The following is a 56,485-nucleotide window of genomic DNA, read 5'->3' as shown; positions in this document are numbered from 1 at the left end:
ATAAAAGAGAAAATTAAAGAGTCTGACATGATAGATTCAGGAGATAGGCAAGATCATACTCCTATATATATAAATATGGACATGTAAAAAGAGCAGAAAAACTGTTCTTTCAGACTGTTGACAAACTAAAAATTTTCCCATTTCGACCGAGTGTAACGAGCGGAGAAATCTCAAGAGATCTCTCCATGCGTTCGTTTCACTCACTTAGTCGAGATGGTACTTAGCTTAATTTTATTTCAAAATAAAATATTATCTAATTTCATACTTTGTCTATGCTCTGAAAGAACAGAAAAACTGTTCTTTTTTATTTTCATAGGGTATATAAAAAATGAAAGAAGATTTAAAATAAATTGGTATTTATTTTTTAAATACCTTTTTTAATTTCTATAGGAGTATTTATGAAAAAATGTATGATAATTGAAAATCCAAATTCTGGCGATGGCAAAAATGATGAATATATGGAGGGCTTAATTGGCAAATTAGAAAATGAATTTGATCAAGTAGTTCATAAAAAGACTAAAAAAGAAGGCGATGGGGAAAATTTTTCCAAAAATGCTTGCCTTGAAAAATACGATTCTATTTTTGTAGTTGGCGGAGACGGAAGTTTTAACGAAGTCATAAATGGTATTTCAAAAATGGATTATAGGCCAAAAGTAGGCTTACTTCCAGGTGGAACGAATAACACTTATATGCAACTTATTGGTGGTTCAAACGATTTAAAAGAAGCTATCGATAATTTGTCATTGGAGAAAACCAAAAAAGTAGATATAGGAAAATGTAATGATAAATATTTTTCCTACTATGTATGTTTTGGAAAATTAATTGAAGCAACAACTTCAACAGATTCATCTGAAAAAGAGCAATTAGGTGGCCTTGCTTATGTAAAAAATATTTTAAAAACTATACCAAGTGATGAAACAAGTAAAATACAAATATCATATGATGATAAAACATTTGAATCTAATGCTTCCTTAGTTTATGTTATGACTGTAAATAAGGTTGGAAATTTAGAATTTTCAAAAGATGATGGAGATCTTAGCGATGGAGAATTGAATATTTTTATTATGACTGAAGAAGGCTTAATGTCAAAGGTAAATGCAGCAAAAGATATGCTTTTTGGAAAAGTTGACGAAAATGAGAATATAAAATCTTTTACTTGCAAAAAACTTTCAATCAAAAATTTAGAAAATAAAGAAATCGAGCTTGATATGGATGGGGAAGTAAATGGAAAACTTCCTTGTGACATTGAAATTTTAGAAAAGCATGTAGAAATATACCTACCAAAATCTGAAGATTAGTTATTAAATAAATTTAATAGTTTGCAAAATATCTTGCGTTAATTAATTATAAACAGTATAACTAAAAATGTACTGTTTGACAAAAAAACATGTTAGGAGGTATTTTGTCTACAAAAATTAAAGTAAAAGAATTAACGAAAATTTTTGGACATAATCCCAAAAGAGCAGTTAAACTTTTGAAAGAAGGTAAATCTAAAAAAGAAATCTTAGATAAAACAGGCTTAACTGTTGGGGTAAATAGATGTTCATTTGAAGTTGAAGATGGAGAATTATTTGTAATAATGGGACTTTCTGGTTCAGGAAAATCTACATTAATTAGATTAATTAATAGGATGATTGAGCCTACATATGGAGATATTTTTATTGATGATGAAAATATTTCTGAACTTGATGAAGAAGGTTTAAGAAATGCTAGACGTGAAAAAATGTCTATGGTTTTTCAAAATTTTGCCCTTTTTCCTCATTACACAATTTTAGAAAATGCTGCTTATGGCTTAACCATTAAAAATGGTAAAAGTGAAAAGGCAAATAAAAAAGCTATGGAAGCACTAAAGCTTGTAGGTCTTGAAGGATATGAAGACCAATATCCTGACCAATTATCAGGAGGTATGCAACAAAGGGTGGGTCTTGCTCGTGCTCTTGCAACTGATACTGATATTTTAATAATGGATGAGGCTTTTTCAGCTCTTGATCCATTGATTAGAAAAGAAATGCAAGATGAGCTTGTGTATTTACAAAGTGAGATGAAAAAAACAGTCTTATTTATCACTCATGATTTAAACGAAGCTTTAAAAATTGGAGATAAAATTGCAGTAATGAAAGACGGATCACTTCTCCAAGTAGATACACCTGAAAGACTTTTATCTCATCCAAAAAATGATTTTATTAGAGAATTTGTTCAAGATGTTGATAGGTCAAAAGTTCTTACAGCAAGCAATATTATGATAAGACCAGATACTATAAATATTCACAGGCACGGACCAAAAGCTGCACTTTCAAAAATGCTAAGAAGTGGAAATTCAAGTATTTTTGTTGTAAATAACAAAAGAGAGCTTTTAGGCTATGTTCTTGCAGAAGATGCCTCTAATGCATATGCAAAGGGACAAAAAAAATCTTGAAGCTATTATGAAAAATGACATGCTAAAAATCGATATGGATTATCCATTAGAAGATATTGTAGTTGATATTCAAGATGCAAAAATTCCTATTTGTGTAGTAGATGGAGAAATTTTCAAAGGAATAATTATCAAAGGAACAGTTCTTGCAGCATTATCGAAAGATGAGGTGGATGATGAATAATATACCAAGTATACCTTTAGTAGGTTTTATTGATAATTTAGTGGAATGGTTAAGACTTCATGCAAGTTTTATTTTTAATCCAATAAGAGATTTTATTAATTTCACAGTTGAATTATTTATAAAAATATTTTCTGTTTTTCCACCATTGCTTTTTATAATTCTTGTAGCAGCTTTGGCTTACTATTTAACAAAAAAAATTAAGGGAATAACAATTTTTTCTATTCTTTCCTTACTTTTGATTTGGAATTTAGATTATTGGGATGACATGGTAATTACACTTTCTATAGTTGTAACTTCAGCTTTGTTGGCAATAATTATTGGAATTCCACTAGGGATTTGGACATCTAAAAGTGAGAGTGTAGAAAAAGTAATTATGCCTTTACTTGATTTTATGCAAACAATGCCTGCTTTTGTTTATTTAATACCAGCAGTTTCATTTTTTGGAATAGGAATGGCACCAGGAGTAATTTCTTCAATAATTTTTGCTATGCCACCAGCTGTTAGAATGACAAATTTGGGAATCAAAGAGGTTCCAAGTGATTTAGTAGAAGCTGCTGATTCATTTGGATCAACTCCTAAGCAAAAGTTATTTGAGCTTGAACTTCCAATGGCAAAACCATCAATTATGGCTGGGATTAACCAAACATTAATGCTTACTCTTTCAATGGTTGTAGTTGCATCAATGATAGGAGCTCCAGGACTTGGAAATGTTATTTATACTTCAGTTTCAAGAAATGATGTTGGAGTTGGATTTGCGTCAGGAATTGCTATAGTTATTCTTGCAGTTATCCTTGATAGATTAACTCAAGCTTTAAGTAAAAAGAACAATAGATAAGTAGGTGATATAGTGTTAAAGAAAAAAATATTTTCTATTATTACCATACTTGCCTTTGTATTGGTAGGATGTAAGTCAAATAAAACTGATAATGATAAAGAAGAAGTTAATTTTGATTATGCACCAAATGATTATATTATAGGAATCGAACCTGGGGCTGGAGCTATGGATGCAGCAAACCAAGCCATGGAAGACTATGATTTAAAACAAAAGTTAACGACAGGATCTTCTGCAGTTATGACTCAAATGCTAGGTGATGCAATTAAGGAAAAAGCACCTATTGTTGTAACAGGTTGGACACCACACTGGAAATTTGCAAAATATGATTTAAAATTTTTAGAAGATCCTAAGGGATCTTTTGGTAAACCAGAAGAAATTCATACCCTTGCTAGAAAAGGCCTAAAAGAAGATAAACCCAATGCATATAAATTGCTTGATAATTTTTATTGGACAGTTGATGATATGCAAGAAGTTTTGGTTGACTTAAATGACGGAATGGATGTAAAAGATGCAGCCAGAAAATGGGTCGACAATAACCAAGATAGGGTTCAAAAAATGTATGAAGGGGTTGACAGATCAAACGGTGAAGTTATCAGCCTTGCTCATGCAACTTGGGATAGTGAACTTTCTAGTGCATATGTTTTAAAAAATATATTGGAAGATTATGGATTTGAAGTAAGAATGATGGCAGTTGAAGTTGGTCCATTATTTGCAGCTATTGCATACGGATCAGTAGATGTTACACCATCAGCTTGGCTTCCTCAAACTCACAAAAATTATATGAAAAAATATGGTGATATGATTGATGATTTGGGTCCAAATTTAAAAAATGCAAAAATAGGATTTGTAGTCCCATCATATATGGAAATTGATTCAATAGAAGATTTGAAAGATTATTAAATTAAAAGTCGTAATTATATTACGGCTTTTTTTTATTTCTATTTTTATGATATTATTAATACATGAAAAAGTTAGTTAATATAATATTTTCAATAATTTTTGTAGTTATGCTTTTATTTTCATTTAAATCGTGTTCTTTTGAAAGTAATGACATAAATTTTTTGGACAATATTTTTAGAAAAGAAAAAACGGATGATATGGATATACTTTATAAAAATATTGAAAAACATAAAGATGATAATGAAAAGACTAGGTGGATTTATGAAAATTTTGAAAATTTATCAGATAAAGACAAGTACCTTGTTGGAAATGACATAGATGCTAGTGAATTTATTTATAATTTGAGAAATAATGAGGTTAATTTTGATTATTATCCTGGAGAAAGTGTAGATTACGGAAGAAAGACTCCATATTTTCTCCAATGGGATAATAGGTGGGCTTATAATTTGCTTGGAGATTCTAATATTGGTTTTGCAGGATGTGGGCCAACATCTATGGCCATGGTCTTAAAAAGATTAGATCCAAATCTGAATATAAGCCCTATTGATATGGCAAATGATGCCCAAACTTACATGAGTTCAAGTGGAATTGAATGGAGATTTTTCTCAGATGAAGCGAGAAGATATGGATATAATATCCAAAGTATAGAAAATGATAAAAAGGCAATAGTGGATGCCTTGGATAGAGGTGCTCTTATTGTTTCTGTAAAAAAAGGAAATTTTACCTTATTTGGCCACATTTTAGTAATTGATTCTTACAGATTTGGAAAATTTGTAATAAATGATCCGAATTCTATGAAAAATTCTGAAAAAACTTGGTCTTATGGAAGGATTAAAGATCAGATTGTAAATATTTGGTTGGTATATTAGAGAGGTTAAAATGATAAAAAAAGTATCTTATAAGTTTTTACTAATATCTATTATAATTGGAGCATGTTCTGGACTTGTGATAAGTTTGTTTAGACTTGTTATTCCAAAAATTATGGGGTTGATTTCTAATCTTATAATTTTTGGGCAAGAAAATATATTAAAGTCTATAGTTTTTGTTTTGATTTTTGTTTTTATTGGCTTTCTTGTTTCTATCACAGTTAATAAGGAACCAATGATTGGTGGTAGTGGAATACCACAAATTGCAGGGAAATTGAATAATAAATTGGATTATTCTGCCTTTTCCTGCTTGGTTAACAAAATTATAGGGGGACTTCTTTCTATTGGTTCTGGGCTAACCTTGGGAAGAGAAGGCCCATCAGTTCAAATTGGTGGATCTCTTGGTGAAGTTATGGCAAAAAAATTTAATTTAAATAAGGATGAAACTGATGTAATGATTATTGCATCTTCTGCCTGTGGTATAACAAGTGCCTTTACAGCACCAGTTTCAGCTATGGCCTTTGCCCTCGAAGAGTTAATGAAAAAAACATCAAGGATAAATTTTATTTATATAACTTCCACAATTATTTCTTCAAGTATTGTAACTAGCCTAATTATTGGAAATAATCCTGTTATTAAGGTGAAAAATTCTCTAAACTTATCTATTGATTTCTGGATTTTTCTGATTTTTTTTAGGGATTTTAGTTGGGTTTTCCTCAATTTTGTTTAATAAGGGAATCTTATATGGAAAAAAAGTTTATAAAAAAATTGCCGATTTCTCAAACTATGAAATCTATTCTTCCATTTTTTATGACAAGTTTATTTTTACTTTTTGATCAAAGACTATTGGGAAGTGGAGAGAATTTTATAGCCCTTGCAGGGGGAGAAAATGTAGGGATTTCTGTTCTGCTTTATTTTTATTTTATGAAATTACTTCTTTTATTAATAGCTTTTTGTTCGGGAATCCCAGGGGGAATATTTTTCCCTTTACTTGCAATGGGTTCACTTGTTGGAAATTTTTATGGATCGGTTTTATTTAATCTTGACCTAGTAGGTCAAAATGAGATATTGATATTTTCAATGCTTGCAATGGCTGCACATTTTTCTTCAATTGTACGTGCTCCCCTAACAGGTATGTTTTTAATAATAGAAATGACAGGTGGAAGGATAGATTTTTTCTTACCAATCATAATTGTTTCATCTGTAGCTTATCTAGTTGCAGAAAATTTCCGTAATGAACCAATTTATGAATCACTTTTGGAAATTATGGTGAAAAATAAATCTAAATAAGTTTTAAAAATGCTGATAATTATCGGCATTTTTAATTGCCAAATATTTTTTTAAGCTTTTATATTTTTCAATATTGTGTTATAATTTCTCTATAAATATTTTGTATAAATTTAGGAAATTTTATATAAATATTAATAAATAGATAGGAGAATAAAATGAAAAAGAAACTTAGTTTTAACCAGACATTATTGGTTGGTTCTTTACTTTTTGGCCTATATTTTGGAGCTGGAAATTTAATTTTCCCTATAGAGTTAGGACAAAATTCTGGAAATAATTTATACAAAGTTGTATTAGGTTTTATAATAAGTGGAGTTGGTCTTCCTCTTTTGGGTGTTGTTGCAAGTGCCATTTCTAAAAATGATAGTCTATTTGAGATGGGAAAAACTGTGAGTAATAAATTTGCTTTTATCTTTACAACAGCTTTGTATTTAACCATAGGACCATTTTTTGCTATTCCTAGAACCTCAACAGTTGCCTTTGAGGTAGGAATTGCTTCAAATGTATCACAAGATAAGATTAAAATATTTTTGCTTATCTTCTCCTTAATATTTTTCTTGACAGTTTTAGCTTTTGCCTTAAAACCAGGAAAAATAATGGATAATATTGGAAAAATACTTACTCCTACATTTTTAATATTATTGTCAGTTTTAGTTGTGCTTGCACTTATAAAGCCGATGGGAGGTCTTGGTGAAAATCAGCCTATTGAAAAATATGGAAATAATCCATTGTTTGTAGGAATCTTAGATGGTTATAATACTATGGATGCTTTGGCAAGTCTTGCCTTTGCCATAATTATTATTTCAAGTATTAGAAAACTGGGAGTTAAAGATTCTAATCAAGTTGCAATAGAAACTTTGAAAAGTGGGATTATATGTCTTATTGCAATGAGTACCGTTTATGTTTCATTGGCTTTTATGTCTTCATCTTCAGTAAATATAATGGAGATAGGAAATAATGGGGGGATTATTTTATCAAATATTTCTTTTCATTATTTGGGAAATTTTGGTAAAATTTTACTTGCTGCAATTGTTATAATTGCCTGCTTGAAAACAGCAATAGGACTAATTATAGCGTGCTCAGAAATCTTTATAGAAATGTATCCTAATTCCTTATCCTACAAAACCTATGCGATAACATTTACCTTAATATCATTTCTGATAGCAAATTTAGGACTTCAAAACATAATCAGCCTTTCTATACCTGTATTAATGTATATGTATCCTCTTGCTATAGTATTGATATTTTTATCCTTATTGTATCCATTAATTGGAAAAAATAAGCTAATATTTTCATTATCTATAGGTTTTACTGCAATTTTTTCTATTTTTGATTTTCTAAGAGCTTTACCTGAAAATATTTCAAATTTAAATTTTATTCAAAGTATTATTGAGTTTGCTGTAAAAAATTTACCAGGTTTTAATCTTGGATTTGGATGGGTAATTCCTGGATTAGTAGGATTTATTTTAGCTATTATAATATGTATAATTAAAAAAGATCAAATTAAGCAAATTAATTTGTAAAAACTATAAAAAATTTTACCTTTTTATTAAAATATGATATTATATTTATCAATGGGGGTGAAGTATGGACTGTGTATTTTGCAAGATTGCTGATGGAGATATACCATCAGATGTAATCTATGAAGATCAAAAAGTAATTGCATTTAATGATCTAGATCCACAGGCACCTATCCATTTTCTTGTAATACCAAAAAAACACATAGAAAGTTTGGCTAAGTTAGATGAAGAAGATAAGGATATTGTTTCTCATATCTTTATGGTTATTAAAAAAATAACAGAAGATCTAAATGTAGCCGAAGACGGCTATAGGATAGTCAACAATACAGGAGAAGATGGAGGACAAACTGTTAAACACATGCATTTTCATGTTTTAGCAAAAAGGTCCTTACAATGGCCACCAGGTTGATTTCAAACTTAATGTGTGATACGAGAGGGGGGATAGAAATGACAGAGATCAGAGTTGGAGAAAACGAATCAATTGATAGTGCAATTAAAAGATTCAAAAGACAATGCGCAAGATCCGGTGTTCTAACAGAATACAGAAAAAGAGAACACTACGAAAAGCCAAGCCTTAAGAGAAAAAAGAAATCTGAGGCAGCAAAGAGAAAAAAAAAGAAGAAAATAGTAATTTAAGGCCCAATAGGGTCTTTTTTTATTTGTAATTTTTGAAGTTAATATCTCAAAGTCAAGTTATGTTAGAGTATAATTTTAAAAATAAAAAAGAATATTGAAAATTAAAAAAACTGTGCCAATAATAGCCTTATTGTTAACACAGTTTTAAAATCGAATCATTAATTAATTGTCACTTTTCAAGTCCTCAGAAAAATCAGTATGATCTTTTTCTTTGATGAATTTTTCGTATGCATTTTTATCTAAAATACACTCTATATTACCAATCCATTTTACAATATTATTATTAGTAAACTTTCTTTTAAATCTATAAAGACCATCATTTATATCTAAGGATTTAACCCCACCTAAATCATAATATCTAATATCGTTGTTACAACAATATCTAATTTCCTCAGCATCTAAGAAATATGATTGCCCAACATCAACATTAAGATTATCTGCTCCATATAAGGCTATAGCATAGTCGTTAAAAGTAATTAAAAAAGAACAAGATAAAAATTCACCCTTATATTTTACAAAAGTCATTCTACCATTATCTTTGTAAGTATCAAATAATCTATAGTAGTAATCAATATTTCTGTAAGTTATTCCTTTCCTATTAGACATATCAGCTGTTATTTGATGAAAAATTTTGACATCTTCTCTTTTACCAACATACAATTCCAAATCTTGTCTATATGATTTCCTTACTTGTTTCCTTCCGTTTTTAGAAAAAGATTGAATTACTTCGTCAAAACTTCTTCCTTTTATATCAAGCATCATTGAAAAAGGAAATTGAACATAAGAGTACATTTTATGGCAAAAATCAATACCAAATTCTTTATATTTATTTATCAGATTTTCGTCATATTCATAATTAGGATCAAATTTGACTAGAAAACCATCATTTTTTCTAGCGTAATCTTTAATTTCATTGATTAATTCTACATTAGTTTTTACATCGTAAAGATCAGAAACCGGTCCTCTTGGGCAATAAAATAATTTTTTCTAGCTTTATCATTATAAATTGATAACACTTGCGCTACAGCAACTACATTACCATTTTTTTCTATATAAAAATAGTCTATATCCCAATTGTTTTTTATTAAAGTCCATTCTTTAGCTTGATAAAAACTAGATGATGGATGCTTATAAAAAAAATCCCAATATTTTTGTACTTCATTTTTATTATTTAAATTAAGATGCATATTACCTCCAAATCTAGTATAAATACATGATAGCAAATTAATAGGATTTTTTCAATTGTATTTCATTAATAAATGAACAAATTTGATTTATAATGATTAAAAAATTCATGTAAACGATTGACAAAAATAAAATTTGTATTATAATAAAAATGTAAATAAAATAACACAATTCTTCAGGGCGGGGTGTGATTCCCCACCGGCGGTAAAGTCCGCGAGCTTTTTGCTGAATAGGTGAAATTCCTATACCGACAGTATAGTCTGGATGAGAGAAGATTTATTAATTATTCTTTTGAAATAACCAAGGTCCCTGAAAGGGATCTTTTCTTTTGCCGAGAATTGTGGAGGAGGCAAGATGAATGATAAATATTATATGAAAAAATGTTTTGACCTTGCAAAAAAAGCAAGAGGAAAAACTTTAAAAAATCCACTGGTAGGTGCTGTTCTTGTTAAAGATGGAAAAATAATATCAACAGGATACCACCATGAATATGGAAAAGTCCATGCCGAAGTTGATTGTTTTAATAATTTAAAAGAAAATGCTGATGGGGCTGTTTTGTATGTAAATTTGGAACCATGTTCTCATTATGGAAAACAAGGGCCTTGTACTTTAGAAATTATCAAGAGAAATATTAAAAAAGTTATAATTTCAAATATAGATACAAATCCAAAAGTTGACGGCCTAAAGGTTTTAAGAGAAAAAGGGATAGAGGTTCAAACAGGTTTATTAGAAGATGAGGGCAAAAAATTAAATGAGAAATTTTTCTTCAATATTAAATACAATAGACCTCTTATTGCTTTAAAATATGCCCAAACTTTAGATGGGAAAATTTCTTCAAATACAAATGATTCAAAATGGATTTCAAATGAATTTTCTAGAGAATATGTCCATAGACTAAGAAATGATTATGATGCAATAATTGTAGGAAAAAACACCTTGATTCACGATAATCCTTCCTTAAATTCAAGGATAGAAGAAGGAGTAGATCCTGTTAGAGTTATTGTTGATACAAATCTAGAAATAGAAAAAAATTATAAGGATTACAAGATTTTTAATTTAAATAGTGATAAAAAAACTTATATAGCGACTTGTAAAGACACTGACAATCCTGATTTAAATTTAATTAAATGCAAGATGAAAAATAATCATGTCGACCTAGAAGATTTAGTAAATAAATTATATGAAATGAATATAGGATCAATTTTGGTTGAAGGTGGATCAATTCTAAATTATGATTTTTTAGAAGAAGGTCTGGTTGATAAAATTTATGAATTTATTTCACCTAAAATAATTGGTGGCTTTAATTCAAAATCACCTTTTTATGGAAGAGGTGTTGATAAGATTAAAGATGGATATAAGTTTGAAATTGAAGATATAAAAAGATTTGATGATGATATTATGATTGAGGCTAAAAATGTTCACTGGAATATCTGAAGAAATGGGTAAGATTTTATCTTTTAAAAAGATAAATGACCATGTACAAATTGAAATTGAGGCGAGTCTTGTATTAGAAGATACAAAACTTGGGGATTCTATAATGACTGATGGAGTTTGCCTTACAGTAACAGAAATTACTGATAAAACTTACAAGGCAGATTTAATGAATGAAAGTTTGAAGATGACTAAATTTGATAATTCATATGTAAATAAAAAAGTAAATCTAGAAAGAGCTTTAAGACTTTCAGATAGGCTTGATGGTCATATAGTACAAGGTCATGTTGATGGAGTTGGGAAAATTAAAAATATTAGAGAAAATGTATTTTCAATTTCAGCAAGTCCAGAAATTTGCTCTTTAATAGTAAAGAAAGGATCTGTAACACTTGATGGAATTTCTCTTACAGTTTCTGATGATAAAAATACTAGTTTTGAGGTAGCCCTTATACCTGAGACACTTGAAAGAACAAATTTTAAATATAAAAAAATTGGCGATGAAATAAATATTGAAACTGATATTATAAATAGATTTATTCAAAAATCTATGGCAAATAAAAAAGAAGAAAGGTTGGATAAAAACTTTTTATTAGAAAATGGTTTTTAAAAAATATGGAAGAGATTATAAAAGCATTAAGAAATAACGAAATAATAATAGTAACTGATGATGAAGATAGAGAAAATGAAGCTGATATGGTTTGTGCTGGAGAAAATGTAACAGGCGAGATGATAAATATTATGGCAAAGTATGCCAGAGGCTTAATCTGTACTCCAATAGGTAAAAATATTGCCAAACAATTTGACCTTGACATGATGGTTCAAAATAATACTGATAATCATGAAACAGCTTTTACAGTATCTATCGACCATGTTAATACAGAAACAGGAATATCAGCTTTTGAAAGAGCAGAAACTATAAGAGCCCTCGCAGATAATAATACAAAACCTAGTGATTTTAGAAGACCAGGCCACGTATTTCCATTAATTGCAAAAGATGAGGGAGTTTTAGTTAGAGAAGGCCACACTGAAGCTACAGTTGATTTGATGAGGATTTCAAATTTAAAAGAAATAGGTTTATGTTGTGAAATTATGGCAGATGATGGTCACATGCTTAAAGGAAAAGCAGTAGTTGAGCTTGCAAAAAAACTAGGTATGAAAATGACTAGTGTGTCTGAAATTAAAAAATATATAGAAGAAAATAAGATAGATTTTTCAAAAAATGATGAAAACTCATTAGAAAAAACAAATATTATAAATCTTCCTACAGACCATGGAAATTTCAAGGCTATTAGTTTTTATGACAAAATAGAAAATAAAGAACACCTAGCCTTAATAAAAGGAAAGGTTGATGGTGAAAATATACTAACTAGAATTCATTCAGAATGCTTAACTGGAGATGTATTTTCATCAAATAGGTGTGATTGTGGAAACCAACTTCACAAGGCTATGGAGATGATTGATGAAAATGGATCAGGAATAATACTATATTTAAGGCAAGAGGGAAGAGGAATTGGCTTATTTAATAAAATAAAGGCTTATCATCTTCAAGAGGAAGGCTATGATACAGTGGATGCAAATATAAAATTGGGTTTTGCTCCAGATTTAAGAAATTACAAAATAGCCTGTCAAATGTTAAAAGAATTAGGGGTAAAATCAATTGATTTACTAACAAATAATCCTGATAAAATTAAGCAGGTTGAAAAATATGATATAAAAGTAAATAAAAGAGTACCAATAGAAATCCATTCAAACCACATTGATAGGGTTTATCTAAAAACAAAAGCTGACAGAATGGGACATGATTTAAAAGAATTTAAGGAGATATAAATGAAAGAATATAGTGCAAATTTAGTATCAAACGGAAAAAAATATGCAATAGTAGTTGCAAGATTTAATAATTTTATAACAGATAGGCTTGTAGAAGGTTGTCTTGATACATTAAAAAGGCATGAAGTAAAAGATGAAGAAATAGAACTAGTAAGAGTTCCAGGAGCATTTGAAATTCCGCTTGCAGCAAAAAAAACTAGTCCACAAGGATTATGACGCTGTAATTTGTTTAGGGGCAGTTATAAGAGGAGATACTTCTCATTATGATTATGTGTGCTCTGAAGTTTCAAAAGGAATCGCAAATGTATCTCTTGAAAGTGGAAAACCAGTTATTTTCGGAGTTGTTACAACAGATACAATTGAACAAGCTGTTCAAAGAGCTGGAACAAAGGCAGGAAATAAGGGAAGTGATGCAGCAGTATCTGCAATTGAAATGGCAAATCTAATGGATCTTATATGAAAATAATTTTTGACTTTGATGGAACTATCCATAAAAGTGACGAAATTTATGAGAAAGCATTTTACCAAACCTTAAAAAATATAAAATAAAAAAACCGAATCTTGATCCAAAATCTTATCTTGGCTATCCACCAAGAAAAATTTGGGATGATTTTCTTGATGATTCCTATGATAAAGAAAAGTTAATAGAAACAACAGGAAAATTTATGATAGAAAATATGAGAGATTTTGGCTCTTTATACCGCGATACAGAAAAAGTATTAAATATCCTAAAAAAGAAACACGAATTAATAGTCCTTTCATCATGTCCTAGAAAATATATTGATACCGCAAGAAAATTTTATAAGCTAGACTTATATTTTAGTAAATATTTAATAGGCGAAGATTATGATTATAAGGATAAATCAGAAATAATAAAAATAAATAAAATAGACAATTTTATAATAATAGGCGATAGAAAATCCGATATAGAGGCAGGCTATTTAAACGATAATATATCCATTTTTGCAAAGTACGGCTATGCTAAAAAAGGAGAAGGCAACTTATCAGATTATAAAATTGATAAAATAAGCGATTTATTAAAAATAAAGGCTTTGAGCTAGGCTCAAGCCTTTATTTTTTTGCAAGTACACATAATTTTTTTATCGAAGAATTATTAATTTACGCATAAGTTACTTATATTTTTGTATCGATTAAAAAGGATTTTATAAGATTTCTTTATTTTGTTGTAATTATTAAAAATTTTTATTTTTTCATCTTGATTATAGTAAACCTTCCAATATCCGTTAATTAGAAATTTATCACCCTTATTTTCAATAAAACCCATTACATCTTCATAAGGATATCCTAAAAATATTCCAATTTCATGGGGAAAGTTTTCAATTTTATACCTAAACTTTAAATGATTTATGCATTGGTTTAGGTCTTGAGTGTTGTAGCCCAAAGACCTAAGGAGAGATTTTGTTTTTTTATCATTTAATACGTATTTTAGCTTGTGGGGTCTGTATGCATAAATTTGAGCGGATGAATGATTATTTTTAAGTATTTCCACGTACATATTTTTTTCATTAAGTATTTCATTCCACTCATAGACCATTTTTTCAATGTCTATATTGTCGGTATTTTTAAATGTAAATAAATTAGCAAGTTTTTTATTAGCCAGAGTTTGTGATGCATAATCAATTAATAATTCTTCATTCATTTTTCTAACCTACAGCTTTAGATAAATCTAATGCCGCCTTTCTACATTCTTCTAATGCTTCATCATCAGGAGTATCATAAGCCATTAATCCATCACGAACAAGATTAATTCCATCATTTTTACACCTATCTTGCCAAATTTCCATCCATTCACCATCTGCCCATTGATAAGAACCAAAAATTAAAACAGGTTTGTCAGATAAATCATTTTCTATACTTTCAAACATAGGCTCAAATTCAGTTTCTTCTAACTCTTCGCTACCCATAGCTGGGCAACCAAAAGCAAATCCATCATAAAGATTTATAGAATCTTTAGTAAAAGAATTAGGATCAAATAAATCAATTTCTATATCATTATTTTTTAATTCTCCTGCAATTTCATTAGCCATAGCTTCAGTGTTGCCAGTACCTGACCAGTAAACAATAGCAATTTTTTTCATAATATTAATTTTCTCCTTTAAATTTCTTTAAATTTCTTTGATATTGATAACCTCTATCAACATCTAAGCTAATCATATATTCATTTATTGTTTTTGTCAAGCTATTTTTTAATTATTTTTTAAATATAATAAAAAAACCTTGAGATTATAAGGTTTCAAGATAAAAAAATAACAAAGACTTTTTATTTATTTCTTATCTATTTATGAATTTGAAATGAAAAGAATTTTAAAATTATAGGTAAAAATATTTTTTAGATACAGTAAAATATTTTCAAATTTAAGTAATAATATTTAGTCTATATATAAAAAAAGTGAATAAAAATTTATAAAAATGTATCTTGATTATTTTTGATTCATGACTATAATTAAAATAAGAATAATTATATTATTCAAATAAATAAAAAAAGTCTATTTGGGTATATTTTATTTAGAAGGGATGGTATTTATGAAAAAAATTATTAATGATCCAGATATGATAATTAAAGAGATGTTAAATGGACTTTATAAAGCAAACCAAGATAAGGTAAAGTTAAACGAAGATTTAAAAATAATTTATAGAAAAGATTTACCTATTAAGGGAAAAGTAGGTTTAATTTCTGGCGGTGGAAGTGGACACGAGCCTGCCCATGCTGGTTATGTTGGTGATGGAATGCTTGACTGTGCAATTTGTGGAGAAATTTTTACTTCACCAACTCCGGACCAAGTTTTAGAGGCTATTAAACTTGCTGATTCTGGTCAAGGTGTTTTTATGGTAATCAAAAATTATACTGGCGATGTTATGAATTTTGACATGGCAAAAGACATGGCTGAAATGGAAGGCATCAAGGTAGATTATATTATTGTAAATGATGATGTGGCTGTTGAAGATTCTACTTATACTAGTGGTAGGAGAGGAATAGCTGGAACTATATTTGTTCACAAAGTTTTAGGTGCTATGGCAAGAGATGGAAAAAGTTTGCAAGAAATAAAAGCTATGGCAGAAAAAATTGTAAAAAATATTAAATCAATGGGTATGGCTACGAAAGCTTGCATTAATCCTATATCTGGAAAAGAAAGTTTTGATTTGTCAGAAGGAGATATGGAAATTGGTGTAGGAATTCATGGTGAACCAGGTGTTAAACAAGAAAAAATAAAATCTGCTAATGAAATTTCTGAAGAGCTAGTTGATCATATTTTAGCAGACTATGAAAATCTAGATGGTGATTTTGTTCTAATGGTAAATGGTATGGGACAAACTACAGAAATGGAACTTTTTGTTGTAAATAATTATGTAAACGATTATTTAAAAGAAAAAATATTAATATTAAGAAAACATTTGTAGGAAACTATATGACCAGTATGGATATGGCAGGATTTTCTTTAACCTTGTTTAAAGTAGATGATGAAGTTTTAAAATATTTAGAAGAAAAAGTAGATGTAGTGAGGGGATAAGATGAATATTGATAAAGTAAAAGAAAAAATTGTAGTTATTGCCGATTTAATTAGTGAAAATGAAGCTTATTTAACTGACCTTGATAGGGAAATTGGTGATGCTGACCACGGTTATAATATGAAAAAAGGTTTTACAAAGGTAAAAGAAGCAATGAATGAAGATTTTCCTAATTTAAAAGCCTTATTTAACAAAATTGCTATGACATTAATTTCAACTGTAGGTGGGGCTAGTGGTCCATTATACGGAACATTTTTCATGAAATTTGCTCAATCTCTTGGAGAAAGCGAAGATATAGATAAAGAATTATTTACAAAAGCTTTCTCTGACGGAGTAGATGGTGTTATTATGAGAGGAAAAGCTAAAGTTGGTGATAAAACTATGGTAGATGTACTTTCACCTGTAGCAGATGCTCTTAAAGAGGACAAGAAATTTTCAGAAATAATTGATATAGCTAAGGAAAATATGGAAAGAACAAAAGATATTAAAGCTATAAAGGGAAGAGCTGCTTATCTTGGAGATAGATCTATAGGACATATAGATCCAGGTGCTTGTTCATCTTATCTATGTATTAAAAGTGCATTAGGAGATTTGAATGATTAATATTTTATTAGCAAGTCATAGTAGAAAGGTGGTTGAAGGCTTAAGAGAAATTTTGGTTCAAATGGCTCCTGATGTTAACATCCAAATAAGCGGTGGAGATAATGAAGGAAATATAGGATCAAATTTTGAAGAAATTAATGAAATAATTAATAAATATGCAACAGATGATGGTCTTGTAATATTTTTTGATTTAGGTTCAGCAATGCTTAATTGCCAAATGGCGATTGATATGCTTGATGAAGAAAAAAAATCCAAAGTCTACCTATCAGGAACACCTTTAGTTGAAACTAGTGTTCAAGTTGCAGTAAGTGCTTCTGTAGGTCAAACTTTGGAAGAAACTATAGAATATTTAGAAAATTATCCTGTAAATAAACTAGATAATTTAAACTAAAGTAATAACATAGTTATAAATGTCATTTTTTGAAAAAGAGGTAGATTTTTTCAAGGATTTAACAATATCCTTGGTGGATTTCCCCTCTTTTTTTAATTGTAAAATTTCATCTTTAAAAGATGTAATATCTAAATTTTCTTTTTCTAGGTTCTTTTCTAATACAAGGACAAATTCACCCTTAAAGGTAATATCTTCACATTTTATATGCTTAATTTTAAATATTTGATATTGCTCAAATTTTTTACTTAGCTCTCTTGTAATAGCAAGCTTTCTTTCTGGAAATTCTTTTTTAAAATCATTTATCGTATTTTCTAAATTATGAGGGGTATCAAAAAGAATAGAAGTTTTATTTTCGTTTTTTAATTCTTGGTATAATTTTTTCTTATCAGAAGATTTTTTTGGAATAAATCCATAATAAGAAAAGCTATTATTATCAAAACCGCTTGCTATAAGTCCTGTTAAAATTGAAGAAGGACCAGGAAGAATTGTATAGGATATATTATTTTCAATACATTCTTTGATTAGTATATGACCGGGATCAGAAATTCCTGGCATACCTTGGTCAGTAATGATTGCATAAGTAATTCCTTCTTTTGTATTTTCTATAATTTCTTTTGATTTTTGCTTTTCATTAAATTTGTGATATGAAGTTAATTTTTTATTAATATCAAAATGATTTAAAAGTTTTTTACTTTCCCTAGTATCCTCACAAGCTATTATATCTACGTTTTTCAATACATTAATAGCCCTAATTGTCATATCTTCCAAATTCCCAATAGGAGTTGGTACGAAATATATACTATAATCCATTTATTAATCTAACCTCCTGGCTATAATTTCCATTTTCATCATAAATAATTAAAGGATCTTCAAACTTTAGTCCATCATTAGCGTTTTTTACAAATTCTAAAAGAATGAATACAGGTTTTTCATTTGACTTTGATTGGACAAATTTTATCCTTTTTAATTTTAAATTCCCACTTTCTTTTATAATATCAACAAGTCTTTCAGGTTTATGAATCATAAATAACCTTCCCTTGTCCTTTAAAGTTTTGTTAGAAAAAGAGAAAATATCAGCCAAATTCATCTTGATTTCTTGGCGAGATAATAAAAATTCTTCTTTATCATTTCTAATATTTGCTCCTTTTTTATAATAAGGAGGGTTAGTAATAATATAATCACAAAAATTATTTGGAAAATTTGTTAAGTTTAAATCCTTATTAATAATTTCAATATTATTAATAGAATTTAATTTTAAATTTTCATTAAATATTTCTGCCTTTTTTTCTTGGATTTCAATTCCATAAACCTTACTTAAATTGTAATAGGAAAGACAAGCTAGAGATAAAATTCCATTTCCAGCACCTATATCTATTAATGTTTTATTTTTTTTCATTTTTGAAAAGTTTGCAAGAAGTATAGAATCAATTCCAAAAGAATAAGCCTTATCGACATGTTTCATATATAAATTTGTTTTTGGTATGTAATCTAATTTTTCCATATTTAAATTATATATTAATGGAAAAATTAAGCAAAAATATATTTGAAAATAGGTAAAAACTTGAATGATATACCCATGTAATTTATAATAATAATAAATTAGGAGGATTGAAATGAAATATTTTGGAACAGACGGATTTAGGGGGGAAGCTAACCAAGATTTAACTCTCTATCATGCAATTAAAATCGGAAGATTTTTAGGATATTATTTTAATAAAGAAAAAAATGGACAAGGGAAAATCGTTATAGGTAAGGATACTAGAAGATCTTCTTATATGTTTGAAGATGCCCTATCAGCAGGAATAACTTCATCAGGATCTGACGCTTATCTATTACACGTAACAACTACTCCATCAGTTTCTTATGTAGTAAGAAGTGAAGACTTTGACTGTGGAGTAATGATAACTGCAAGCCATAATCCATATCATGATAATGGTATTAAAATCATCAATTCAGATGGAGAAAAAATGGATGATGAGTTTTTGGAAAAATTAGAAGAATATATAGACTCAGATATCACAGATATAGATTTAAAAGTTGGGGAAGAAATAGGAAGAACTCACGATTTTATTGGTGGAAGAAATAGATATATTGCTTTTCTTATCCAAACTGTAAGTAAATCTTTTAAAGGTAAAAAAGTTGGACTAGACTGTTCAAATGGTGCAGCATCTTCAATTGTAAAAAGTGTATACGATGCGTTAGGAGCTGAAACATTTGTAATAAATAATAATCCAAATGGCTTTAATATAAATGTTGATTGTGGATCAACTCACATAGAAGTTTTACAAAAATATGTAAAAGAAAATAAACTTGATTGTGGCTTTGCTTATGATGGTGATGCCGATAGGTGTATTGCTGTTGATGAAAAAGGGGAAGTAGTCGATGGAGATGCAATTTTATATATCTGCGGTAAGCATATGAAAGAAGAAGGAAGTTTAGAATCAAACACAGTTGTAACAACTATAATGTCAAATATTGGTCTATACAAGGCCTTTGATAAAATAGGAATAAAATATAGCAAAACAAATGTTGGTGACAAATATGTTCACCTAGAAATGAGTGAAAATGGATATGAACTAGGTGGGGAACAATCAGGACATATTATTTTTTCAAAATATGCAAATACAGGTGATGGTATATTAACATCATTAAGACTTATGGAAGCTATGATAGAAAATAAAACTACACTTTCAGAGCTAAGAAGAGATTTGAAAATTTATCCTCAAGTATTAAAAAATGTTAGGGTAAAAGATAAAAATGAAGTTTTAAATGATGAAAAAATTAAAAATATAATAGAGCAAAAAAGTGAAGAGCTAAAAGATAGAGGAAGAATTTTGGTAAGAGAAAGTGGAACCGAGCCTTTGATTAGGGTTATGGCAGAAGCTGAAAGCGAAAAAGAAGCAAACGAAAAAGTAGATGAAATAATTAAGGTAATAGAAGATAGTGGACTTTAAATAATGAAAGATTATTTAAGTGGCAAGGAAATAAATATAAAAGAAGCTGTATTAGTAGTCGGCAATAAGGTTTATAATAAATCCTCATATATTAGTATAGATACAAGGAAACTAGATGGATATCCGCCAAAAGTATATTATGACAAAAATCATAATTTATTAGGCAAAATGTATGATAAAGGAGTATATGAGCTAGACGATATAGAAGATATATTACTTGATTATAGTGATACTTGCTTTTCAAATCATGATTTAAATGACCTAAGAGAGTTTTTAATAAAAAAAAGAAAAAATCTATACGAAAATTTAGAAAAAAGACAATAAATAATATTGACATAAAATCAATTGGATGGTAACATATATGTTTGTATGGGACTATCCATATAAATTAGGAGGTGTTTTAATGGCAGATAAAGTAAAACTAGAATGCACAGTTTGCAAAAATAGAAATTACGATACTACAAAAAACAAAAAGAACACTCAAGAAAGACTTGAGCTTAAAAAGTATTGTCCTTTCTGTAAAAAACACACTGTTCATAAAGAAACAAAATAGTAAGGAGTTTTTAAATGGCTAAGAAAAAAGAAGGATTTTTTAAATCTATTAGAAGAGAATTCAAAAAAATCACATGGCCAACAAAAAATGAAACTTTAAATTACTCATTACTTGTTATTATTGTCAGTGTGATTACAGGACTTCTCATTTGGTTATTAGACATAGTCTTTGGAAACATGCTTGGATTTTTAATGTAGGTAAGCTATGACAGATTTATCTAATAACAACAATTCAAATGAATTAAACAATACAAAGGAAGAAATTGATTCTAAAGATTCACAAAAACAACCAAGATGGTATGTAGTTCACACATATACTGGATACGAAAATAGGGTTAAAGATAAAATCCAAATGATGATTGATAACGAACAAAATCCTGATATCATCGACGTAACAGTACCAGAAGAAGAGTATGTTGAAGTAAAAAATGAATCAAAGAAACTTAAAACTAGAAAATTATTTCCAGGCTATGTAATGGTAAAAATGAACATTACAAATAGATCTTGGTATATTATAAGAAATACCCAAGGAGTAACAGGCTTCGTAGGTCCAGATTCAAAACCAGTCCCACTCACAAAAAGAGAGGTTAGAAAATTTGGTATAAAAGAAGATAAACCTGTATTAAACATTGATATAAATGTTGGAGATAATGTAAATATAATCCAAGGACCATTTAAAGATTTAGTTGCGGAAATTAAGGAAATTGATCCTGAAAAGCAAATAATCAAAGCTTTAATTGATATGTTTGGTAGAGATACAATAATAGATTTAGGTTTCGAGGATATTGAGACAATTTAAACTGGCTTACGTAAAGTAAGTGGGAGGGGTAACCCGCCAAAAACCACAAAGGAGGATTTAATATGCCAGCAAAAGAAAAAGAAGTACAAGCAAAAGTTAAATTACAAGTACCAGCAGGAAAAGCAACACCAGCACCTCCAGTAGGTACAGCACTAGGACCACACGGAATCAATATTATGGAATTCGTGCAAGCATTTAACGCAAAAACAGCTGACCAAGCTGGAATGATAATACCGGTTGAAATGACAATTTATAAGGATAGATCTTTTGAATTTATCACAAAAACACCACCAGCACCAGTATTAATTAAAAAAGCTATAGGTCTTGATAAAGCAAGTGGTGAACCAAACAAAAACAAAGTAGGTTCAATCAAACTTGATCAAGTTAAAGAAATAGCTCAAACAAAAATGCAAGATTTAAATGCTGCAAGCCTAGAAGCTGCAATGAGCATGATAAAAGGTACATGCAGAAGCATGGGGATAACTGTAGAAGAATAAGTGGAAGAGGAAACTCGTTATACCACAAGGAGGCAACATGGCTAAAAAAGGTAAAAAATATATAGAATCAAAAAAGGCTTTTGATACACAAAAAGAATATGATTTATCAGAAGCATTAGATATAGTTGAAAAAACTGCAAAAGCAAACTTTGACGAAACTGTAGAATTACACGTAAGACTTGGTGTAGATTCAAGACATGCTGACCAACAAGTTAGAGGTACAGTTGTACTTCCACACGGAACTGGTAGAAATGTTAGAGTACTTGCAATTGTTAAAGATGATAAAGTAGAAGAAGCTTTAAATGCAGGAGCAGACTTTGCAGGAAATGAAGAATATACAGACAAAATCCAAAAAGAAAATTGGTTAGATTTTGATGTAATAGTAACAAGCCCTGACATGATGGGACAAGTAGGAAGACTTGGTAGGGTTTTAGGACCTCAAGGATTAATGCCAAACCCAAAATCAGGTACAGTAACAAATGACATTGCTAATGCAATTAAAGAAGTAAAAGCAGGTAAAGTAGAATATAGAACAGATAAAAATAACCTTGTACACGTTCCAACAGGAAAAATATCTTTTGGAAAAGAAAAATTATCTGATAACTTAAGATCTTTAATTACAGCTATAGTTAAGGCAAAACCAGCTTCAGCAAAAGGAAAATATTTAAAATCAATTACTATTGCTTCAACAATGGGTCCTGGAGTAAAATTATCTCCAGCAAAAGCAATGGATTTAGTTGAAAAATAAAAAAATATTTGACAAAATATATTAATAGTGTTATACTATCATAGTCAAATAAATAGGCTACCAAAGACTACGGAGACTTTTAAGTTTAATTATTCCGTATAGGTGGGAATAAGAAATCTACATCCCCACCGATGTAGGCATAAATTTTATGCCTAATTGTGGGGATTTTTATATACCTACCAAAAGCCATAGGAGGTGAAATATGTCTGAAAAAGCTATACAACAAAAACAAGTAATTGTTAATGAAATAGTTAAAAAAATTGAAAGCGCTAAATCAGTAACTTTAGTAGAGTTCGATAAAATGGACGTTAAAGAAATTACTGACTTACGTAACAATTTTAGAGATGCAAATACAGAATATAAAGTATACAAAAATACTATGATGAGATTTGCATTCCAACAATTAGGATTTGATCAATTTACTGAAGAGTTAAAAGGTTCTAACGCACTTATTTTTTCAAATGAAGAAATGATTGATGGACCAAAAGTAGCAAGTAAATATATAAATCAAGATGAAGCAAATGAAGAAAAACTAATTATTAAATCTGGAATTGTTGATGGAAACTATCAAACACCAGAAGAAATGCTAGCAATAGCTAAATTACCAGGACAACAAGAACTTGCTTCTATGCTTGTTAATACACTTCAAGCACCAATTAGAAAACTTGCTGGTGATTTATCACAAATCAATGCAAAACTTGTTTATGCACTTGATGCAGTTAGAGAAAAAAAAGAAAACGAAGCAGCTTAATATAAAATATATTTAAAATATCGGAGGAATTAAAAATGTCAGAAAAAGTAACAAACTTATTAGAAGAAATTAAAGAACTTACAGTATTAGAATTATCAGAATTAGTAAAAGCATTAGAAGAAGAATTTGATGTAACAGCACAAGCTACAGTAGCAGCAGCTCCAGCAGCTGCAGCAGGCACAGCAGATGCAGGTGCAGCAGAAAAATCAGAATTTGATGTTGTATTAAAATCAGCAGGTGCTTCAAAAATCAACGTTATCAAAGTAGTTAAAGAAGTAACAGGTCTTGGACTTAAAGATGCAAAAGCATTAGTTGATGGAGCTCCAAAAGCAGTTAAAGAAGGCGTTGCTAAAGACGAAGCTGAAGAATTAAAATCAAAATTAGAAGAAGCTGGTGCTGAAGTAGAATTAGCATAGTTTCTAAAATTTAAAGGCTCCTTTTGGAGTCTTTTTTAGTTTAATTATTGACATGATTAAGCTTATAATGTATATTAAATTTGAAGGATTCTAATTTTGGAAAGAAGATAAAATGAAAGAAATTATAGATTCTCTTGCCAATGTTGACCAGGAAGAAAAATATGAGATTGAAAAACATATACTAAAAAAACATGACATTAGAGTTAGTCATCAAAGACTTATGATTTTGGATTATCTAGTAAATAACAGGACTCATCCAACAGCGGATGATATTTACAAGGATTTAAAATCAAAAGATCCAATTCTTTCTCAAGCCACAGTATATAATACTTTGAATTTGTTTGTAAAAAATAATATTGTTAGTGAATTAGATTTTAACCAATCAAGAAAAAGATATGATTTTTACCAAAAACATCATGCACATTTTATTTGTGAGCACTGTGGAGACATTCTTGATTTGAATTTTGATATTGATAATTTAAAATTTGATGGTTTAGAAGGTTATGAAATAAATAATGTTGATTTAACAATTAGGGGGATTTGTCCTAATTGTAGAAAATAAAAAAGAGATAAAATAGTTTTTTCTATTTTATCTCTTTTTTATTATATAAGTTTAAAAAATAGATATACCATTATGTATATTATAATCTGGTGTAATAAATAAATTTTTAGAGAATTTTGACCTATTTTTGAAAGCCAACTATTTTTTCCATAAATATTATAAAAATTATGATCTATTAAAATTTTTCCTATTATATAACCGCTAATGTATGCGAAAAACCAAGGGATTATTGGAAAATAATCGGTTGAATGAAAACTTTCTGATGGGAAACCAAAAATAAATAAATTCTTATCATATAGGCTAAGGTTTATATTTAGTGACAATATTTTCTGGCTTGGTAGTTTGTAGGTTATGATAAATAAAATTATAAAAACAAGCAATAATCTTTTATCAATTCTAATATATTTTTGTATAATTGATATTAATATCATGGATAAACCAAGTCCATTTAGAACTCCAAAAATTATTAATTGATCTGGTACAAAAATATAGGTAATAAGGCTTATAAGAATGCCTAATATTGTAAGAATTATTCCTCTTTTTAAATTATTTTTCCAAGTCAAAAAGTTTGAACTTATACCCGAAATTATAAAAAAAGATAAGGCTATGGATAACTGCCATATTTTATTTATGTAAATATTATTATACCAATCCATATCCATATATAAGTTTAAGTCATAGCATAGGTGGAATAAGACCATAGATATTATGGTAAAACCCCTATATTTATCTAGCATGTAATTTCTTTTCATTTTATTCCTTTCTTTTAATTATCTACCTTTTATTTTACTTTATTTTTTAATAATTATATAATATTTAAGGTAGAAAAGGGGAATTATGATTAAAGATAAAGACTATTATTTAGATTGGATTTATGGCAGGGGAAATTCTGCTGGTAAAAGAAGAGATTTAAAAGCTATAAGGTCACTTTTAAAAGATTTAGGTGATCCTCAAGATAAAATTAAAGTAATTCATATAGCAGGAACAAACGGCAAGGGATCTACTGCAAATTTTATTGCAAGCACTCTGGCACAAACAAAGAAATGTGGTATTTTTACCTCACCATACATGGAAGAGATTAATGAAGAAGTGAGAATTAATGGAATTTCTATAAGTTATGAGGACTTTTTTTATTATATAGAAATGATTAAGCCTATCTGTGAAAACTTAGATAAAATAGGCTTAAGAAATACTTATTTTGAGGTTATGACAGCTTTAATGTTTAGGTATTTTTATGATAAGAATGTAGATGTTTGTGTTGTTGAAACAGGTCTTGGGGGTTTATTGGATTCTACAAATGTTGTGAAAAAACCTATGGCATGCCTTATTACAACGATTTCAATGGATCATATGAGTATTTTAGGAAATTCTTTAGAAGAAATTGCAAAAAATAAGGCAGGTATTATTAAAGATAATGTTCCTGTTTTTATTTATCCTCAAAATACCATTGCTTATAATATTATAAAAAAAGAAGCTAAAAAGAAAAATGCTCCCTTACATGAATTTTCTTTTGATCAAATTATTATTAAAAGTCAAAATACAGGATATAATCAATTTGATTTTAAAGGATATTCAGATGTGAAAACATCTTTGATCGGTAAAATTCAAATTTATAATGCCTGCAATGCTATTAATCTTTTAGATTATTTTAAAGATGATTTTGATCTAGATGATCATATTATTAAAGAGGGGATTTATAATAGTAAAAATCCTGGAAGACTACAAATGATTTCAATAAAACCTAGGGTTTTACTTGATGGCAGCCATAATAGAGAATCTTTTGATGCCTTGCTTGATAGCCTATCTTTATTTAATTATAATAGGTTGATAGTTGGATTTTCTGTTTTGAAAGACAAGGAATATAAATATATTATAAAAAAATTATCTGAGATAGCAAGTGAAATTGTAGTAACTAGTGTAGATAATCCTAGAGCCTTTGAAGCAAAAGAACTTAAAGAGATTGTAAAAAAGGATTTTAGTAAGGTAAGGGCTATTGAAAACAACATAAGTGCCTACGAGTTTACAAAATCAAGAGCGAAAAATGACGATCTGGTTTTATGGTGTGGGTCTTTATACTTAATAGGTGAAATAATTAAATATGAAAATAAGTAAATTTATGCCAAACTATTCATTAGTTTGGTATTTTTATTAACTAAAGGATAATTAATTAAGATTTCCAAGTGTTTATAATATAATTAAATATTTATATTAATAATTATAAGAGATTAAAAGAATGTGGCAATATTTCAGGTCTTTTAGACTTATATAGCAAATAAATTTCTACATTTATCATTTACCACCGTCATTTACAAAATAATTGACAAGATTTTAAAAAGCTAGTATGCTTCACTTGGAGGTATAATTATGAGTAATTTATTTAAAAAGGAAAAAAATGAATTTAAATTTCCTTCAGCCTTTACAGTATTATTTATAGTATTAGTATTAGCATCTATTTTAACTTATGTAGTCCCAGCGGGATCTTATGATAGGTTAGAGTATAACAAGGAAGAAAATGAATTCCTAAGAACTGGAGTGGGTGGAAAGGAAGAAAAATTGCCAGCTACTCAAGAAGTTTTGGACAAGTTAAAGGTAACAGTTCCTCTTGAAAATTTTGTAAATGAGGATATTAAAAAACCTGTAGCTATACCAGGATCTTACCATAAACTTGACCAACAACCACAAGGATTTATGAAAGTTGCCAGAGCTCCAATTGATGGAATAGCCGATTCTATAGGAATTATAGTTTTTGTATTAATCCTAGGAGGATGTATTGGTGTATTAAATAAGACTGGTACATTTGATGCGGGAATTGCTGCCTTATCAAAAGTAACTAAAGGTAAAGAATTTTTGATGGTTGCAATCTTATCTAGTATTGTAGCCTTGGGTGGAACAACTTTTGGTTTAGCAGAAGAAACTATTGCTTTTTACCCAATTTTAATGCCAATATTTTTAGCATCAGGATTTGACGCTATGGTAACAATAGCTGCAATTTACATGGGTTCATCTATTGGAACAATGTTTTCTACTACAAATGCATTTTCAGTTGTAGTTGCATCAAACGCAGCTGGTATTTCTTTTAAAACGGGAATAGGAATTAGGATTGTTAGTTTAGTTTTAGCTCAATCTATAACTCTTTGGTATATCTATAGATATTCTAAAAAAGTAAAACAAGATCCATCTAATTCAATAATTGCAGAAGAAATGCCAAGAATAAAAGATCATTATCTAAAAGATTATGACCCAGAAAATGTTGAACCATTTAATTTTAGAAGAATAGCAATGCTTGTAATATTTATGTTAGCATTTCCTATCATGATTTATGGCGTTATGAATCTTGAATGGTGGTTTGAAGAAATGTCAACATTATTTTTAATAGTTGGAATACTATTAATTATTCTATCCGGTCTTCCAGAACAAGAAGCAGTAGGAGCATTCTTGGAAGGATCTGCAGACTTGGTTTCAGTAGCCTTGATTATTGGAGTTGCTAGGGGAATAAATATAATTTTAGATGATGGAATGATTTCAGATACAATGCTATTTGGAGCTTCAAATATAATTTCTGGAATCAATGGTGTATTATTCTCAACAGTACAAATGATTCTATTTTCATTTTTGGGTATTTTTATCCCATCATCATCAGGACTTGCTACCTTATCAATGCCAATCATTGCCCCACTTGCAGATACAGTTTCTCTTGGAAGAGATGTAGTAGTTTCTGCATATAATTTTGGACAAGGTTGGATGGCTATAATTGCTCCAACTGGATTAATATTGGCCACCCTTGAAATGGTAGATGTGTCATATAATAAATGGATCAAATTTATTGCTCCATTAATGGGCATCTTATTAGTCTTATCTATTGTTATGTTAGGATTACAAACTGTATTATAAGATAGGAGAAAATATGTTAGAAAATTTTTTAAAATATGTAAGTTACAATACTCAAAGTGATGACAAGAATGAATCTTGTCCATCAACACCAGGTCAAATTGAACTTGCAAAAGTTATAGTAGAAGATTTGAAAAAACTTGGAATAGATAATGCCCATATGGATGAAAATGGTTATGTTTATGCATCTATAGAAGGAACAGTAAAAGATGTTCCTACTATTGGTTTTATTTCTCATATGGATACAGCCTTGGAATTAACAGGCGAGGGTGTTAATCCTCAAATAATAGATTCTTATAAGGGTGGAGATATTGTATTAAATGAAAAATATAAATTAACAGAAGAAGAATATCCTTTTTTAAAAGAACTTGTTGGCCACAAGCTAGTTACAACAGATGGAACTACCTTATTAGGGGCAGATGATAAGGCAGGAATTGCTATAATCATGGAAGTTGCAAAATTCTTTATGGAAAATAGGGATTTGAAATTCGGTGATATAAAAATAGGATTTACTCCTGATGAAGAAATAGGTAGGGGAGCAGATTTATTTGATGTCAAAAAATTTGCTGCTGATTTTGCCTATACAATCGATGGAGGACCTGTTGCTGAATTGGAGTATGAAAACTTTAACGCCGCTACAGCTAAAATTCATATTGAAGGAAAGTCAGTTCATCCTGGTTCAGCTAAAAATGTATTGATTAATGCCTTATTAGTAGGACAAGAATTAAATTCAATGCTACCTGTAAACGAAAGACCTGAATACACTGAAGGATATGAAGGATTCTTTATGCTTGATGAAATGAATGGAACATCAGCAGAGGTAGATATTGTCTATATAATTAGAGATTTCTTCAAAGATTCATTTAAGGATAAAAAAGGACTATTAGAAAAAATTGTAAACTTCTTAAATGATAAGTACGGAAAAATAATTGATTTAGAAATTGTAGATTCTTACTATAATATGAAAGAAAAAATTGAACCTTGTATGGAAATAATAGAGCTTGCAAAAAATTCTATTAAAAAAGAAGGTATGGATCCAATTGTAAAACCAATAAGGGGTGGTACCGATGGAGCAAGTCTATCTTATAAGGGACTTCCAACTCCAAACTTATTTACAGGAGGGTATAACTTCCATGGTAGGTATGAAATTCTATCTGAAGATATAATGGAAAAATCATACCAAGTTTTGAAAAATATTATTTTAATGAATGCTGAGGAGGCTAAGTAATGGAAAAATTACAAGAACAAAGAGTTTTCTATTACTTCTCAAAATTAATGGAAATACCAAGACCTAGTGGTCATGAAAAAGAAGTTTCAGATTTTTTAATTGAGACTGGAAAAAATTTAAATCTTGAGACCTATCAAGATGAAAATTTGAATGTTGTTTTAAAAAGAAAAGCTAGCAAGGGTTATGAAAATGCACCAAAAGTTATAATCCAAGGCCATATGGATATGGTTGCTTCAAAAACAGAAGATTCTAAGCATGACTTTTTAAAAGATCCAATAATCCCAGTAATTGATGGAGAGTATTTGACTGCAAAAGATACAACTCTTGGGGCAGATAATGGGATAGCTGTTGCCATGGGACTCGCACTTTTAGAAGATAAAAATTATGAGGGACCACAATTAGAATTATTAGTTACAACTGAAGAAGAAACCTCTATGGCTGGAGCTATAAATTTAGCAGATGATGTCTTAGAAGGAGACTATCTTCTTAATTTAGATTCAGAAGAAGAAGGAATTCTAACAGTAGGTTCTGCTGGTGGACTTACATTTTTTGTAGAGGAAAAAATTGAATTAGAAGAAGAGAAAGAAGGATATGAAATAAAAGTATCTGGACTTCTTGGCGGACATTCTGGAATGGATATAAATGACAATAGGGGAAATGCTATAAAAGTTGTTTCCTTTATTTTAGGAAGTTTAAAATCCGACCTAAGTCTTGGAGAATTTAATTCCGGAAGTCTAGATAATGTAATTCCTTCATCAGCTAGTTTTAAAATCTATGGGTCAAATATAGATGAATTAGAAAAAGCTAAAGAAAAGGCCCTAGATGAATTTAAGAATTTAAAAGGCGACTTGAAAATAGAAATAAATGAAGCATCTGGAAAAAGCTATTCAAAAGACTTATCTGATAAAATTATCAATATGATAGAAAAAACTCCATCAGGAATAAATACAATGATGGATGATAATACTACAGTAGAATCCTCTGATAACTTAGCCTTTGTTAAAGAAGAAGATGGCTTAATAAAAAGTGAAATTTCTCTAAGGTCTTCAGATAATGATGTACTAGATAAATTAAAAAATAAAGTAAAAACAATTCTAGAAAATCTTGGAATAAACTTCAAAATAGATTCCCTATATCCAGGTTGGGAATACAAAGAAGATTCAAAATTAAGACCTCTTGCCCAAAAATTATATAAAAAATTAGAGGGCAAAGAGTTTGAAACTATAGTAATTCACGCAGGATTAGAATGTGGTGCCTTATATGAAAAATATCCAAACTTAGATATAATATCAATAGGACCAAACATAAAAGGAGCTCATTCACCAAAAGAAAACGTAGAAATAGAATCAGTACAAAGAGTATATGAATACGTAAAAGAATTACTAAAAGAAATCAAATAAATTATAAAACAATCTCCAATATAATTTTGGGGATTGTTTTATATTATAATGACTGTAAGAATATAATCAAGAGGTTGTAATATGAGACAAATAAGATTTATAGTGGATGACAAAGTAAAAAAACAAGCAGAATTGGTATGTAGTAATATAGGAATTTCATTAGAAAATGCTATAATTATTTTTTTAAAGAAAGTATCAAGGGAAAATAAAATCCCCTTCGATGTATCAAAGGACCTATTTTACAGTAAGGAGAATATTACCTATCTTGAAGAAAAATTTAATGAATATAAGAGTGGGAAGGCTAAGCTTATAGAAAATAATGAGTTAAATGAATAAAGATTATTTCATAGGAAATAATTCTTATAATGTGGAACTAAATATAAATTTTAAGATATAAAAATGATTTAAAAATGAAAGATAATATAATTTATATGAAAAGTGAAGTTAAGTTACAAGACATTTGAAACAGAAATAAAAAACTGTTTTGAGTGTCTTTTTTTTATATTGAAAATAATATTATGAAAATAACTTTTAAAATTAATGTTATCAATTTGTTATCAGAAAAAAATAAAACCTTGAAAAATCAAGGCTTATAATATGTATGGTGGAGATGACGGGATTTGAACCCGTGTCCGCACGAGTCTTAATAAAAGCATCTACAAGTTTAGTAAGTATTTAATTTTCATCTAGTACTTATCTACTTACAAATAACTTACTAGACTAGCTTTATAAATACTAAATATACTCAAAGCTTTGTATATTAGTTGCCACATAAAATTATGAAACAAACATAAACTACTGTGGCTTAGTTTATATTTGCTGCTTGCCTAAATTAGGCAGCTAATGCGAATTGTCTTTCGCTATTATTGTTTGCATTTATATTTAATTTTCAATTTTACTAATTGATAAACGACTTGCAGCTTAAATCTTAACAAGCACGTCGAAACCAAAACATCCCCATATTTGATTAACGATAATATTATACTCAATTATTAATTTATTTCAAAATTTTAAATTTGATGAAAAGCTTTTATCCTTTAATTTATTTTATGAATTTTTGGGTATTATTATATTAAGTCATTCAGATTAATTGAATTGAGAAATATAGGAGGACTTATGAGAAATAATAATAAAATTGCTGCTATGCTTCTTGCTGGTGGGCAAGGATCAAGGCTAAAAGCTTTAACTAAAGAAATGGCAAAACCAGTCGTGCCATTTGGTGGTAAATATAAGATTATAGATTTTGCCCTATCAAACGCTACTAATTCAGAAATTAGAGATATTGGAGTTTTAACTCAATATAAACCTCAACTTCTAAACAAACACTTAGGAATAGGTGCTGCTTGGGATTATGATAGAAATTTTGGTGGATTAAGAATTTTAACACCATATTATACTGAAGAAGGTGGAAGATGGTTTGAAGGAACTGCAGGGGCAATTTTTGTAAATATAAATTATTTGGATAGTATTGATCCTGAATATGTTCTTATTCTTTCGGGAGATCATATTTATAAAATGGATTATACAAAACTTCTTGAAGAACATACAAAAAAAGGTGCTGATGCTACTATAGCTGTTATGGAAGTTGATTGGGATGAAGCGTCAAGATTTGGTATTATGAATACTGATGATGAGGGAAGAATTGTAGAATTTGAGGAAAAACCAGAAAATCCAAAATCTAACCTTGCCTCAATGGGAATTTACATTTTTAACTGGAAAGTTTTGAGAGAAGCTTTGATAGAAGATCATAAAAATCCTGAATCTACAAATGATTTTGGTCATGACATAATTCCTTACTTATTAAATAATAATAGAAATCTTTTTGTTTATAAATTTGATGGTTATTGGAAAGATGTGGGAACCGTAAAATCATACTGGCAAGCAAATCTTGATTTAATTGATCCTGAAAATCCTCTAAATATTCAAGACGATTCTTGGAAGATTTATACAACTTCATTGAATTTACCTCCTCATAGAATTGGTAGTAAGGGTATTTTAAATGATGCTTTAATAAATGAAGGATGTATTATTGATGGAGAAGTTAATAATTCTGTTTTATTTTCAAATGTAAAGGTTGAAGAAGATGCATGTGTAAATAATTGCGTTATTTTATCAGGTGTAACTATAAAAAAAGGTGTGAAAGTATACAATTCTGTTATTACAGAAGATATGGAAATTACAAAAAATATTGGAGATAAAAATTCTACATCAGTTTATCTTGTAAGTAAAGATGGAATAGAGGAGGAATAAGATGCAAAATATACTTGCTTTAATTTATAGTTCAGAATTTGATGAAAAAAACTACGATACCCTTTGTAAGATAAGACCGGATTATATGCTGCCTTTTGGCTGCAGGTATAGAATTATAGATTTTACCTTATCAAATATAACAAACCATAATATATCAAGTGTTATTTTATATGGTGGTGAGCCTTTAAGGTCAACTCTTGATCATGTAGGTGATGGAAGAAATTGGGAATTAAATAGAAGAAGCGGTGGTTTGATGATAAATCCACCAGTTTATAATAGGTCTAGATTAGCTAATGAAATAGAAACTTATTATAATACAATGAAACATTTCATTAATAATAAACGTGAATATATTTATATAACTAATCCAATGTATATTTCTAAGGTTAATATTACAGATGCTTATGAAAAAATGGAAGAAGAAAATTTAGATGCTTTAATCTTTACCCAAACTAAAAAAGATGATTATGGCTACTATCTAAATAGAAGAATTATCAATACTGATGAAAAAGGATATCCTTCAAGTGTTGGAATAAATTTGGGTCTTGAAGAAAAAATTAATTTATTTACAGGATCTCTATTAATTAAAAAAGATGTTTTTATGGATCTTCTAAGATATTCTATCGAAAAAAATAATGCTACAAATATTCTAGATGCCTTATTTAAATATCCTAAGAAGAAATCTTTAGGCCTATATAAATCAAAAGAAAGTCTAAGAGTGATTATGGATACTTTGACATATTTTGAAGCTAGTCTCGACTTGTTAGATAGGGATTATTTTGATGAAATATTTTATAAACAAGGAATGGTATACACAAAAAGCAAGGACGAACCATCTACCGAATACTTAAGAGGTTCCAAAGTAAGAAATTCCTTGGTTGCAAATGGTGCCATAATTGAAGGTGACATAGAAAATTCTATTATCTTTAGGGGTGTTAAAGTTAAAAAAGGCGCAGTTATTAAAAATTCTATAATTTTCCAAAATTCTGAAATAGGTGAGGGCGCAATCCTAAATCATGTTATTACTGATAAAGATACAAAAGTATTTGAAGATGTTAAGCTATTTGGAAACAGAACTCATCCTTACTTAACTGATAAGGGAGAGCATATTAAATAAGGAGTTTTAAATGAAAGTATTATTTTTAACAAGTGAGGCTGATCCCTTTATTAAAACTGGAGGACTTGCAGATGTTGCAGGTTCTCTACCAAAAGAACTTGTAAAAAAAGGTGTAGATATAAGAGTTTGTATGCCTTTATATTCAAGTATAGATCAAGCTTATAGAAAAAAAATGAAAAAAATTAAAGAGTTTTATGTAGATCTTGATTGGAAACACCAATATGCTGGTATTTATTCTTTAAAATGGGATAATGTTGAATTTTATTTTATAGACAATTTAGAATATTTTGATAGACCAAGCGCTTATGGTTATGATGACGATGCTGAAAGATTTATATATTTCTCAAAAGCTGCAACTTTGCTTGGAAAAGAAATAGATTTTAAACCAGATATAATCCATGCCAACGATTGGCATACTGCTCTTGTAAATATATATGTAAATGATTTTAGAAAAGGTGATGAGTTTTTTGATGATGTAAGATGCTTATTTACAATCCACAACTTAAAATATCAGGGAGTTTTTGATTCTGGATACTTAACCCTTACTGGGCTTGATGGATATTATTTTAATGAACATGATTTAAAATATTTTGATGCAATAAACTTTATGAAAGGTGGAATAGTTCATTCAACAGCTTTTAATACCGTTAGTGAAAATTATGCAGATGAAATAAAATATCCTTTCTATGGTGAGGGACTCGATGGGGTTATAAGAGAATACCAAGGAAAATTATCAGGTATTGTAAATGGAATTGATTATGACGTATGGAATCCTAAAACTGATAAAAATATTTATGAAAATTATGATTTAAAATCATTAAATAAGAAGCTAGAAAATAAAACTAACTTACAAAAAGAATATGGTTTGCCTGTGAATCCCGATGTACCTATGATTGCTATTTGTTCAAGGCTTACATCAATGAAGGGTTTTGATTTAGTAAGATATATTTTAGATGAATTATTACAAGAAGATATTCAATTAGTAGTTCTTGGAACTGGTGATTATACTTATGAAGAAATGTTTAAATATTTTGAGTGGAAATATCCTGACAAGGTTGCTGCAAGAATTTATTATGATGGAAAAGAAAGCCATAAATTATATGCAGCAAGTGATTTATTTATGATGCCTTCAATTTCTGAACCTTGTGGAATTAGCCAATTAATAGCTATGAGGTATGGTTCATTACCTATAGTTAGAGAAGCCGGTGGATTAAAGGATACAGTAAAGCCTTACAATAAATATACTGGTGAAGGAACAGGTTTTTCATTTGAAAATATTAATGCCCATGAATTACTCTTTGCAAGTAAAAATGCTATAGATTTATATAAAAATAATAAAGAAGCCTTTAAAAAATTAATTGAAAATGCAATGAATGAAAAGAATGATTGGGAAGAATCTTCAAAAAAATATATAGATTTGTACGAAAGTATTAAGGCTTAGTGATGAAAAAAGTAAATAATTTTATTTTAAAAAGAATACAAAATTTTTTGTATTCTTTTTATGCTAAAGACGTTGAAGATGCAAGAATAAATGAAATTTATGATGGTCTTGTAAAGGCACTTTTACAAGATATAGGAAAAAATTGGTCTGATTCTAAGAAATATTATGAAGGTAAAGAGCTTTATATTTTATCTTTTGAATATAATCCAGGGAAATTTTTATCAAGTGCAATCAAATCTTTAAATTATGAGAAAGAAGTTGATCAATGTTTATCTATTCTTGGTTTATCTATGGATGATCTAATAGCTTATGAAAGGGAAGCAAGCCTTGGAAATAGTGAAATAGGCTTTGGATCATGGTATCTCGCAAAAGAACTATCTAAAAATAAAATAAAGTCCATTTCATATGCACTAAGATATGAAAGTGGAGGAATGAAGCAAAAAATTATTGATGGAAGTCAATTTATTAATTCTAATGAATGGTTATATAAGGGAAATAAGTGGGAACATAAGAAGGCTTTTTCTTATATAATAAAAATGGAGAATAAGCAATTAAAGTCTGTTGCATATGATATGCCCATTTTTAATGAGGAAAATGATTATGTAAATACATTAAGACTATGGAAGGCTGAATCAATTAATAAAATTAATTATTTAAATAATACTAGTGGAGATTTAAAGAACTTTTATAATGATTATATTGATAATAACTCACTCACTCAATTTTTATATTTGGACAATTCGACATATGAGGGGAAATTATTTAGGTTAAAGCAAGAATATTTCTATAGTGTATCATCAGTTCAAGATATCCTAAGAAGGTATTTTAAAAAAGAAGATGATATTAGAAAAATAGATAAAAAAATCAAAGTAATCATTTCTGATATTCACCCAAGCTTAGCTATCCTTGAATTTATTAGGTGTTTGAATGTCGGTTATGGTTTAGAATTAGATGAATGTGTGAAGTTGAGCAAAAATATTTTTAATCACATTGGTTTTCTTCTTACCCCTGATTCAAGAGAATATTATGATATAGAAATGATTAAATTAATCGATGAATCTATGTATGATGAAATTATAAATTTAGATAAGTACTGTAAGGATAATTTAGATTTAAATATAATTGAAAATCAACAATTAAGATATGATAGAGTAAATTATTGTTTTGTTGGAAAATATTTTTATCTTTCAAAAACATTTGTAGAAAATTATAAAATTGATTATAAAAAGTTTTCGTATATTAATTTTGGTATAGATAGGGATATGTATGCTAGTTCTAATAATATAAACTTAAAAAATGTACTAAATAATTATAGAATAGATATAAACAATGATATTAGTTTGGAAAAGTTAAATGACTTGAAGAATAACTCTAACTTAGTAGATGATTTAGAAGAAGCAAAATATAAAAATAAACTAAGTTTTATTGAAAGTTTTGATCTTGATAAAAATAAGTCTCTAAACCCATACTCTATTTTTGATATGCAGCTTACCATGTTTCATGAAGCAAAAAGGCAACTTCTAAATGCTATAAATATTGCAAGTATTTATTATATGTTAAAGGAAAATTCGAATATTATCATAAGTCCAACAACTTATATATTTTCTGGTAAGGCCAATGATGGATATTATATGGCAAAGGAAATTATAAAATTTATTTTTGCTCTAAAACACATGATTGATAAGGATAGACTCATTAAAGAAAAGATAAAAATAATATTTATTGAAGATTTGAATGTAGAAAAACTTAAGCTTATTTATCCAGCCTGTGATGTTTATAGTAACTTAACCTTACCAATATTTGATAATCAAAGTTTTGAAATGATGCATTCGATTTTTAATTTCTCAAATGTAATTTCATCCAAGGGTGGAGTATTATCAAATTTCAATAAGGAAAATAAGATTTATACATTCGGAAAAACTTATGATGAGTTGGTGATGACTCAAAAGACATATAATGCTAATGATTTTTATTATAAAAATGATATAATTAAAATTACGGTTGATAATTTGATAAACGAAGATTATAACAATTTGCCTTATAATTTCAAAAATATTTTCGATTATATAATTTCATACAATGATTCATTTTTAATTTTTAAAGATAATAAAGACCTATTGGATATTAGATTAAAGTTAGGAAAAGATTACCTAGATAAAAGGAAATGGATAAACAATGAGATTGCTAATATTTTGTGGGCAAAAGAATTTAATCTTGGCAAAAATTTAGAAATATTAAAATAGGAAACATGACATACAAGTACGAAGAAATTAAAGATATAAAAATGGGAGCAAATTACAATAAAAATTTTACAGAATTTAGGGTATTTGCTCCCAATAGAGAAAAAATAGAATTATTAATAAGTGATGACTATAGGAAGACTAGAAAAGAAAAATTTTCAATGGTTAAAGAGGACTATGACATCTTCTACTGTAAAATAGAAAGAGATTTGGATGGATATTTTTATTCTTACTTAGTAGAAGATATGTACGAAGTTACAGACCCTTACTCTACAGCTTCATCAATAAATAGTCTTATGTCTGCAGTTATTGATTTTAAAAAAACAAATCCTAAAGGGTTTAATAAAAGTTATAAGAAAAATTTAGAAAACGAGGCTGTTATTTATGAATTAAATGTCAAAGACTATACATCTAATAAAAACTCAGGTGTGAAATATAGGGGGAAATATTTGGGTCTTTCGGAAATTGAGACTAACTTTTGTGGTCAATCTACTGGATTAAGTAATATAGTTGATTTGGGAATTACCCACATTCAATTAATGCCCATCTATGATTTTATTACTACATTTGAAGAAGAAGAAAAATTTTTTGATGCTGATAATTATAATTGGGGTTATGACCCAGAGCTATATTTTAATGTTGAAGGTTCTTATTCAACAAATCCATATAATCCATCCAGACGAATTTATGAATTAAAGAAAATGATTAAAACAATCCATGAAAATAATATAAATGTAATAATGGATGTAGTTTTTAACCATACCTATAAAACAAAAGATTCAAATCTTGAAATCCTTGCTCCAGGCTACTATCATAGAAGAAATAAGGATGGAAATTTTTCAAATGGTTCGGGGGTGGGAAATGAACTTGCAAGCGAAAGGCCATTTGTAAGAAAATTAATTATAGATTCATTAAAGCATTGGGTCTTAGAATACGATATTGATGGTTTTAGATTTGATCTTATGGCCTTAATTGATATCGATACAATAAAAATCGCCCTAAAAGAATTAAAAAAAATAAAGCCATATATTATGGTTTATGGAGAGCCTTGGATGGGTGGAGAATCTGCGCTTCCAATTGATAAGCAAATTTTAATAGGAAGTCAAAAATCTAATGGATTTTCAGTATTTAATGATAGGTATAGAGATGCAATAAAGGGTGATAATAATGGTTACTCTAAGGGTTATATTCAAGGAAATTTCTTTTTGAAAAATCAAATTGAAACAGGAATAGCAGGAAGTATTTTTTATGATGAAAAAAGAAATGGATTTGCAGATGACGCTAGCGAGGTAATAAACTATTTTAATTGCCATGATAATTTAATATATTATGATAAACTAAAAATTTCCTTAAATCATGATGATGATATAAATTTAATTGCTAAATTAGGCTTTGCTATTTTATTTTTATCTTTTGGCAAGCCCCTTATTTATGAAGGTAATGAATTTAATAATACCAAATCAAATAACAGCAATTCCTACAATTCAAGCTTGAGTGTAAATGGAGTTAACTGGCAAGATAAAATTGATAACTTAGAAATGTTTGAATATGTTAAGGATTTAATAAAACTTAGAAAAAAATTAAAAATTTTCAACATAATTAAATCATCAGAAATTAAAAAAAGCCTAACATTTGTTGATAATCTAGATGATCATATTATTGCCTATAAATTAAAAGATAGGGACAGTTTGGTTTATATAATAATAAATGCTCTAGATAAAGAGATTTATATAGATGAAAATCTGAAAAATAAGATATTTGAAGGTGAAAAAGAACTTGTTAAAATTTTTAATCAAAAGGGTATTATTAATAAAAGATTAGATATATCTGAAGTTAATTATTTAGGTAAAAAATCTGCAAATGTATATATAAGAGGAGAAAAAGATGAATTATAAAAAAATTTATGAAGATTGGTTGAATAATGAGTTCTTTGATAATGACACAAGGAATGAATTAAAAAAAATAGAAGATGATGAAGCAGAAATAGAAGATAGGTTCTATCAAGAACTAGCATTCGGTACTGCAGGTCTTAGAGGTAAGATTGGTGCTGGAACAAATAGAATGAATCAATACACAGTTGCTAAAGCAACTCAAGGATTTGCAGATACAATTAATGAGATGGGTGAAGAGGCAAAAGAAAAGGGTGTTGTAATTTGTTATGATGTAAGACATAGATCAGATGAGTTTTCAAAAATTAGCTCTGAAGTTTTTGCAGCTAATGGAATAAAAGTTCATATTTTTAAAGATATTCAACCAACTCCTGTTTGCTCATATGCAATTAGAAAATTAAAAGCTATAGGTGGAGTTATGGTTACTGCAAGTCATAATCCAAGAGAATATAATGGATATAAGGCTTATGGATCAGACGGAAGCCAAATACTTGAAGATACAGCTGTAAAAATTCAAAATTATATGAAAGAATATGATGATTATTCTAAAATAAAAAGAGTAGATTTTGATAAGGCAATGGGTGAAGGAATAATTTCTTATATAGATGATTCTCTTATAGAAGATTATGTTAAAGAAGTTTTGGATTGCACAATTAATGAAGATATCGATAAAAATGTTAAAATTGTATATACACCATTAAATGGTTGTGGGAATAAATTGGTTAGAAGAATTCTTGATGAAAGAGGATTTAAAAATATTTATATAGTTGAAGAACAAGAAAATCCAGATCCAGATTTTTCTACTGTTGGTTATCCAAATCCTGAAGATCCAAAAGCTTTTAAACTTTCAGAAGAACTAGGAAAGAAAGTTGATGCTGAACTTTTACTTGCAACAGATCCTGATTCAGACAGGTGTGCTGTAGAAGTAAAAGATGAAAATGGGAATTATATATTCTTAACAGGAAATCAAATTGGATCTCTTCTTTCAAACTATATTTTAACTGCCCTAAAAGAAAATAATTCTTTGCCAAAAGATGGTGCTATTGTTAAATCAATTGTATCAACAGATTTAGTAAAGCCTATTGCAAAAAGTTTTGGTGTTGATGTTTACGAAGTTTTGACTGGATTTAAAAATATTTATGAAGTTGCCAATGAGTTTGAAAAAGTTGGCAAAGGTGAATTTATCTTTGGATTTGAAGAAAGTATAGGATATAATTATAAAACATTCGTAAGAGATAAGGATGCTGTAAATGCTGCTATGCTTATTAGTGAAATGACAGCTTATTACAAGAAAAAAGGTGAATCTTTATTAGATGTTTTAGAAAAAATTTATGAAGAATACGGATATTATTCAAATGAAGTTCAATCTATAGTACTTGAAGGTTTGGATGGGGCTCAAAAAAATCAAAAGAATTATGGAGAGCATAAGAAAAAATCCAATTGATAAATTTATAGGATTAAAAGTTAAAAAAATTGTAGATTATCAATTCGATGATACTGGTCTTTCTAAATCTAATGTTTTGAAATACTATCTAGAAGATGATTCTTGGTTTGTTCTAAGACCATCAGGTACAGAGCCAAAAATAAAATTATACTTAAATCTTATAGGTGAAAGCGAAGAAAAAGCAGAAGATAAGAAAGAAAAATTAAAAGCAGAAGTTAATAAAATAATAGATAAGATTGATTAAAGCTAAAAAAATATGCCTATGAACAAATTTTTCATATAGTTCATAGGCATAATATTTTTGGAATTTAAAATAAACTTATGTTTTTTATAAGTTTATTTTAAAGAAAGATAAATTTTTGATAAGATAGATAAAAGAAAGTAAGGAGGTCTTATGGATCAATTTTTTAACTTTATAGATAAAGTTTTTTCTATACAAGTTTTTGGTAATATGACATTATATCAATTGTTATCTACAATTTTAAAATATGTATTCGTAGTAATTGTCTTATACTTTATTTATTCTATTATAAGAATAATTTATTATGATGTAAGATATGCTGTTAAAAAAGAGCAAATCTCAGATACATATCTACAGTTTATTAATCAAAATCAAGAACATAAGTTTAAAGTTCAAGAATACTATTATATAGGTGAAAACAATACAATAGGAAGAGATGATAGAAATTCTATATGTATAAAGGATAAGTTTTTATCAAGTTTTCATGCAAGGATTATTTTAGATAATGGAATATATTTTTTAGAAGATTTGAACTCTTCTAATGGTACTTACCTAAATGATGAAAGAATAAATGAAGCTATCGAGCTTAAAAATAAAGATATAATAAAATTTGGGGAATTAAAATTTTTATTTATAAATGGTGATGAAGATGCTTAAAAAAGAAAATAAAAATATTCTTAACCAAAAAAAATATAAGGCTAAAGCTCTATTTCTTTTGTTTGTTTTTGAATTTCTATCTTTAAGTTTATCCATGATTTATAATGCAGATAAGCTAAAAAGTGGTGATTTTTATGCATATGTAGCAATACTTGCTATTACAATTATCTCTACTGTCTTAGCTAACAAACTAACAAGAAGCGATAGTATATTATTGTTGATAGTTAATATGTTGTTTTCAATTGGAGTTGTAATGATTTATAGGCTAGATCCAGCTTTAGGAAAAAAACAGCTGCTATTTTATTTTATAGGAGTTATAGTATTTTTTACTACTTATTATATCTTACCTAAAAATAAAAATTGGGATAATCATATAGTTTTTTACTTTGTGGTATCTATTGTTTTGTTTGTAGCTACACTAATTTTCGGATTTGCATCTGGTGGAGCAAAAAACTGGATTACTCTTGGACCTATTAGCATACAACCATCTGAATTTATTAAAATTCCGTTTATATTTTTTATAGCCAGTTTTTACACAAATTACAACAAGTATAAGAAAAAAGCTTTTGGAAAATATTACCTATCTATTGGAATTTATATTTTTATTTTGATGTTTTTTATTCAAAAGGAATTGGGAACAGCCTTAATATTTTTTGGAACTATGATACTTACACAATTTGTATATGAGAGAGATAGAAAATTAATATTTGTTAATCTTATTCTAGTTATATTAGGTGCAATTTTAGCTTACTTTTTATTTTCTCACATAAGAGTAAGAGTTGAGACTTGGATAGATCCATGGTCTGTAATTGATGATAAAGGATATCAAATTACACAATCATTATTTGCCTTGGCAAGTGGAGGTTTATTTGGAACTGGAATTGGTTTAGGAAGACCTGATTATATACCAGTTGCTGAAAGTGATTTTATCTTTCCAGCAATTTGTGAAGAATATGGAATATTTATGGGAATTGCAGTTGTATTATTATTTTTGATTTTGGTTTATAGGGCAATTAAAGTATCTTTACAACAAGAAAATAAGTTTTATTCAATATTAGCTTTTTGTATAGGAATTTTATTTGCACTTCAAACTCTAATAATTTTAGGTGGGGTTTTAAAACTAATTCCACTTACTGGAGTTACACTCCCATTTATATCAGCTGGTGGTTCTTCAATGGTTTCAGGATTTATTTTACTTGCAATACTACAATATTGCGGTCAAAATTTAGAAAATGGTGATGAAAATGAAAAAGAAAAAAGATAAACAAAAACCATTTATTCAAAAAATTCTTGAAATGGAAAAAAAACAAAGACTAAAGGACGAAGAAAATGTCCATATTTTAGAAAAATCTACAATGAATAAGAGATTAATATATGTGATGATTTTATTTATATTAATGTTTTTATTTATAGTTTTGTATCTTGTATACTTTCAACTATTTAAGGCAGAAAGCCTTTCGGAAAATTCTCATAACAAAAGATTATGGGTGAATGAAAATGTTATAAAAAGAGGAAATATTTACGATAGAAATGGAAATGTCTTAGTTTATAACGAAAAAGATGAAAATGGAAACAGTTTTAGGGTTTATAGTGAGGGAAAAGTAAACTCAGCTTTTACAGGATATAATTCAGTAAAATATGGAAAAAGTGGTTTGGAAAAAACTTATAATAAAGAACTTTTAAATATTTCTGACCAACCCACATCTAAAATAAGAGATATGGTAGAAAAAACTGGTGTAGGTAATAACTTAAACCTAACAATTGATCAAACAATTCAGGAAATTGCATATAACAGTTTAGGAAATCATATTGGATCAATTGTTGTTATGGATCCTAGAAATGGTGAAGTTTTAGCCATGGTATCAAAACCATCATATAATCCTAATACTTTGGACGAGGACTGGGATCTTTTAATTCAAGACACAGATGCACCTTTATTAAACAGATCAAGCCAAGGTATTTATAGGCCTGCATCAACTATGAAAATAGTAAGTGCAGATACAATATTAAGAAGTGGAATAAATACTAATTTTAATGATACTGGTAGTGTAACTATACAAAATTATAAAATTACGAATTATGGGGACTATTCTTACGGACAGGTTAATCTTAGGTCTGCCTTAATGAATTCTCTTAATACTTACTTTGCTTCAAAAATAAATCAAATTGGCAAAGATAAATTTAAAAAAGTTACAGAAGATTATATGTTTAATAAAAATTATAAATTTGACTTAGAAAAAGTTAGTCCAAAAATACCATTTGATGACTTAAACCAAGTAGATACAGCAATGACAGCTTTTGGATATGGAAAGACAAAAGTTACACCTTTACACATGGCGATGATTGCATCTACGATTGCAAATGATGGAAAAATGATGCAACCAAGATTGGTAAGAAATGTTGTTAATAAAGATGGAAAAGTTATTAAAGAAAGTAAAAGCGAAGTTATATCTGATGTAACCAGTACAGAGATAGCAAATACAATTAGAGACTATATGGTTGATGTTGTAAATTATGGTACAGCAAAGGCAGCTTATTTACAATCAGTTCAAATTGCAGGAAAATCTGGAACTGTAGATAAAAAAGATGGTGGAGTAGATGGATGGTTTGTAGGATTTGCGCCAGCCTATGATCCTAAGCTCGCATTTGCAATAGTTGTTGAAGATACAGATGAACTAGCTGGAGAAGTAGCAGTTCCAATTGGTGGACAAATGATAAATAACATAGTAAACAATGTGAATTTATATTAAAAAAAGGTTAGTATCTTTTATTTGGATACTAACCTTTTATATTTATAAGAGCTTATTTTTAATATTTGTCCAATAGTGATTTTTATTTAAAATAAGTTTTTTTAATTCTTTATTTGAAATTTTTGTAGTTATTTTAAAATTATTTGATTTGAATTCTTTTCCATCGAATAAAAAAACAGTATGATAATTATCTCTTTTGCTGACGTTGATTTCTATTTCTGCATTTTTCGGTAAAATTATTGGAGCTTTTAATGACCTATTTAAACTAGAAAAAACTGGAGCTATTGGTGTAAGTTGAAATCCTTCCAAAGATTGGTGCAATATAGCACCGTTTGATGATAAGTTGTATGCAGTAGATCCGTGAGGAGTAGAAATTATTAAACCATCACCTGAAAAGTTTTCTATGAAATTGCCATCAATAAAAAGTCTAAGTCTTACAATTTGATTTCTATTACTTTTTACTACAACTTCATTAACAGCATTAATTTGATTTCTTCCTATTTTCGATTCAAGCATAGGTAATTTTTCTATGTAATATTTTTTTTCGGAAAAACATTTAACAAAATCTTCAATATTGTCTGGACTAACCTCTTGGTAAAAGCCTAAATGGCCTGTGTTGATACCAATAAATGGAATGGTTGAAAATTTAGAATTCTTGACAGCATTTAGGAAAGTTCCATCACCACCAATAACAAGGTTTAAACAGGCGTTTGGATTATAATTGGAAGATACTTCATATCCAAAATCATTTAAAATAGACTTAGTTTTATTGTATATATTTTTGCTATATCTAGATTTATTTTTAAATATATTGATTATTTTAGTCATTGTTACTTACCTTTCTTAAGATATAATTAATTATAACATAAAAATATAAAAGATTTGAGGTGAAATATGGATAAATTAGAATTTGAAATTAAAGAAAAAATAAATTTAAAAGAGTTATTAAAAAGTAAAAATATATCCACTAGGGCTTATAAGAAAATTATAAATAACTTAGTATATGTTAATGATGAGAAAATTAGTAAAAATATTGGATTAAAAGCAGGGGATAAAGTTAAAATTTTAATAGAGGATGAAAATTTAAATTATGAACCTATTAATAAAAAAATAAAAATTTTATATGAAGATAAAGATATTGTGGCTGTTGATAAGCCTCCAAATCTTACAGTTAATTCTAAAAATCAAGAAAGCTTATCAAATTACCTTGCTTATTATTTTAAAGAAAATAAGATAAAATCCCAAATAAGATTAATAAATAGACTTGATATGAACACTTCTGGAATAATGCTGGTAGCAAAAAATCCCTTTTCTCATGCTTATTATCAAAATCAAATAGAAAATAATGAACTTGATAAAGAATATCTAGCCTTAGTTGAAGGAAATTTAATAATTGATGACTTTTGTGAAATAGATATTGATTATGACAAAGAAAATAAAAAAATGAAAGTTGTTTCCGATAAGAATCATGTAAAAACATATTTTAAGACATTAAAAAATTATGGTAAATTTTCTTTAATATACTGTAAAATCTATACAGGAAAAACTCATCAAATAAGATTAAGTTTGGCTTATTTAAACCACCCAATTCTTGGGGATAATTTATACGGATCAAAGTATGATATAGAAAGATTTTTATTACATGCATATAGGATTAAATTTAAGAGTTTTAGAGATCAAAAGAAAATAACGATATTATCAAAACCTGATTTTGATAAGTATTTAAATTCCAAGCTTTTTTAGAAAATATGAATGATTTGCAATTATGCTTTTCATGATATATAATAAAGATATTCCAAGGAGCAAGGTCCAAATTTAAACCTACAACATTTATAAGGGATTGCGGAGTTTTGACTTTGATGGCAAGCCTCCTGTGAGTGGAAGTCAGAAATTTCAAACAGCAAACCCACCTTCACTAACGCGAAGGTATTAAATATAAGGGCCACCTTGGATTTTTTTATTAATGTTACTTTACTTATTAATATGGGTATTAATAAGTAAGAAAGTATTTGACAAAATATTTAATATAAGGAGAGATAAAATGAGTATAGCTGATTATATTGAAAGCAAAGCACAAAGAAAACAAAGAGAAATTAAATATGAAATTTGGAAAGTTAAAAATCATGATAGCAGAATGAGAGCTCAAGGCGCTCTAGTTGGAGCTTTAGCAGGAGTAGCTGCTGGATTATTTTTAGCACCAAAATCAGGAAAAGATTTAAGAAAAGATATTAAAGATTCTGTAGATAATACTGTAAACCAAGTTAAAGATTCTACAAATGATTTAATTGAAAATGCAAAAGATTCATATGTGGATTTTAAAGATAGAGCTTATACAGAATTAGAGCCTATAGAAGAAGGATTTGAAGAAGGAAAAAAAGTTCTTAAAGACACTGTAGAAAAGACAAAGGCAAATGCCAAAGAAAATGCAAAAGACGTTAAAGAAGAAGCTAAAAAATTAAAAGAAGATGCAAAAGACGTCAAAGATGCAGCTAAAGATGGTGCTAAAGAAGCTAAAAAAGATATAAAAGAAGGTAAAGAAGAAGTCAAAGACGTAGCTGATGATACTAAAAAGAAAGCTGGAGAAGTTAAAAGAGCTGAGGATAAAAAAAATAAGTAAGGGGTAGATAATGGTTACAATAAATTTAAGATTAATAGCTGATGTAATCTTATTATTAGTAGGTATTATTGCTATAATATTTCTTGCTTTATTTTTGAAAAAAGCTTCCGGCTTAGTTGACTCTATACAAAAAATTGTTGATAAAAACGAGAAAAATTTAGACGGAGTAATTGATAAATTACCAGCACTTGTAGATCAAGCAAATATTTTAGTTGATAATGTAAATGGATTAGTTTCAGATCCAAATCTTAAAATGGCTATATCTAATGCAAATTTAGCTATTTCTAATGTAAGTGATATTACTGTAGATGTAAAAGACACAGTTAATTATTTTGGAGAAAGTGTAGTTGATACAACTGATACATTTGGAGAAGGAATTGCTTCAATAAATGATTATGCTTCATTAATAATGGATGTATTTGACATTGTAAAAAGTGTAATATCTGGAAGATAGGCCATCATAGATGGCCTTTATTATTTTTAATTAAGAAAGGAGCATACATGGCACAACCAACGATTAAAGACGTTGCGAAACTTGCAGGAGTTTCAATCTCAACTGTATCAAGAGTAATGAATGATTCAAAACCAGTAAGTCCTGAAGCAAGAAAAAAGTTTTAGATGCTATAAACAAATTAGATTTTAAGCCAAATGAGCTTGCCAGAAGTTTGGTTATGAAAAAATCCAACCTAATAGGAGTTATAGTCGAGGACATTGGAATAGAATATATGGCGCAATTAATTAGAGGAGTAGAAGAAATCGGTCACCTCTATAAATACGATATAATTCTATCAAGTACTTATGGGGACGATAATGCCCTAGAAAATGCTATTGACTTCTTATCAACAAAACAAGTTGAAGGAATTGTAGTAATAAGCGAGGATATTTCTCCTGAAATTTTGGTGAAGTTAAGAGATAATAAAATACCATTTTTATTATTAGATAAATTACATGAATTCAAAAAAATAAATACTGTAAAAATAGATTATGAAAAAGAACAATATAAACTTGTAAAACATTTATTTAATCAAGGACATGAAAATATCGCTTACGTTACACTCAAAAATCACAATCATTTAACAGACACAAAAATTTCAGGCTATGAGAAATTTATTAAAGAAAATAATTTAAAATCTATTATTATAGAAGCTGATGGAAAAAATAGTGATGATGGGTATAATATAGGAGAAGAGGTTATATCTCAAGCTAAAAGCGAAAATATAAGTGCTATAAGCTTTTATAATGATCAAACGGCAGTAGGATTTATATCTTATTGTCTTGATAATGGTATAAAAATACCAGAAGATTATTCAGTAGTAGGATTCGGAAATTATGAAATATCTAGAGTATATAGACCGAAATTAACTACTGTTTCTATCCCTAACTATGATATAGGAGCCATAGGAATAAGGGCACTAATCAAAAGAATTAGAGGAGAAGAAGACATCCTTGAAAACAATTGGATATTAGATGCCCAATTAATAGAAAGAGATAGTACAAAAAGCATTAGTTGAATGTAACTTATTTAAATGTTAAAATAATAATATAATAATTTAGGAGGCAATTATGGCAGAAAGAAAAATTGTTGTTACTAACGAAACAGGTCTACACGCAAGACCAGCTGCATCATTAGTTCAATTTGTAAAAAATTATCCTGGTGATGTTAAATTAGTTAAAGATGGCAAAGAAGCTAACGCTAAAAGTATATTTAACGTAATGAGTCTTGGAATTTCAAAAGGTACAGAAATTGGTATCATAGTTGAAGGTGAAGACGAAGAAGCTTTTGCAGATAAACTAGCTGATTTTATTGATAACTTATCAGAATAATTAATTAAGGGGTACTTATTTGTACCCCTATATTTTTATAATTAGAAAGGAATTTTAAAAATGTCAGAAAAATTAAAAGGTATTATAGCATCTAATGGAGTTGCTATAGGTAAGCTTTTTTTATTTAATAAAGAAGAGTTAGTTATTGATAAGTTAAGTATCCAAGATGGAGAAAAAGAAGATAATATTAAAAAAGTTGATCAAGCTATTGATTCTTACTTTAAAGATTTAGATTATAAAGAAAACAACGAAGAGAACGAAGAAGTTTTAAATATAGTTAGAGCTCACAAAGAACTGTTACAAGATCCATACTTCTCAGATACTATAAAAGAGAAAATTCAAAATGAAAATAAAAATGCTGAGCTTGCTACAAGTGAGACAGTAGAACAAATGGTAATGGTTATGTCTGCTCTTGATGATGAATATTTAAAAGAAAGAGCTGATGATTACAAAGACATTGGTTTTCAAGTTTTGTGTAAAATAAAAAATATAGTTCCAAAAGACTTATCAAAACTAGATGAGGAATGTATTGTTATTTCTAAAGAGCTAACACCATCTGATACATCTAATATGGATAAGGAAAAAGTTTTAGCATTTGCTACAGATCTTGGTGGAAAAACATCTCATGTTTCTATAATTGCTCAAAACTTAGATATTCCTGCACTAGTAGGTATGCAAGATATTTCCACAAAAATTAAAGGCGATGAGCTAGCAATTATTGATGGAAATCAAGGTCTACTAATTATAAATCCTTCTGATCAAGAAGTTAGTGAATATAAAGAAAAAATTGAAAAAGAAAAAGAAGAGAGACAAAGACTTGAAAAAGTAAAAAATCTTGAAGCTAAAACTCTAGATGGAAAAGTATGTGAAGTTTCTGCAAATATAGGAAATCTAGCTGACCTTGAAGTTGCAATTGAACATGGATGTGACGGGGTTGGACTATTTAGGACAGAATTTTTGTATATGGAAAATGATCATTTCCCAACAGAGGAAGAACAATACCAAGTATACAAAAAAGCCACTCAAATGCTTGGAGAAAAACCTTTAGTTGTTAGAACTTTAGATATTGGTGGGGACAAAGGCCTAGATTATTATGATTTCCCTGAAGAAGAAAATCCATTTTTAGGTTATAGGGCAATTAGATTTTGCTTAGATCATCAAGATATTTTTAAAGCCCAATTAAGAGCCCTACTTAGAGCGTCAGCCTTTGGTAATTTAAAAATAATGCTTCCTTTTGTTATTTCAACTGACGAAATTAAACAAACAAGAGCCTTACTTGAAGATTTGAAAAAGGATCTTGATAAAGAAGGAATAGCTTATAATAAAGATATAGACCTCGGAATAATGGTTGAAACATCTGCATCAATAATTATGGCGGATAAGTTAATAAAATATTCTGATTTCTTCTCAATTGGTACAAACGACTTGACCCAATATACCCTTGCTTGTGACAGAGGAAATGAAAATATTTCTGATATATATAATAACTTTAATCCAGCAGTAATCAGATCAATTAAACATGTTATCGATGAAAGTCATAAGGCAGGTAAATGGACTGGAATGTGCGGCCAATTTGCATCAGATACTAAGGCTACAAAATTGCTATTAGGTCTTGGTTTAGATGAGTTCTCAGGCTCTGCATCTAAATTGCCAAAGGTAAAAGATATTATTAGAAATTCTAACTTTAAAGAAGAGGAAAAATTTGCTTTAAATATTCTAGACTTAGAAGATGTTAAAGATATAGAAGAATCTGTTGAAAAACATAATTAATGGATAAAAATATGAATGATAAGTCTCTTAAAATTATAAAAAGAACTAAATTTTTTATAGATAAAATTGATAGGATTAAAGTGATTGAAGATATATCTTCAAATAAAATCAGGGTAAAAGTTGATGATATTTCCTATGTTTTAGGACTTTATAATATTAATGATTATGACAATTTAAAAAACGAGGAAAAAATAAACAATTATTTAAAAGAGATTGATTTGTTAGATACTTTAGATTTGTTTGAAATTGGGATAATGCCGGATATTAATAAGTCTTATAAAGTTTTTGAATATAGAAATGAAATATCTTTAGGAGAATATTTAGATAGGATAAGCAAGGAAGAAGCTTACAAAATAGGTTCTAAGTTTGGGAGTATACTTAAAAATATTCATATAAAAAAAATTGATAAGAATAATAATTTAGATTGGTATAAGAATGTAGAAACAAAAGTTAATTTTTTATTATACAGACATGGTTTAAATAAAGTTCATGATAATAACGATTATATCTTAGTAGATTATTTAATGAATAACAAATATATCTGTAAAAATACAACTTGTAATCCTTTATATCAAAATATAAGTTATAAAAATATCAGAATTTTTGATAAGGATCAAATAGATATTAGAGGTTTAAAAGAAATAAAGGTTGGCGATGGAGTTAGTGACTTTGTTAATATTAATAAAATAGCAATAAAACACCCCGATTTTGCAATTGGGGTGATAAAATCATATCATGGTAATGATGTGATTTCTAGAAAATTTTATAGACTTTTAAGCTTTTACCAAGCATATTTTATTTTACAATCCTTAGTTGATATTAGAGATAATAAAAAATCATATTTGAGTGAATTTGAAATAGAAAAAATCTTGAATATGTATGATAACTTTTCAGAAATAATACCTTCATGGATAAGGTAATATAAAAGGCTAGGAATATTTCTTTCTTAGCCTTTTAAATTTGAATATCTTAAATTTTGTTAATACTAGAGTAGTCTACTGTGAAAAATTTAAATAAATGTTAATAGAGGAAATAATATGGGTGATAAAATAATTAAGACTATTAATATTTCAGTAAATTCAATATTAATAGCTTTTGGAATGTATTTTTTTCTAGTCCAACATAAAATTGCTTCAGGTGGGGTGACAGGTATTTCGCTAATATTTGCTAATTGGTTTAGCTTTTTTTACTGTTGGACAATGGTCCTTGTTTCTAAATGTAATTTTATTTGTATTGGCATTTCTTTTGATGGGTAAAGAATTTGGATACAAATCAGTCTTATCAGCCTTGCTAATATCATTGAGCTTGATGTTTTTTGAAAAATTTTTTCCAGATACAGTTTTTACTAATGATATTTTAATAAATATTTTATTTGGGGCGGGAATTGTTTCGTTTGCATTAAGTAGAATTTTCTTTAATAATGCATCATCAGGTGGTACTGATATCGTTGCTGCTATTTTAAATAAATATTTTAATATAGCTCTAGCTAAGTGCTTGTTTTTTATAGATTCTATGGTTGTATTAATGGCTGTAAAAGAGTTTGGAATAGAAATGGCAATGTATGCAGTATTAACAGTTATTATACAATCATTTGGTTTTAACTATTTTATCCAAGGTTTGGGAAGAAAAATTGCTATAACTATTATAAGCGATTACAGTGATGAAATAAATTCCATGATTTTAAACAAGTACGAAAGAGGAGTAAGCTTATATAAGTCAGAAGGTGGATATTCCCATAAAGAAAGAGATATTTTATTAACAGTAGTCCCTTTTAGGAAATATATACCTATTAGAGACGATATTTTAAAGATAGATAAAAATGCCTTTGTATTTACTCACACAATATCAGAAGTTTTAGGTGAAGGATTTACATATGATGTATTTAATTAGTTAGGAGTGATTTTATTAATAAACTAATAATAAAGAGAATTAACAAAAACAAAGCATATATACAAACAAAATTTGGAGATGCTTTAATAGATAAGAAAGAGATTGATGGATATAAACAAGGTGATAAGATAGAAGCCTATATTTATTATGATAAAAATAATATACTAAGAGCTAGTAGAAATTTAAATTTAGAAGCTAATAAAGTCTATAGTATGCCTTGCATTGAAATTAAAAAAAATGGAGCATATTTTTTATACCAAGATAATATAAAATTACTAATGCCAGCAAGCGAAAAAACTTATAAAATTATAAAGGATATGACTTACCCTGTTGGACTTTATTTTGACAATCAAAATATGCCAATACTTACTAGCAAAATAAGAGATCTTTTATCAAATGAACATAATTTTAAAGAAAATGACATTGTAGAAGGTAGGATATATTCTATAAATAAGCATATAGGAGCATTTGTAGCAATCAATAATCAATTTGATTCTTTAATTAGGATTAATGAATTAAAAGGTGTTCATATTGAAGGTGAACTTATGAAATTAAGAGTTAAAGAGGTAAAAGATGATGGGAAAATAGAACTATCGAATAGAAAAAGGTCATACTTAGAAATTGATGATGATAGTAAAAAAATCCTATATTATCTAGAAGAAAATGATGGAACAATTAATTTAGGAGATAAGTCATCACCAGATAAGATTTATAAGGTATTTGGTTTTTCAAAGGCAGCATACAAAAGAGCTATTGGAAAACTGTATAAAGAAAAATATATTAGGATATATCCTAAAAAAATAGAATTATTGGAGAGGTAAAATGACAGAAAAACAAAATGAAATTTTAGCTGAAGTAAATGGTAAAAAAATCAGCCAGAAAGATGTAGTTAGCTTTATTACTCAAATGCAAGGCGGACAACAATTTTTAAATCCGCAAGGCATACATCAAATTGCTGATGAGCTTGTTAATCAAGAATTAATGTATATAGATGCAATTGAAAATAAACTTGATCAAGACAAAGAATTCACAGATCAGGTGAAGTTAACAAAAGAAAATATGTTAAAAAATTATGCTATGCATTTATTATTTAAAGATATTAAAGTAAGTGATGATGAATTAAAAGAATATTATGATAATAATAAAGAAGTAATAAAACAACCAAAAACTTACAAGGCTAGTCATATCTTAGTTGATAGTGAAGATGAAGCTAATAAAATATTAGAAGAAATAAAAGCTGGTTTAGAATTTGAAAAAGCTGCTGATAAATATTCAACTGACAAGGCTAGCAAGGGTGGAGATTTGGGTGAATTCCCTCAAGGTGCTATGGTAAAAGAATTTGAAGAAGCTTTAGATAAATTAGATGAAGGAGAAATTTCAAATCCTGTAAAATCTCAATTTGGCTACCATATAATTAAACTAGATCACACTCATAATGCTCATTTACCAGAGTTTAATGAAATAAAAGATAGAATTCATGACACTTTATTAATGATAAAGAGACAAGAAAAATATTTGGAAAAAACTAATAAAATAAAAGAAAAGGTAGATGTAAAGAAATACTACTAAAGGAATTTTGTATGGAAAATTCGAACTATCCCAATAAATTAAAATCTATTGCAAAAGATTTAAGTGAATACATTAAGGTTATAGATGATAAAAAATCTCTTATAAAATTTGTTTTGTCAAAGGCAAAAGAAAAAAAATTAAATATTATATTAATAAATGATTGTTACTATATAAAAAATCAAGAAGCTAAAGCTGTTTTACACTTAAATATAAGTGACAAAATAAATGGGTCATCTTTTATAAATATAAAAGATGGAGAAGATTTTTCTATAGAAACAAACCTAAATATAACAGAGATAAGTGGGATTTTAAATATTATATTATTGCTTGAAGAAAAAATAAGCAATTTTGATATATTATTAACCAATAATTTTATAAATGATTATAATAGAGATTTTAGTATACTCAGATCAGTTATAAGGTCTAAAAATATTATTAATTTGAACCTAAATGAGTCAAATTGCATAGCCGAAAGTTTCGCCTCATATACACTTAGCACTGTTGAAATACCGATAGATAGGACAGAAATTTCCGAAAATAAGTTTTTAGAGGAAAATTATATTTATAGGATAAGCCTAAATGATGTAGTAGGAAATAACTATACTGCTGATATAAATAATGTTTTTAAAAACTCAACTAAGATGTTGATGACTTTTTTGAGAAAAATCAAATCAAAAGTAGACTTAGATGTTATAGAAATAAAAGGTGGGGCAAAATTTGACAGCATTCCATATATAAGCTATGTAGACATAGCGTGTAAAAAAGAATTCGAAAATGACTTGTTAGATGTTTTTAATTTATTTGTTAGTGAGTATTTGTCAACAAATTTAAGGATTGAACCAAATTTAAAATTTGAAATAGAAAAAATAAATAGTCTAAAATTTTATCCAATGACTCAAGAATCTTATGAACATATTTCGTCATTTGTGGAATTAGCTTTAAATGGAACATATTCAGTTGATAGTAATACTAAAACAGCAATATCTTCCTCAACCCTTGCTAGGTCCAGTACATCTAGTAACAAATTAAATATTGTTATGATTTTTAGATCTTTATCTGAAGAAAGCTTAAATCAGATGATAGAAAAACTAAATTAGCATCAAATATTAACGGAGGCAAATTTATAAATAGACTTGAAATTCCATCTTGGCAAAATAGCAATGATGAATTATCAAAAATATTTAAATCTACCTACGATTATTTATTTAAAAGCAATTTAGAGATAATAAAAACACAATATTCTTTAGATTGTAATTTAATTTTCTATAAATTTGATGTTAATATGGTATCAATTGGGGTAAAATATAAACAAGTAGATATAAAAAAATCTGCTTGTGATTTTAAAGATATTTTAAAAACATTTTCTTTAATAAAGGAAGTTTTAT

60 protein-coding genes, 2 other RNA genes, 6 pseudogenes and 1 riboswitch (1 of these 69 cut by a window edge) are annotated in these 56,485 nt (G+C 28.1%); of the genes and pseudogenes, 59 read left to right on the top strand and 9 right to left on the bottom strand.

What is annotated here, in order from left to right:
- Window positions 1–398: 398 nt before the first annotated feature.
- The 11 genes from ANHYDRO_RS03765 (at window position 399) to rpsU (ending at window position 8,641) form a co-directional block, all read left to right on the top strand.
- The gene (locus ANHYDRO_RS03765) at window positions 399–1,298 is read left to right on the top strand and encodes a diacylglycerol/lipid kinase family protein (protein ID WP_004813632.1); all 900 of its coding nucleotides are present in this window, start codon (window positions 399–401) and stop codon (window positions 1,296–1,298) included.
- A 104-nt stretch (window positions 1,299–1,402) separates the two neighbouring features.
- Complete coding sequence (locus ANHYDRO_RS03760) at window positions 1,403–2,416, top strand: quaternary amine ABC transporter ATP-binding protein (RefSeq protein ID WP_279624977.1); 1,014 nt, start codon at window positions 1,403–1,405, stop codon at window positions 2,414–2,416.
- The gene (locus ANHYDRO_RS10455) at window positions 2,391–2,597 is read left to right on the top strand and encodes a CBS domain-containing protein (RefSeq protein WP_004813629.1); all 207 of its coding nucleotides are present in this window, start codon (window positions 2,391–2,393) and stop codon (window positions 2,595–2,597) included. Before ANHYDRO_RS03760 ends, ANHYDRO_RS10455 begins: the two co-directional genes overlap by 26 nt.
- Window positions 2,590–3,432: an ABC transporter permease gene (locus tag ANHYDRO_RS03750; RefSeq protein WP_039913927.1), complete on the top strand. Its 843-nt coding sequence runs from the start codon at window positions 2,590–2,592 to the stop codon at window positions 3,430–3,432. The genes ANHYDRO_RS10455 and ANHYDRO_RS03750 overlap by 8 nt, the downstream gene beginning before the upstream one ends.
- A gap of 12 nt (window positions 3,433–3,444) precedes the next feature.
- Window positions 3,445–4,332 carry a glycine betaine ABC transporter substrate-binding protein gene (locus ANHYDRO_RS03745; protein WP_004813626.1) on the top strand — a complete coding sequence of 296 codons (888 nt, stop codon included), beginning with the start codon at window positions 3,445–3,447 and terminating at the stop codon, window positions 4,330–4,332.
- A gap of 62 nt (window positions 4,333–4,394) precedes the next feature.
- Window positions 4,395–5,201, top strand: a complete 807-nt coding sequence (locus ANHYDRO_RS03740; RefSeq protein ID WP_004813624.1) for a C39 family peptidase — start codon at window positions 4,395–4,397, stop codon at window positions 5,199–5,201.
- Window positions 5,202–5,211: 10 nt separating this feature from the next.
- Window positions 5,212–5,928 (top strand): chloride channel protein, encoded by a 717-nt coding sequence (locus ANHYDRO_RS11155; protein ID WP_004813622.1) that lies wholly within the window; start codon window positions 5,212–5,214, stop codon window positions 5,926–5,928.
- Window positions 5,929–5,942: 14 nt separating this feature from the next.
- The gene (locus tag ANHYDRO_RS11150; RefSeq protein ID WP_004813620.1) at window positions 5,943–6,488 is read left to right on the top strand and encodes a chloride channel protein; all 546 of its coding nucleotides are present in this window, start codon (window positions 5,943–5,945) and stop codon (window positions 6,486–6,488) included.
- Between the two features lie 155 nt (window positions 6,489–6,643).
- On the top strand, window positions 6,644–8,008 hold the full coding sequence (gene brnQ, locus ANHYDRO_RS03730) for a branched-chain amino acid transport system II carrier protein (RefSeq protein WP_004813619.1): 1,365 nt from the start codon (window positions 6,644–6,646) through the stop codon (window positions 8,006–8,008).
- A 64-nt stretch (window positions 8,009–8,072) separates the two neighbouring features.
- Window positions 8,073–8,414: a histidine triad nucleotide-binding protein gene (locus tag ANHYDRO_RS03725; RefSeq protein WP_004813616.1), complete on the top strand. Its 342-nt coding sequence runs from the start codon at window positions 8,073–8,075 to the stop codon at window positions 8,412–8,414.
- A gap of 38 nt (window positions 8,415–8,452) precedes the next feature.
- Window positions 8,453–8,641, top strand: coding sequence for a 30S ribosomal protein S21 (gene rpsU / locus ANHYDRO_RS03720; protein ID WP_039913922.1), 189 nt, complete (start codon window positions 8,453–8,455; stop codon window positions 8,639–8,641).
- 162 nt (window positions 8,642–8,803) lie between these two features.
- Here the strand turns inward: rpsU and ANHYDRO_RS03715 are convergent.
- Together ANHYDRO_RS03715 and ANHYDRO_RS10450 are read right to left on the bottom strand one after the other, a co-directional pair.
- Window positions 8,804–9,565 (bottom strand): annotated as a pseudogene (locus ANHYDRO_RS03715) (lipid II:glycine glycyltransferase FemX); the annotation flags it as partial.
- Window positions 9,566–9,576: 11 nt separating this feature from the next.
- A complete protein-coding gene (locus ANHYDRO_RS10450; RefSeq protein ID WP_004813610.1) occupies window positions 9,577–9,828 on the bottom strand; it encodes a peptidoglycan bridge formation glycyltransferase FemA/FemB family protein in 252 nt (83 codons plus the stop codon).
- A gap of 165 nt (window positions 9,829–9,993) precedes the next feature.
- A riboswitch (FMN riboswitch) is annotated at window positions 9,994–10,106 on the top strand.
- Between the two features lie 74 nt (window positions 10,107–10,180).
- Here ANHYDRO_RS10450 and ribD point away from each other — a divergent pair.
- The 6 genes and pseudogenes from ribD to ANHYDRO_RS03690 all read left to right on the top strand — a co-directional run bounded on the left by ribD (window position 10,181) and on the right by ANHYDRO_RS03690 (window position 14,145).
- Entirely contained in the window at window positions 10,181–11,260 is a 1,080-nt protein-coding gene (ribD, locus tag ANHYDRO_RS03710; RefSeq protein WP_004813607.1) for a bifunctional diaminohydroxyphosphoribosylaminopyrimidine deaminase/5-amino-6-(5-phosphoribosylamino)uracil reductase RibD, read from the top strand.
- On the top strand, window positions 11,241–11,864 hold the full coding sequence (locus ANHYDRO_RS03705) for a riboflavin synthase (protein WP_004813604.1): 624 nt from the start codon (window positions 11,241–11,243) through the stop codon (window positions 11,862–11,864). The genes ribD and ANHYDRO_RS03705 overlap by 20 nt, the downstream gene beginning before the upstream one ends.
- A gap of 5 nt (window positions 11,865–11,869) precedes the next feature.
- Window positions 11,870–13,084 (top strand): bifunctional 3,4-dihydroxy-2-butanone-4-phosphate synthase/GTP cyclohydrolase II, encoded by a 1,215-nt coding sequence (locus ANHYDRO_RS03700; protein WP_004813603.1) that lies wholly within the window; start codon window positions 11,870–11,872, stop codon window positions 13,082–13,084.
- Window positions 13,085–13,544 (top strand): annotated as a pseudogene (ribH, locus tag ANHYDRO_RS03695) (6,7-dimethyl-8-ribityllumazine synthase).
- Window positions 13,541–13,633: an HAD hydrolase-like protein gene (locus tag ANHYDRO_RS11330; protein WP_341864583.1), complete on the top strand. Its 93-nt coding sequence runs from the start codon at window positions 13,541–13,543 to the stop codon at window positions 13,631–13,633. Before ribH ends, ANHYDRO_RS11330 begins: the two are co-directional and overlap by 4 nt.
- Entirely contained in the window at window positions 13,603–14,145 is a 543-nt protein-coding gene (locus ANHYDRO_RS03690; protein WP_316244747.1) for an HAD family hydrolase, read from the top strand. Before ANHYDRO_RS11330 ends, ANHYDRO_RS03690 begins: the two co-directional genes overlap by 31 nt.
- Before the next feature lie 53 nt (window positions 14,146–14,198).
- Here ANHYDRO_RS03690 and ANHYDRO_RS03685 read toward each other — a convergent pair whose 3' ends face one another.
- Together ANHYDRO_RS03685 and ANHYDRO_RS03680 are read right to left on the bottom strand one after the other, a co-directional pair.
- Window positions 14,199–14,744, bottom strand: a complete 546-nt coding sequence (locus tag ANHYDRO_RS03685) for a DUF3793 family protein (RefSeq protein WP_004813594.1) — start codon at window positions 14,742–14,744, stop codon at window positions 14,199–14,201.
- 4 nt (window positions 14,745–14,748) lie between these two features.
- A complete protein-coding gene (locus tag ANHYDRO_RS03680; protein WP_004813592.1) occupies window positions 14,749–15,183 on the bottom strand; it encodes a flavodoxin in 435 nt (144 codons plus the stop codon).
- Window positions 15,184–15,619: 436 nt separating this feature from the next.
- Here ANHYDRO_RS03680 and dhaK point away from each other — a divergent pair.
- The 3 genes and pseudogenes from dhaK (at window position 15,620) to dhaM (ending at window position 17,606) form a co-directional block, all read left to right on the top strand.
- Window positions 15,620–16,614 (top strand): annotated as a pseudogene (gene dhaK, locus ANHYDRO_RS03675) (dihydroxyacetone kinase subunit DhaK).
- A 1-nt stretch (window position 16,615) separates the two neighbouring features.
- A complete protein-coding gene (gene dhaL / locus ANHYDRO_RS03670) occupies window positions 16,616–17,215 on the top strand; it encodes a dihydroxyacetone kinase subunit DhaL (RefSeq protein WP_004813588.1) in 600 nt (199 codons plus the stop codon).
- A complete protein-coding gene (dhaM, locus tag ANHYDRO_RS03665) occupies window positions 17,208–17,606 on the top strand; it encodes a dihydroxyacetone kinase phosphoryl donor subunit DhaM (protein ID WP_004813586.1) in 399 nt (132 codons plus the stop codon). The genes dhaL and dhaM overlap by 8 nt, the downstream gene beginning before the upstream one ends.
- On the opposite strand, the gene rsmI is transcribed toward dhaM, so the two are convergent.
- A complete protein-coding gene (gene rsmI, locus ANHYDRO_RS03660; RefSeq protein ID WP_004813584.1) occupies window positions 17,598–18,416 on the bottom strand; it encodes a 16S rRNA (cytidine(1402)-2'-O)-methyltransferase in 819 nt (272 codons plus the stop codon). The genes dhaM and rsmI overlap by 9 nt on opposite strands.
- The gene (locus tag ANHYDRO_RS03655; protein ID WP_004813582.1) at window positions 18,406–19,107 is read right to left on the bottom strand and encodes a tRNA1(Val) (adenine(37)-N6)-methyltransferase; all 702 of its coding nucleotides are present in this window, start codon (window positions 19,105–19,107) and stop codon (window positions 18,406–18,408) included. The genes rsmI and ANHYDRO_RS03655 overlap by 11 nt, the downstream gene beginning before the upstream one ends.
- Before the next feature lie 112 nt (window positions 19,108–19,219).
- Here ANHYDRO_RS03655 and glmM point away from each other — a divergent pair, with 112 nt between their 5' ends.
- From glmM to ANHYDRO_RS03605, 10 genes are all read left to right on the top strand, one after another.
- Window positions 19,220–20,560 carry a phosphoglucosamine mutase gene (gene glmM / locus ANHYDRO_RS03650; RefSeq protein ID WP_004813580.1) on the top strand — a complete coding sequence of 447 codons (1,341 nt, stop codon included), beginning with the start codon at window positions 19,220–19,222 and terminating at the stop codon, window positions 20,558–20,560.
- Between the two features lie 3 nt (window positions 20,561–20,563).
- A complete protein-coding gene (locus ANHYDRO_RS03645; protein ID WP_004813579.1) occupies window positions 20,564–20,884 on the top strand; it encodes a hypothetical protein in 321 nt (106 codons plus the stop codon).
- Between the two features lie 79 nt (window positions 20,885–20,963).
- Window positions 20,964–21,113, top strand: coding sequence for a 50S ribosomal protein L33 (gene rpmG / locus ANHYDRO_RS03640; RefSeq protein WP_004816546.1), 150 nt, complete (start codon window positions 20,964–20,966; stop codon window positions 21,111–21,113).
- A gap of 14 nt (window positions 21,114–21,127) precedes the next feature.
- Entirely contained in the window at window positions 21,128–21,310 is a 183-nt protein-coding gene (gene secE / locus ANHYDRO_RS03635) for a preprotein translocase subunit SecE (RefSeq protein WP_004813575.1), read from the top strand.
- Between the two features lie 7 nt (window positions 21,311–21,317).
- Window positions 21,318–21,911, top strand: a complete 594-nt coding sequence (gene nusG / locus ANHYDRO_RS03630) for a transcription termination/antitermination protein NusG (protein ID WP_004813573.1) — start codon at window positions 21,318–21,320, stop codon at window positions 21,909–21,911.
- Between the two features lie 62 nt (window positions 21,912–21,973).
- Window positions 21,974–22,408, top strand: a complete 435-nt coding sequence (rplK, locus tag ANHYDRO_RS03625) for a 50S ribosomal protein L11 (RefSeq protein WP_004813572.1) — start codon at window positions 21,974–21,976, stop codon at window positions 22,406–22,408.
- A 37-nt stretch (window positions 22,409–22,445) separates the two neighbouring features.
- Complete coding sequence (gene rplA, locus ANHYDRO_RS03620; RefSeq protein ID WP_004813571.1) at window positions 22,446–23,156, top strand: 50S ribosomal protein L1; 711 nt, start codon at window positions 22,446–22,448, stop codon at window positions 23,154–23,156.
- A gap of 202 nt (window positions 23,157–23,358) precedes the next feature.
- On the top strand, window positions 23,359–23,907 hold the full coding sequence (rplJ, locus tag ANHYDRO_RS03615) for a 50S ribosomal protein L10 (protein ID WP_004813569.1): 549 nt from the start codon (window positions 23,359–23,361) through the stop codon (window positions 23,905–23,907).
- 35 nt (window positions 23,908–23,942) lie between these two features.
- On the top strand, window positions 23,943–24,323 hold the full coding sequence (gene rplL / locus ANHYDRO_RS03610; protein WP_004813567.1) for a 50S ribosomal protein L7/L12: 381 nt from the start codon (window positions 23,943–23,945) through the stop codon (window positions 24,321–24,323).
- Between the two features lie 112 nt (window positions 24,324–24,435).
- A complete protein-coding gene (locus ANHYDRO_RS03605; protein ID WP_004813565.1) occupies window positions 24,436–24,885 on the top strand; it encodes a Fur family transcriptional regulator in 450 nt (149 codons plus the stop codon).
- A 41-nt stretch (window positions 24,886–24,926) separates the two neighbouring features.
- On the opposite strand, the gene ANHYDRO_RS03600 is transcribed toward ANHYDRO_RS03605, so the two are convergent.
- Entirely contained in the window at window positions 24,927–25,637 is a 711-nt protein-coding gene (locus tag ANHYDRO_RS03600; RefSeq protein WP_039913916.1) for a heparan-alpha-glucosaminide N-acetyltransferase domain-containing protein, read from the bottom strand.
- 85 nt (window positions 25,638–25,722) lie between these two features.
- Between ANHYDRO_RS03600 and ANHYDRO_RS03595 the strand changes: the two genes are divergently transcribed.
- The 5 genes from ANHYDRO_RS03595 (at window position 25,723) to ANHYDRO_RS03575 (ending at window position 31,737) form a co-directional block, all read left to right on the top strand.
- The gene (locus ANHYDRO_RS03595) at window positions 25,723–26,997 is read left to right on the top strand and encodes a bifunctional folylpolyglutamate synthase/dihydrofolate synthase (protein WP_004813561.1); all 1,275 of its coding nucleotides are present in this window, start codon (window positions 25,723–25,725) and stop codon (window positions 26,995–26,997) included.
- A 252-nt stretch (window positions 26,998–27,249) separates the two neighbouring features.
- Window positions 27,250–28,776, top strand: coding sequence for a YfcC family protein (locus ANHYDRO_RS03590; protein ID WP_004813558.1), 1,527 nt, complete (start codon window positions 27,250–27,252; stop codon window positions 28,774–28,776).
- 13 nt (window positions 28,777–28,789) lie between these two features.
- A complete protein-coding gene (gene pepT / locus ANHYDRO_RS03585; RefSeq protein WP_004813555.1) occupies window positions 28,790–30,001 on the top strand; it encodes a peptidase T in 1,212 nt (403 codons plus the stop codon).
- Window positions 30,001–31,401 carry a beta-Ala-His dipeptidase gene (pepD, locus tag ANHYDRO_RS03580; protein ID WP_004813552.1) on the top strand — a complete coding sequence of 467 codons (1,401 nt, stop codon included), beginning with the start codon at window positions 30,001–30,003 and terminating at the stop codon, window positions 31,399–31,401. The genes pepT and pepD overlap by 1 nt, the downstream gene beginning before the upstream one ends.
- Before the next feature lie 81 nt (window positions 31,402–31,482).
- Window positions 31,483–31,737: a type II toxin-antitoxin system RelB/DinJ family antitoxin gene (locus ANHYDRO_RS03575; protein ID WP_004813550.1), complete on the top strand. Its 255-nt coding sequence runs from the start codon at window positions 31,483–31,485 to the stop codon at window positions 31,735–31,737.
- A 266-nt stretch (window positions 31,738–32,003) separates the two neighbouring features.
- Here the strand turns inward: ANHYDRO_RS03575 and ssrA are convergent.
- Window positions 32,004–32,360, bottom strand: a transfer-messenger RNA (tmRNA) gene (gene ssrA / locus ANHYDRO_RS09595).
- A 157-nt stretch (window positions 32,361–32,517) separates the two neighbouring features.
- Between ssrA and ANHYDRO_RS03570 the strand changes: the two genes are divergently transcribed.
- From ANHYDRO_RS03570 to ANHYDRO_RS03530, 9 genes and pseudogenes are all read left to right on the top strand, one after another.
- The gene (locus tag ANHYDRO_RS03570; RefSeq protein ID WP_004813548.1) at window positions 32,518–33,651 is read left to right on the top strand and encodes a glucose-1-phosphate adenylyltransferase; all 1,134 of its coding nucleotides are present in this window, start codon (window positions 32,518–32,520) and stop codon (window positions 33,649–33,651) included.
- Between the two features lies 1 nt (window position 33,652).
- Window positions 33,653–34,768 (top strand): glucose-1-phosphate adenylyltransferase subunit GlgD, encoded by a 1,116-nt coding sequence (glgD, locus tag ANHYDRO_RS03565; RefSeq protein WP_004813547.1) that lies wholly within the window; start codon window positions 33,653–33,655, stop codon window positions 34,766–34,768.
- A gap of 10 nt (window positions 34,769–34,778) precedes the next feature.
- Complete coding sequence (gene glgA, locus ANHYDRO_RS03560) at window positions 34,779–36,209, top strand: glycogen synthase GlgA (RefSeq protein ID WP_004813544.1); 1,431 nt, start codon at window positions 34,779–34,781, stop codon at window positions 36,207–36,209.
- A gap of 2 nt (window positions 36,210–36,211) precedes the next feature.
- Window positions 36,212–38,452: a glycogen/starch/alpha-glucan phosphorylase gene (locus ANHYDRO_RS03555; RefSeq protein ID WP_004813542.1), complete on the top strand. Its 2,241-nt coding sequence runs from the start codon at window positions 36,212–36,214 to the stop codon at window positions 38,450–38,452.
- Window positions 38,453–38,457: 5 nt separating this feature from the next.
- The gene (gene pulA / locus ANHYDRO_RS03550; RefSeq protein ID WP_004813540.1) at window positions 38,458–40,344 is read left to right on the top strand and encodes a type I pullulanase; all 1,887 of its coding nucleotides are present in this window, start codon (window positions 38,458–38,460) and stop codon (window positions 40,342–40,344) included.
- Window positions 40,334–42,026, top strand: a pseudogene (locus tag ANHYDRO_RS03545) (phospho-sugar mutase). The gene pulA and the pseudogene ANHYDRO_RS03545 overlap by 11 nt, the downstream one beginning before the upstream one ends.
- Window positions 42,027–42,176: 150 nt before the next feature.
- Window positions 42,177–42,680, top strand: coding sequence for an FHA domain-containing protein (locus tag ANHYDRO_RS03540; RefSeq protein WP_004813534.1), 504 nt, complete (start codon window positions 42,177–42,179; stop codon window positions 42,678–42,680).
- Window positions 42,667–43,944: an FtsW/RodA/SpoVE family cell cycle protein gene (locus ANHYDRO_RS03535; protein WP_004813531.1), complete on the top strand. Its 1,278-nt coding sequence runs from the start codon at window positions 42,667–42,669 to the stop codon at window positions 43,942–43,944. The genes ANHYDRO_RS03540 and ANHYDRO_RS03535 overlap by 14 nt, the downstream gene beginning before the upstream one ends.
- Window positions 43,919–45,430 carry a peptidoglycan D,D-transpeptidase FtsI family protein gene (locus tag ANHYDRO_RS03530; RefSeq protein WP_004813530.1) on the top strand — a complete coding sequence of 504 codons (1,512 nt, stop codon included), beginning with the start codon at window positions 43,919–43,921 and terminating at the stop codon, window positions 45,428–45,430. Before ANHYDRO_RS03535 ends, ANHYDRO_RS03530 begins: the two co-directional genes overlap by 26 nt.
- Window positions 45,431–45,472: 42 nt before the next feature.
- Here ANHYDRO_RS03530 and ANHYDRO_RS03525 read toward each other — a convergent pair whose 3' ends face one another.
- Complete coding sequence (locus ANHYDRO_RS03525; protein WP_004813528.1) at window positions 45,473–46,258, bottom strand: NAD(+)/NADH kinase; 786 nt, start codon at window positions 46,256–46,258, stop codon at window positions 45,473–45,475.
- Between the two features lie 66 nt (window positions 46,259–46,324).
- Here ANHYDRO_RS03525 and ANHYDRO_RS03520 point away from each other — a divergent pair, with 66 nt between their 5' ends.
- The 15 genes and pseudogenes from ANHYDRO_RS03520 to ANHYDRO_RS11140 form a co-directional block, all read left to right on the top strand.
- Window positions 46,325–47,173 carry an RluA family pseudouridine synthase gene (locus ANHYDRO_RS03520; protein WP_004813527.1) on the top strand — a complete coding sequence of 283 codons (849 nt, stop codon included), beginning with the start codon at window positions 46,325–46,327 and terminating at the stop codon, window positions 47,171–47,173.
- A 46-nt stretch (window positions 47,174–47,219) separates the two neighbouring features.
- Window positions 47,220–47,388: non-coding RNA, 6S RNA (gene ssrS, locus ANHYDRO_RS09590), on the top strand.
- A gap of 83 nt (window positions 47,389–47,471) precedes the next feature.
- Window positions 47,472–48,047 carry a YtxH domain-containing protein gene (locus ANHYDRO_RS03515; RefSeq protein ID WP_004816459.1) on the top strand — a complete coding sequence of 192 codons (576 nt, stop codon included), beginning with the start codon at window positions 47,472–47,474 and terminating at the stop codon, window positions 48,045–48,047.
- 10 nt (window positions 48,048–48,057) lie between these two features.
- Window positions 48,058–48,501: a DUF948 domain-containing protein gene (locus ANHYDRO_RS03510; RefSeq protein ID WP_004813521.1), complete on the top strand. Its 444-nt coding sequence runs from the start codon at window positions 48,058–48,060 to the stop codon at window positions 48,499–48,501.
- A 47-nt stretch (window positions 48,502–48,548) separates the two neighbouring features.
- Window positions 48,549–49,558, top strand: a pseudogene (locus tag ANHYDRO_RS03505) (LacI family DNA-binding transcriptional regulator).
- Between the two features lie 52 nt (window positions 49,559–49,610).
- On the top strand, window positions 49,611–49,871 hold the full coding sequence (locus ANHYDRO_RS03500; RefSeq protein ID WP_004813516.1) for an HPr family phosphocarrier protein: 261 nt from the start codon (window positions 49,611–49,613) through the stop codon (window positions 49,869–49,871).
- Between the two features lie 60 nt (window positions 49,872–49,931).
- Window positions 49,932–51,641 carry a phosphoenolpyruvate--protein phosphotransferase gene (ptsP, locus tag ANHYDRO_RS03495; RefSeq protein WP_004813514.1) on the top strand — a complete coding sequence of 570 codons (1,710 nt, stop codon included), beginning with the start codon at window positions 49,932–49,934 and terminating at the stop codon, window positions 51,639–51,641.
- The gene (locus ANHYDRO_RS03490; protein ID WP_004813513.1) at window positions 51,641–52,561 is read left to right on the top strand and encodes a hypothetical protein; all 921 of its coding nucleotides are present in this window, start codon (window positions 51,641–51,643) and stop codon (window positions 52,559–52,561) included. The genes ptsP and ANHYDRO_RS03490 overlap by 1 nt, the downstream gene beginning before the upstream one ends.
- 117 nt (window positions 52,562–52,678) lie before the next feature.
- Window positions 52,679–52,897 (top strand): YitT family protein, encoded by a 219-nt coding sequence (locus ANHYDRO_RS10440; RefSeq protein ID WP_004813511.1) that lies wholly within the window; start codon window positions 52,679–52,681, stop codon window positions 52,895–52,897.
- The gene (locus ANHYDRO_RS03485) at window positions 52,890–53,531 is read left to right on the top strand and encodes a YitT family protein (RefSeq protein WP_004813509.1); all 642 of its coding nucleotides are present in this window, start codon (window positions 52,890–52,892) and stop codon (window positions 53,529–53,531) included. Before ANHYDRO_RS10440 ends, ANHYDRO_RS03485 begins: the two co-directional genes overlap by 8 nt.
- A gap of 14 nt (window positions 53,532–53,545) precedes the next feature.
- A pseudogene (locus ANHYDRO_RS11145) lies at window positions 53,546–53,695 on the top strand (S1-like domain-containing RNA-binding protein); the annotation flags it as partial.
- 48 nt (window positions 53,696–53,743) lie between these two features.
- Window positions 53,744–54,352: a S1 RNA-binding domain-containing protein gene (locus tag ANHYDRO_RS03480; RefSeq protein ID WP_004813508.1), complete on the top strand. Its 609-nt coding sequence runs from the start codon at window positions 53,744–53,746 to the stop codon at window positions 54,350–54,352.
- A gap of 1 nt (window position 54,353) precedes the next feature.
- The gene (locus ANHYDRO_RS03475) at window positions 54,354–55,100 is read left to right on the top strand and encodes a peptidylprolyl isomerase (RefSeq protein WP_004813506.1); all 747 of its coding nucleotides are present in this window, start codon (window positions 54,354–54,356) and stop codon (window positions 55,098–55,100) included.
- 11 nt (window positions 55,101–55,111) lie between these two features.
- Entirely contained in the window at window positions 55,112–56,197 is a 1,086-nt protein-coding gene (locus ANHYDRO_RS03470; RefSeq protein ID WP_004813504.1) for a zinc-binding metallopeptidase family protein, read from the top strand.
- A 185-nt stretch (window positions 56,198–56,382) separates the two neighbouring features.
- Window positions 56,383–56,485 carry the 5' portion of a hypothetical protein gene (locus tag ANHYDRO_RS11140; RefSeq protein WP_004813503.1) on the top strand. It continues 26 nt past the right edge of the window, so the window shows 103 of its 129 coding nt (coding positions 1–103); its start codon is at window positions 56,383–56,385; its stop codon lies beyond the right edge, outside the window.

Origin of the sequence: Anaerococcus hydrogenalis DSM 7454 (assembly GCF_000173355.1) — a bacterium.
GTDB lineage: Bacteria > Bacillota > Clostridia > Tissierellales > Peptoniphilaceae > Anaerococcus > Anaerococcus hydrogenalis.
The sequence above is the reverse complement of the archived record's forward strand: the minus strand, read 5'-3'. Positions and strand labels throughout refer to the sequence as shown.

Bases quoted from the DNA above. Each gene is read 5' to 3' on its own strand.
- ANHYDRO_RS03765 (WP_004813632.1), top strand. From the start codon at position 399: ATGAAAAAATGTATGATAATTGAAAATCCAAATTCTGGCGATGGCAAA.
- ANHYDRO_RS10455 (WP_004813629.1), top strand. From the start codon at position 2,391: ATGCAAAGGGACAAAAAAAATCTTGAAGCTATTATGAAAAATGACATG.
- ANHYDRO_RS03750 (WP_039913927.1), top strand. From the start codon at position 2,590: ATGAATAATATACCAAGTATACCTTTAGTAGGTTTTATTGATAATTTA.
- ANHYDRO_RS03740 (WP_004813624.1), top strand. From the start codon at position 4,395: ATGAAAAAGTTAGTTAATATAATATTTTCAATAATTTTTGTAGTTATG.
- ANHYDRO_RS11155 (WP_004813622.1), top strand. From the start codon at position 5,212: ATGATAAAAAAAGTATCTTATAAGTTTTTACTAATATCTATTATAATT.
- ANHYDRO_RS11150 (WP_004813620.1), top strand. From the start codon at position 5,943: ATGGAAAAAAAGTTTATAAAAAAATTGCCGATTTCTCAAACTATGAAA.
- brnQ (WP_004813619.1), top strand. From the start codon at position 6,644: ATGAAAAAGAAACTTAGTTTTAACCAGACATTATTGGTTGGTTCTTTA.
- ANHYDRO_RS03725 (WP_004813616.1), top strand. From the start codon at position 8,073: ATGGACTGTGTATTTTGCAAGATTGCTGATGGAGATATACCATCAGAT.
- rpsU (WP_039913922.1), top strand. From the start codon at position 8,453: ATGACAGAGATCAGAGTTGGAGAAAACGAATCAATTGATAGTGCAATT.
- ANHYDRO_RS10450 (WP_004813610.1), bottom strand. From the start codon at position 9,828: ATGCATCTTAATTTAAATAATAAAAATGAAGTACAAAAATATTGGGAT.
- ribD (WP_004813607.1), top strand. From the start codon at position 10,181: ATGAATGATAAATATTATATGAAAAAATGTTTTGACCTTGCAAAAAAA.
- ANHYDRO_RS03705 (WP_004813604.1), top strand. From the start codon at position 11,241: ATGTTCACTGGAATATCTGAAGAAATGGGTAAGATTTTATCTTTTAAA.
- ANHYDRO_RS03700 (WP_004813603.1), top strand. From the start codon at position 11,870: ATGGAAGAGATTATAAAAGCATTAAGAAATAACGAAATAATAATAGTA.
- ANHYDRO_RS11330 (WP_341864583.1), top strand. From the start codon at position 13,541: ATGAAAATAATTTTTGACTTTGATGGAACTATCCATAAAAGTGACGAA.
- ANHYDRO_RS03685 (WP_004813594.1), bottom strand. From the start codon at position 14,744: ATGAATGAAGAATTATTAATTGATTATGCATCACAAACTCTGGCTAAT.
- ANHYDRO_RS03680 (WP_004813592.1), bottom strand. From the start codon at position 15,183: ATGAAAAAAATTGCTATTGTTTACTGGTCAGGTACTGGCAACACTGAA.
- dhaL (WP_004813588.1), top strand. From the start codon at position 16,616: ATGAATATTGATAAAGTAAAAGAAAAAATTGTAGTTATTGCCGATTTA.
- dhaM (WP_004813586.1), top strand. From the start codon at position 17,208: ATGATTAATATTTTATTAGCAAGTCATAGTAGAAAGGTGGTTGAAGGC.
- rsmI (WP_004813584.1), bottom strand. From the start codon at position 18,416: ATGGATTATAGTATATATTTCGTACCAACTCCTATTGGGAATTTGGAA.
- ANHYDRO_RS03655 (WP_004813582.1), bottom strand. From the start codon at position 19,107: ATGGAAAAATTAGATTACATACCAAAAACAAATTTATATATGAAACAT.
- glmM (WP_004813580.1), top strand. From the start codon at position 19,220: ATGAAATATTTTGGAACAGACGGATTTAGGGGGGAAGCTAACCAAGAT.
- ANHYDRO_RS03645 (WP_004813579.1), top strand. From the start codon at position 20,564: ATGAAAGATTATTTAAGTGGCAAGGAAATAAATATAAAAGAAGCTGTA.
- rpmG (WP_004816546.1), top strand. From the start codon at position 20,964: ATGGCAGATAAAGTAAAACTAGAATGCACAGTTTGCAAAAATAGAAAT.
- secE (WP_004813575.1), top strand. From the start codon at position 21,128: ATGGCTAAGAAAAAAGAAGGATTTTTTAAATCTATTAGAAGAGAATTC.
- nusG (WP_004813573.1), top strand. From the start codon at position 21,318: ATGACAGATTTATCTAATAACAACAATTCAAATGAATTAAACAATACA.
- rplK (WP_004813572.1), top strand. From the start codon at position 21,974: ATGCCAGCAAAAGAAAAAGAAGTACAAGCAAAAGTTAAATTACAAGTA.
- rplA (WP_004813571.1), top strand. From the start codon at position 22,446: ATGGCTAAAAAAGGTAAAAAATATATAGAATCAAAAAAGGCTTTTGAT.
- rplJ (WP_004813569.1), top strand. From the start codon at position 23,359: ATGTCTGAAAAAGCTATACAACAAAAACAAGTAATTGTTAATGAAATA.
- rplL (WP_004813567.1), top strand. From the start codon at position 23,943: ATGTCAGAAAAAGTAACAAACTTATTAGAAGAAATTAAAGAACTTACA.
- ANHYDRO_RS03605 (WP_004813565.1), top strand. From the start codon at position 24,436: ATGAAAGAAATTATAGATTCTCTTGCCAATGTTGACCAGGAAGAAAAA.
- ANHYDRO_RS03600 (WP_039913916.1), bottom strand. From the start codon at position 25,637: ATGAAAAGAAATTACATGCTAGATAAATATAGGGGTTTTACCATAATA.
- ANHYDRO_RS03595 (WP_004813561.1), top strand. From the start codon at position 25,723: ATGATTAAAGATAAAGACTATTATTTAGATTGGATTTATGGCAGGGGA.
- ANHYDRO_RS03590 (WP_004813558.1), top strand. From the start codon at position 27,250: ATGAGTAATTTATTTAAAAAGGAAAAAAATGAATTTAAATTTCCTTCA.
- pepT (WP_004813555.1), top strand. From the start codon at position 28,790: ATGTTAGAAAATTTTTTAAAATATGTAAGTTACAATACTCAAAGTGAT.
- pepD (WP_004813552.1), top strand. From the start codon at position 30,001: ATGGAAAAATTACAAGAACAAAGAGTTTTCTATTACTTCTCAAAATTA.
- ANHYDRO_RS03575 (WP_004813550.1), top strand. From the start codon at position 31,483: ATGAGACAAATAAGATTTATAGTGGATGACAAAGTAAAAAAACAAGCA.
- ANHYDRO_RS03570 (WP_004813548.1), top strand. From the start codon at position 32,518: ATGAGAAATAATAATAAAATTGCTGCTATGCTTCTTGCTGGTGGGCAA.
- glgD (WP_004813547.1), top strand. From the start codon at position 33,653: ATGCAAAATATACTTGCTTTAATTTATAGTTCAGAATTTGATGAAAAA.
- glgA (WP_004813544.1), top strand. From the start codon at position 34,779: ATGAAAGTATTATTTTTAACAAGTGAGGCTGATCCCTTTATTAAAACT.
- ANHYDRO_RS03555 (WP_004813542.1), top strand. From the start codon at position 36,212: ATGAAAAAAGTAAATAATTTTATTTTAAAAAGAATACAAAATTTTTTG.
- pulA (WP_004813540.1), top strand. From the start codon at position 38,458: ATGACATACAAGTACGAAGAAATTAAAGATATAAAAATGGGAGCAAAT.
- ANHYDRO_RS03540 (WP_004813534.1), top strand. From the start codon at position 42,177: ATGGATCAATTTTTTAACTTTATAGATAAAGTTTTTTCTATACAAGTT.
- ANHYDRO_RS03535 (WP_004813531.1), top strand. From the start codon at position 42,667: ATGAAGATGCTTAAAAAAGAAAATAAAAATATTCTTAACCAAAAAAAA.
- ANHYDRO_RS03530 (WP_004813530.1), top strand. From the start codon at position 43,919: ATGAAAATGAAAAAGAAAAAAGATAAACAAAAACCATTTATTCAAAAA.
- ANHYDRO_RS03525 (WP_004813528.1), bottom strand. From the start codon at position 46,258: ATGACTAAAATAATCAATATATTTAAAAATAAATCTAGATATAGCAAA.
- ANHYDRO_RS03520 (WP_004813527.1), top strand. From the start codon at position 46,325: ATGGATAAATTAGAATTTGAAATTAAAGAAAAAATAAATTTAAAAGAG.
- ANHYDRO_RS03515 (WP_004816459.1), top strand. From the start codon at position 47,472: ATGAGTATAGCTGATTATATTGAAAGCAAAGCACAAAGAAAACAAAGA.
- ANHYDRO_RS03510 (WP_004813521.1), top strand. From the start codon at position 48,058: ATGGTTACAATAAATTTAAGATTAATAGCTGATGTAATCTTATTATTA.
- ANHYDRO_RS03500 (WP_004813516.1), top strand. From the start codon at position 49,611: ATGGCAGAAAGAAAAATTGTTGTTACTAACGAAACAGGTCTACACGCA.
- ptsP (WP_004813514.1), top strand. From the start codon at position 49,932: ATGTCAGAAAAATTAAAAGGTATTATAGCATCTAATGGAGTTGCTATA.
- ANHYDRO_RS03490 (WP_004813513.1), top strand. From the start codon at position 51,641: ATGGATAAAAATATGAATGATAAGTCTCTTAAAATTATAAAAAGAACT.
- ANHYDRO_RS10440 (WP_004813511.1), top strand. From the start codon at position 52,679: ATGGGTGATAAAATAATTAAGACTATTAATATTTCAGTAAATTCAATA.
- ANHYDRO_RS03485 (WP_004813509.1), top strand. From the start codon at position 52,890: ATGGGTAAAGAATTTGGATACAAATCAGTCTTATCAGCCTTGCTAATA.
- ANHYDRO_RS03480 (WP_004813508.1), top strand. From the start codon at position 53,744: ATGCCTTGCATTGAAATTAAAAAAAATGGAGCATATTTTTTATACCAA.
- ANHYDRO_RS03475 (WP_004813506.1), top strand. From the start codon at position 54,354: ATGACAGAAAAACAAAATGAAATTTTAGCTGAAGTAAATGGTAAAAAA.
- ANHYDRO_RS03470 (WP_004813504.1), top strand. From the start codon at position 55,112: ATGGAAAATTCGAACTATCCCAATAAATTAAAATCTATTGCAAAAGAT.